Here is a 57,671-nt window from a genome sequence, read left to right as displayed (position 1 = left end):
TAATAATTCCTGCAGTAACAGTTGATGTTAAGTTAAAAGGATTACCTACAGCTAATACCCATTCTCCAATCTTTGTATCGTCAGAGTCTCCAAAGGTTACAAAAGGTAAATCTCCATCGGCATCAATTTTTAAAAGAGCAATATCTGTTTTTTTATCTGTTCCAATAATTTCAGCAGTATACGTTTTATTATTATTTAATGTTACCGTTAATTCTTGAGATTTATCTATAACGTGGTTGTTGGTAATAATGTAACCATCGGCATTAATTATAACACCAGATCCGGTTCCCATTTGTGCACGTTGCGTGCTTCTGCCAGAAAATAAATCTTGTAAAGAGTATTGGCCAGAACTTAATGTTACATTTTTTACGTGCACCACAGCGTTAACTGTATTTTCTGCAGCTATAGTAAAATCTGGGGTTTCGTATGCTTTATAAACGGTATTATTTGTAGGTATAAAAGCTGGTTTTGTTTCAGTAGTATTAACTACCATTGTTTTTTGGTCTTCTATAAATAATTTATAAGCTCCAAGTGTTAATGCACCACCCAATGCAGAAACTAGTACTAATGATAAAATCTTCTTCATGTTTGTAAGTGTTTTAATTATCTGTTTTATCAGTTATTATAATCGTTTTATTAATATGTTTTTTTCTAATAACAATTAAAATTACTTATTTATTGAATTCAATTTTATGTTTTAACGATTTTTAACGTCAATTTTAACGTGCGTTTAACAATCAAAAATATGGTATAAGTTTTATATCTTTGTGCTTTATATATGCAACAGACTTTTTATAAATATCAAGGAACAGGAAATGATTTTGTGATGATTGATAATCGTCAACAAACATTCAATAAAAATAATACAAAACGTGTTACAGAGTTGTGTGACAGGCGTTTTGGAATAGGAGCAGACGGACTTATTTTAATAGAAAATCATGCCGATTTAGATTTTGAAATGATTTATTTTAATGCCGATGCTAGTAAAAGCTTTTGTGGTAACGGTGCGCGATGTGCTGTTGCTTTTGCGAAGCAATTGGGAATAATTAATAATAGTACAACTTTTGAAGCTATAGATGGTGTGCATAATGCCACTATTAGCAATGGTATTGTAAAATTACATATGGGAGATGTTGATAAGGTTGAAAAATATAAAAGTCATGTATTTTTAAATACCGGTTCGCCACACCATGTACAATTTGAAGATAATATTGATACTTTTGATATTAAATCGATTGGCGCTAAAATTAGGTACGGAGCACCATACAATGAAGCAGGTAGTAATGTTAATTTTGTAAAAAAAATTGATAACCAGACTTTTAGAGTGCGTACTTACGAGCGTGGGGTGGAAGACGAAACCTTGTCTTGTGGTACAGGTGTAACTGGTGTTGCTATTGCTATGCATGCTACAAAACATACGACTAGTAATCTTGTAAATTTAAATGTTGAAGGTGGTGAATTACAAGTGTCTTTCGATGCTCAAGACAATAATGCGTATTCTAATATTTGGCTTATTGGACCTGCTAAACTAGTATTTAAAGGTAGTATATGATAACTCTTAAAGGAGAACATATTTTTTTACGTGCGCTAGAACCCGAAGATTTAGATTTTATTTATGCTATTGAAAACGATGAATCTATATGGGAAATAAGCAACACACAAACACCATATTCTAGATATTTAATTAAACAGTATTTAGAGCATGCCCATAAAGATATTTACGAGGTTAAGCAACTGCGTTTGGTTATTTCAAATTATAAAAATAGAGCTTTAGGCCTTATAGATTTATTCGATTTCGATTTTAAAAACAAACGTGCAGGTGTTGGTATTTTAATAAAAGATAAAATTAATCGAGATAAAGGTTATGGGCAAGAAGCGCTACAATTACTTATAAATTATAGTTTTTCGCATTTAGGATTGCATCAATTATATTGTAATATATCCGAAGAAAATAAAGCTAGTGTTAAACTGTTTGCTCATAATGGTTTTACGCAAATTGGATTAAAAAAAGACTGGAACTATGTAAAAGGTTCTTTTAAAAACGAATATTTATTTCAGCTTATAAATAATTAAATGTATATAAAAAAAATACTTCTAGCCATTGCGCTTTTAGGCCTAGTTGCTGCAGCAGCATTTTCATATTTTGTTTATTCAACTATGTTTACTGCTAATACAGCGTTTAATAACGAAAAAGCTTTTATTTATGTCAAATCTAACGCCACTTATAAAGAGGTGCGTCAACAGTTAGAACCTCTTTTATTGGATATAGATAAGTTTGATGCTCTGGCAGAACAAAAAAAGTATACCACAAATATTAAAGCAGGACGGTTTGCTATTACTAAAGGCATGAATAATAATGATATTATTAATTCTATTAGAAGTAAAAATTTACCAGTAAAGGTGTCTTTTAATAATCAAGAAACGCTAGAAAAATTAGCAGGGCGTATTAGTATGCAGATAGAAGCAGACAGTGTATCGTTATTAAAGGCAATGACTGATAAGACGTTTTTAAAAACATACGATTTTAATAAAGCCACATGTTTAGGTATGTATTTACCAAATAGTTACGAGTTTTTCTGGAATACATCTGCCGAGAAATTTAGAGACCGCATGCTTGTAGAGTATAACCGTTTCTGGAACGATTCAAGAAATAAAAAAGCAAAAGCTATAGGTTTATCTAGAGATCAAGTTATTGCATTGGCGTCTATAGTTTACGAAGAGTCTAAGCAAGCATCAGAGCAACCAAGAATTGCTGGTGTATATATGAATAGAATAAGAATAGGTATGCCATTACAAGCAGATCCTACATTAAAATTTGCTGCATATCAACTACCTAAGTATAAAAATACAGTTATAAAGCGTGTTTTAAATGTACATAAAGACATAGAGTCTCCTTACAATACTTATAAAAATAGAGGTTTACCACCAGGACTTATTGCAATGCCAGATATATCTGCTATTGATGCAGTTTTAAATTTCGAAAAACATAAATATATATATTTTGCAGCTGATGCTAAACGTTTTGGATTTCATAAATTCGCTAAAACATTATCTCAGCATAATGCTAATGCGAGAGCATATCAAAGTTATTTGTCTTCTCAAGGTATTAATAAATAGTGCGTTTTTTTCGGTTTACTTATATCATTTTATTTAGTTTTATATCTGCATCTTCTTTTTCGCAGTCTTCTTTTAGCTCGTTTTTAACACCAAGCGATACCCTAAATGTAAAACGAAAAAAAGCAATTATAATTTCTGAAACTGCTTTTACAGGTTTAACTCTTTTAGCTCTAGATCAGTTATGGTATGCAGATTATGAAAGGTCTAAATTCCATACCTTAAATGATAATAGTGAGTGGATGCAAATGGATAAACTTGGACATGTATTTACATCTTATCAAATGGGAAAACATGGCGCTCAATTATTAAATTGGAGCGGAGTAAGCAAAAAAAATCAATTAATTTATGGTGGTACTTTAGGTTTTGGTTTTTTAACAGCTGTAGAATTGTTAGATGGACATTCTAAAGAATGGGGGTTTTCTTGGGGCGATATAATAGCAAATGGAACAGGAACTGGGCTCTATATTGGTCAAGAATTACTATGGAAAGAGCAGCGTATAGCATTAAAGTACTCTTTTCATCATACAAAATATGCGAAAATGCGACCAGATAAGCTTGGAGAAAACCTTTTAGAACAAGTTTTAAAAGACTATAATGGCCAAACTTATTGGTTAAGTACAAACCTTCACGCTTTCTTTAAAGAAAGTAAAATACCAAAGTGGCTAAATGTAGCAGTAGGGTATGGAGCTGATGGCATGTTGTCTGGTGTCGAAGGGTATAAAGGTCTTGATAATCAGGTGGTAAATACCATGCCAAGATATAGGCAATATTACTTAAGTTTGGATGTTAACCTAAGTAATATTAAAACAAACTCTCCTTTTTTAAAGACCATTTTTAGCTTTTTTAATATGATAAAAATACCTTTTCCAACTCTAGAAATTAATAAAAAAGGGTGTGTATTTCATCTATTCTACATTTGATATTGGCTGATTAACGATTTATTTTGATAAAAACGTAATAATGCTTACTTTTGCACGCTCAAAATTTCAAGTGAATTAAAATTGTAATTTCACTGAAGAATTTAGAAACCATGACAAAGAATATTACAAGTATTTTAGGTCTAACATTATCAATTGTTTTTTTATTGTTAATGTCTTTTTCGTCAAACGAAGAGCTAGATTTAAAAAAGTATTCAACAGAAGGCTTAGTATTAAATTACACGGTAAGTCTTGATGGAGGTATTAAAGATAATACTTTGGCATCTAAAGAAGGAAACAAAATTTTTTCTCCATATTTAGGAAAATCTTTTGTTGGTTTTAAAGAGGCGTTGGCCTTTAAAGAATCTGGTGGTAATTATTTTACTGTCAACACTTATGGGTATTTAGGGAAATACCAATTTGGACGAGGAACTTTAAAATTAATTGGTATAAACAATACCGATCAGTTTTTAAAGAACCCTAAACTTCAAGAAAAAGCTTTTATTGCAAATGCGCAAAGAAATAAATGGATATTGCGTCGTGATATAAAGAATTTTGTTGGAAAACGCATAAATGGCATTGTTGTTACCGAGTCTGGTATTTTAGCTGCAGCGCATTTAGCAGGTCCTGGAAGTGTAAAAAAGTATTTAAGAAGTTATGGTTTAGATAACTTTGCTGATGGTTATGGTACCACGGTACGTTATTACATGAAAAGATTTTCGGGTTACGATACTTCTTTTCTTAAACCAAATAAAAAAGCTAAAGCAAATACTATTTAATAGTTTTTTAGCTTTTATGAATTATAAAAATAGTAGGTCTCTTGTGGAGGTCTACTTTTTTTTTGCTCCAATTGTTGGCTGTATATGTTTTTATGTATTCGGTAGGTAAAGTAATATCGCAAGCTACACATATGTTGGTGTTACCGCCTAAAATATTCGATAGATCTTCGAGCATTTTATTATTTCTATAAGGAGTTTCTATAAATATCTGGGATTGATTATGGTCGAACGATAAACGTTCTAATCGTTTAATTTCTGCTTTGCGTTCGCTCTTGTCAATAGGTAAATAACCATTAAAAGAAAAACTTTGACCATTCATTCCAGAGCTCATCATGGCCATTAAAATAGACGACGGTCCTACCAACGGAACTACTTTAATATCTTTTTCATGTGCTAGTTTTACAATATCTGCACCTGGATCTGCTACACCGGGGCAACCGGCTTCAGATAATAATCCTACGTTTACACCTCGTAAGCAAGGTTCTAAAAACTCTGGCAATATGCTACTGTCTGTAAATTTATTTAAATGAAAAATCTCTAAATTAGATTGTACTTTACTAGAATTAATGCGTTTTATAAAACGACGAGCAGTTTTTTCGTTTTCAACAATAAAAGTATCAGTAAGTTCTATTATTTTTTTTACAGACATAGGTAACACTTCTAAAGGCTCGTTGTCTCCTAAAGTTGTTGGTATAAGATAAAGTTTTCCTTTTTCGGTGTTCATAAATCAAAGTTGTTAAGTAACGGTTGAATGTTAAAAATACTAAAAAGATTAATGTTAAATTAAATCTTTAGCTATTATAGTACAAGCTTCGTTTAGCATTTTGTATATGTTTTCGAAACCTTGGTTACCTCCATAATAGGGGTCTGGTACGTCGTAATTTTGATCGGGATAAACCGTGTTAAGTATGTAATTTACTTTAGTTTTGTCGGTTTTATTACTAGCTAATGCTATAACATTGTTGTAGTTTGAAGTGTCCATAACATATATATAATCAAACACATTAAAATCATCAGCAATAAATTGTCGTGCTTTTAAATTCGAAATGTTTAAACCGTATTTTTTAGCAACAGCAATAGACCGTACATCTGGAGAATTACCAACATGATAGCTTGCTGTGCCAGCAGAGTCTACTAAAAATTTATTCTTTGGTAATTTAGATTTTAAAATACCTTCCGCTAATGGAGATCGGCAAATGTTACCTAAACAAACCATTAGAATTTTAGTCATAACTAATGTGTTTTAAACAGATAGTTTTTTGGTAATGTCTTCTACGTATTTTCTAAATTGTTTGTCTGTAGACGACAGGTTGTCTACAGTTTTACAAGCATGTAATACTGTTGCGTGATCGCGTTTTCCTATTTGAGAACCAATACTAGCTAAAGAAGCTTTGGTTAACTTTTTTGCAAAAAACATAGCTAATTGCCTAGCTTGTACAATATGACGTTTTCTCGTTTTAGATTGTAATGTGTCTACATCCATTTGGAAATAGTCTGACACAATTTTTTGAATATAGTCTATAGAGACTTCGCGCTTGGTGTTTTTAACAAACTTTTCTACAATTGTTTTTGCTAAATCTATTGTAATCTCTTTTTTGTTGAAAGACGATTGAGCAATTAACGAAATAATAGCTCCTTCAAGTTCTCTTACGTTGCTTTTTATGTTTTTAGCAACATATTCAATAATATCTTCAGGCATTTCCACACCATCACGATATAATTTGTTTCTTAAAATAGAAACTCGAGTTTCAAAATCAGGGTTTTGTAATTCAGCAGAAAGTCCCCATTTAAATCGAGATAATAAGCGTTGCTCTATATCTTGCATGTCTACCGGAGCTTTGTCACTTGTTAAAATAACTTGCTTCCCGTTTTGATGTAAGTGATTAAATATATGGAAAAACACGTCTTGCGTTCCTGATTTACCAGATAAAAACTGAACATCATCAATAATAAGGACATCTATAATTTGATAGAAATGAATAAAATCGTTTCTATTATTTTTTTTAACAGAGTCTATATACTGTTGCGTAAATTTTTCGGCAGAAATATATAAAACGGTCTTTTCTGGGTGCTTATCTTTAATGTCTACACCTATAGCATGTGCTAAGTGTGTTTTTCCTAAACCAACACCACCAAAAATTAATAGCGGATTAAAAGATGTGCCTCCTGGTTTTGCAGCAACAGCTAAACCAGCACTTCTTGCTAAGCGATTAGAATCGCCTTCTAAAAAGTTTTCGAAACTGTAATTAGGGTTTAACTGAGATTCAATTTTTACATTTCTAATACCAGGAATAACAAATGGATTTCTTAATTCTGGACTTTTATTGTTAAACGGAATATCTACATCTTGCGCTTTTACAGATGTTCTATTAGAACTAGGAATTTTTTCTGTGAAAGGTTGTTTATTGCCATACGTGTTTTCCATTTTAATTATGTAAACAAGTTTGGCTTTCTCTCCAAGTTCTTTAGTTAAAGATACTTTTAGTATTTTAACATAATGCTCTTCAAGCCACTCATAAAAGAATTTACTAGGTACCTGAATGCTTAAAGCGTTATCTGTAAGTTTAACTGCTTTTATTGGCTCGAACCAAGTTTTGTATGCTTGCGGTTGGATATTATCCTTTATGAATTCTAGACAATTATTCCATACCGATTGCGCAGTTTCACTCATTAATTCTAATTTATAGTTGTTTTGTTAGTTAATTTGATAGGTGAATATGAATTATTTTCTTTCCCCCAATTGCGCTGCAAATATGTGAACAAAAATCTTAAAAAAAAAATGATTTTCTATTGATTTTTTAGAAATTTTTCCGCATGTTTAAACGATAATCGAAACTACAAAAAAAATATTAATTACAGCTATGAAATTCGACGAAATACAAATAAGAGTGAGATACGGTGAAACCGATCAAATGGGGGTAGTTTATCATGGTAATTATGCATTATATCTAGAAATGGGACGTATTGAGTGGTTGCGAAAACTTGGTGTTTCTTATAAAAGCATGGAAGAAAACGGTGTTATGTTACCTGTAGTTTCTTTGAATATAAACTATAAAAAATCAGTGGGTTATGATGATGTAATTAATGTAAAAACACAACTCAAAAACAAACCGTCTGCCAAGATTGAATTTGAATATGTAATAACAAATGAAGCTGGAGATATTTTAACCACAGCAAGCACTGTTTTGGTGTTTATTGATACTAAAACGAATAAACCAATGCGTGCACCAAAATACATACTAGATGTTATTGATGAATTAGATTAAGCTTCTTTTATTGTTATTTCGTAGAGGTTATTAAAAACTTCTAAAGTGCTTTTAGCATCTTTTTTTCTAACAGAAATTTTAATATCGCAGCTTAATTCGAGTTTCTGACTTATTATTTTAAGATTTTTCTCTTTAATAATACGCATCACTTTGTTCATGTTTTTATATTCAAAAGAGATAGTGTAATTAATATTAATGGTTTTTTCTAAAATTTTAGAAGCTTCTAATGTAAGTTGCGCCGATGTTTTGTAAGCATTAATTAAACCTCCAACGCCTAGTTTTACTCCGCCAAAATAGCGTACCACTACTATTAGTATGTTAGTAACGTTAAAGGATTGAATTTGACCATAAATTGGCATCCCCGCAGAATTGCTAGGTTCTCCATCGTCATTTGCTCTAAATGCAATTTTTTCGGTTCCTATTTGATAAGCATAACACCAGTGTCTTGCAGCGTGATGTTGTTTTTTTAATGTTTCTATAATAGGTTTTACGTCATCTTCTGTAAAAACAGGAAATGCATATCCAAAAAACTTACTGTTTTTATCTTTGTATAAAGTTTCTTTGCTGGCTACGTTTATAGTGTTGTAAGTGTCTTTTTCCATGGTTTTAAGAAATGCTAATTAGTATTATAGATACAATTGCAAAGCCAATACCTATCCAGTTTTTGATGTAGAGTTTTTCTCTGTAAAGCAATAAGCCTAAAAGAGTTGTAAGCATAACAACAGCTACATTGTTTATTGTAAATATTGTGGAACTTTCGAAAGAGTCTACTTGTAGAGCTTTTAGTAATAGATAAATAGAATAATAATTTACAATGCCTAAAACAAATCCGCCAACAACACTTTTGTAGTTAAAGTTAATTTTAGTTTTAATACTTTTTGCTCCTAGAGTAATAACACCAATACAGCCTGCAATAAAAAATATAGTTGCAGAAAAAATAGGAATTCCGTTTTTTGCTACATGTGTTGTTTCTATGTATTTAAGCGTGGTGTCTAAAATACCAGAGCCTAAAAAAAGGGTTAAGGGAAGCCATAAGCCTTTAGTTGTAAAACCTATGGATTTGTTTTTAATAGATGTTAAATATACAGCAACTAAGGCTAAAATAATTCCGATAACTTTTAAAGCATTAGCGCTTTCGTTATAGGCGTATAACCCAAACATTATAGGTATAATAACACTCATTTTACTGGCTACTGATGCAACAGATAACCCGTTACGTTGTGCAGTTAAAGCCATTACATTAAATATAGATATAAATAAAAAGCCTAAAAATAAAGCGCCCAAAAACCATTTGGCATTTATAATGTTGGCTATAGAAATTGGAGCGTCGTAATTTAATACTCCAGTAAAACAGGCTATTGCATAATTAATTATAATAGCATGAAAAGTATTTACATTGTATTTTGTAAAGCTTTTAAAAATTATAAATATTAAAGTAGATGCAAGTATGCTAAGAAGTAGAAAAATCAAAATAGGTTATTATTTATCTTAAAAAGTTGGCTTACGTCGTCTGTTTCGGGGTTTAAATGCCAAGTGTTAATGCCTAGTTTCTTAGCAGATTCTATATTATCTTTATTATCGTCTATAAATATACATTCGTTTGCTTTAAGTGTGTTTGTGTTTAAAACAAATTCGTAAATATCGTTATTAGGCTTACTTAAATTAATTTCGTGAGATAAATAAAAGGCATCAAAACAAGCTTTAAAATCGTTGTAATAAGGTACGTTTTCTTTTATCCAATTTATATGTAGGTCGTTTGTATTGCTTAAAAGAATTAGTTTGTATTTTTTAGAAGCTTTTATTTCTTTTAAAAAGTCAAGTCTGTGCTCTGGGAAATCTTTAAGTATATAATTCCAAGTGTTAATAACATCTTCTTTTGATAAGTTTGGGAAATTTTCAAGATAAAATTCAATAAATTCTTCTGTAGATATAAGGCCTTGTTCGTATAAGCCATTAAAAGCTGTTATTTCTTCGGGTATTTCTTTAACTTCAAGTTTTTTGTATGTTTTAGCAATAGCGCCTGGTATATCTAGATTTATAAATACATTACCAAAATCGAATATAATTGTTTTAATCATTTTTATATATTTTAAGAATATCGTTCTTAATATTTTCTGTTTTACTTAATCTCCCTGTAAGTTTAGGAGCTTTAATCCCTTTTTTAAACTCAGATTCACCAGTAAAAACCCTGGCTTCATCCCAAAGATTTTCATCAATAAAAGTTTGTAAGGTTTTTTTTCCTCCTTCAATAATAACAGAAGAAATGTTTTTGCTAAATAGCAGGTTGCAAATTTGACTGGCTATATTATTAGAAAAATCTATAGTGTCTTTATTAACAATAATGGTATCCGCGAAAGCGTTAAAAACAGCAAGCGTTGGGTTTAGTTTATTGTCTTTATCTATAATAATTCGAGTAGGGTTGTTTCCTGTCCAGTCTCTAGTTGTTAAAGATGGGTTGTCTTGTGTAACCGTATTTGTGCCTACTAAAATAGCTTGCTCTTCGGCACGCCATTTATGCACTAATTGTCGCGAATTTTTATTAGTAATCCAAACAGGTTTTTGTTCGTTTTTAGTTTCTGGTGCAATAAAACCATTTGTAGTTTGTGCCCATTTTAATATAATATACGGTCGTTTTTTGTTATGAAATGTAAAAAAGCGTTTGTGGTGTGTTTTGCATGCTTTTTCTAAAATGCCTACGGTAACATTATGTCCTGCTTCTTTTAGTCTTTTTATACCTTTTCCTGCAACCAGTTGGTTGTCGTCAATGCAACCAATTACAATATTTTGTATTTTATTTTTTATAATAAGGTCGCTACATGGAGGTGTTTTTCCGTAGTGGGAGCAAGGTTCAAGGGTAACATAAATGGTAGCTTCTTTTAAGAGTGATTTATTTGCAACCGAGTTTATAGCATTTACCTCGGCGTGGCTTTCTCCATATTTACTAGTGTAACCTTCTCCTATTATTTGGTTATTATAAACAATAACACTACCAACCATTGGATTTGGTCGGGTAGTTCCTAGTCCGTTTTTGGCAATTTCTAAGCAACGTTTTATGTAAAATTCGTGAGTTTTCAAGCTTATATTTTAATTTTTATGTCTTCTGTTTGGTCAACCTGATATGCGTGAGAAAAACCAAAAACTTTATATTTTATATCGCCTTTATATTGCACTTTTATTTTTTTACTAAATAAACTACCAATTAATCGTCCTAAATTTTTGTTGCTAAAAATACTATCTGTTGGTACGCTGGCTTTTAGAGGGATGGAAAACTCGTTTCTAGCAGGAACATTAAAGCTTTTGGTAGAAATAGATGCCATTTCTGTATCGTTTACGATTACTTTAATAGCATCGGTTTTTAATTGGCCACCAATATCGTTTGGATTTAAAAACAAAGCATCTGCAGTAATTGTAATAAATTTAGAATTAGACTCGGTTACTTTAATATTTTTTATGTTAATAAATTCTGGTTTTTCGCTTACCGAACAGTTAAAAAAAGTAAGTAATATTGTTGATAAGATTATAAGGCGTTTCATTTTGAATTTTTAGATTTAATGTATCTTCACTACTATAAAAATGTAGTTTTAAAGTGAACAAAGATACTATTGTTATTCGAGAAATTAAGGCAGAAGACAATCTTGAAATTGAGCAAATTATTAGAGCTTGCTTTCATGAGTTTAAAATTCCGTTAGAAGGCACTGCGTATACAGATCCAGAAACTTCAAAGATGTACGAGGCTTATCAAAATACTAATGATGTTTATTATGTTGTAGAGCATGAGGGTGTTGTGTATGGTGGTTGTGGATTTAAACCATTAAAAGATTTTGAAAATGATGTATGCGAAATTCAAAAAATGTACTTTTCTCCAAAAGTTAGGGGCTTGGGATTAGGTAAAAAGATGCTAGAAACTTGTATGGTATCTGCAAAAGAAAAAGGTTTTAAGCAGTGTTATATAGAGTCTGCTTCTCAGTTAAAAGCAGCATTACATTTGTACGAGCGCTTAGGTTTTAGATATATAGATGGTGCTTTAGGTAATACAGGGCATTATTCTTGCGGTGTTTGGATGCTTAAAAACTTGTAATTTATTAATAAGCATTAGTGTAAAATGAAGTTAAAAACAATTCAGAATAGATTTAAAGATGAGCTTGGCGCTTTATATCCTATAGAAGAAATTGATAGTTTTTTTTATATGCTATTGGATGAGTATTATAAAATAGCTAGAATTGATTTGGCTATGGATTATAACTTATCGATTGAAAAGACTGAGCCTATACTAGATGCTTTAGAGTTGTTAAAAGCGCAAAACCCTATCCAATATATACTAGGAGAAACCGAGTTTTATGGTTTAATGTTTAAAGTGAATAAAAACACTTTAATACCTAGGCCAGAAACTGAAGAATTGGTAGAGTGGGTTATTAAAGACTGTATTGGCAAAGAAAAAGAAGTGAAAATTTTAGATATTGGTACAGGTAGTGGTTGTATAGCTATTTCTTTGGCAAAAAACTTGCCAAATGCTAAAGTGTTTGCTTTGGATGTAAGTAGTGAAGCGCTAGAAGTAGCCAAAGAAAATGCTAGGTTAAATGCTGTAAATATTGAGTTTGTTGAGGCTAGTATTTTAGATAGGCCATATTCAGAGTATGTTTTAAAACCTCATACATTTGATATTATAGTTTCTAATCCGCCTTATGTTCGTAACCTAGAAAAAGAGTTAATGCAACCCAATGTTTTAGAAAACGAGCCACATTTGGCGTTATTTGTAGAAAACGAAAATCCCCTACAATTTTATAAGGTTATTACAGATTTTGCAATAAAGAAATTAAATAAACAAGGGTGTTTGTTTTTTGAAATAAACGAATACCTCGGAAAAGAAATGATACATTTATTAAGTACATCTCATTTTAAAAATATAAAACTAAAGCAAGATATTTTTAAAAAAGATAGAATGATTAAAGGCGAATGGACTTTGTAATTATTCTAAATCTTATAAAGGTGTGGTGTGTAAATTAAAAATAATAAGGAGTAAGAATTAAGTATGGAAGTGCAAGAGCAAATTGAAAATTTAAGAAATGAATTACGTACACATAATTACAATTATTATGTATTAGATAATGCAACGATATCAGATTACGATTTTGATATGAAACTAAAAGAGCTTCAGGGGTTAGAAGAAAAGCACCCCGAGTTTTTTGATGCTAATTCACCAACACAACGTGTAGGTGGTGAGGTTACTAAAAATTTTGAAACCATTCCGCACGAGCATCGTATGTATTCTCTAGATAATTCTTACTCCAAAGACGATTTACTAGATTGGGAAACTCGCATTAAAAAGTTGGTAGATGGTAATATAGAATATACATGCGAATTGAAGTACGATGGCGCCTCCATTAGTTTAACTTACGAAAACGGAAAGTTAGTAAAAGCAGTTACTCGAGGAGACGGGTTTCAAGGCGATAATGTTACAGCTAATATAAAAACTATTAAATCTGTACCACTTCAATTAAAAGGCGATTACCCAGATAAATTTGATATAAGAGGCGAAATTGTTTTGCCTTTTGATGGTTTTATAAAAATGAACCAAGCACGTATAGAGCAAGGCGAAGAACCTTATAAAAACCCTAGAAATACAGCTTCTGGAAGTTTAAAGTTACAAGATAGTGGCGAGGTTGCAAAACGCCCATTGGAGTGTTTGTTGTATAATTTAACAGGAACAAACTTAGGTGTAGGGTCTCAGTTTGAAAGTTTATCTAAAGCAAGATTGTGGGGTTTTAAAGTGCCAGATGCAGCAAAATTAGTAAACTCTATAGATGAGGTTTTAGAGTTTGTAAATTATTGGGATATCGAAAGACATAATTTACCTTACGAAACCGATGGAGTTGTTATAAAGGTTAATAATTTACATCAACAAGACGAGTTAGGATACACATCTAAAGCACCTCGTTGGGCAATGGCTTATAAGTTTAAAGCAGAGCAGGTTTCAACAAAATTAAATAGTATTTCTTATCAAGTAGGTAGAACAGGAGCAATTACTCCTGTTGCAAATTTAGAACCAGTAGAGCTTGCTGGTACAATTGTAAAAAGAGCATCTATTCATAATGCAGATCAAATAGAAAAACTGGATATACGTGTAAACGACTATGTGTTTGTAGAAAAAGGAGGAGAAATTATTCCTAAAATAATAGGTGTAGATCTTTTAAAAAGACCATTAGATTCTAAAACTACAGACTATATTACTCATTGTCCAGAATGTGGAACAGAATTGGTAAGAGAGGAGGGGGATGCTAAACATTTTTGTCCAAACTATTCAGGATGTAGCCCACAAATAGCAGGAAGAATTCAGCACTATATTTCTAGAAAAGCGATGGATATTGAAGGTTTAGGAGGAGAAACCGTAGCTTTATTGGTTAAAGAGAATTTAATAAAAGACTATTCTGATTTATACGATTTAACCAAAGAGCAAGTTATACCTTTAGAAAGAATGGCAGAAAAGAGTGCCGATAATTTAATTCAAGGTATTGCAGAGTCTGTTAAAATTCCATTTGAGCGTGTTTTATATGCTTTAGGTATAAGGTATGTAGGGGAAACAGTAGCTAAAAAATTAGCAAAGCATTATAAAAATATAGATGCTATAATTGCTGCAAGTGAGGAAGATTTGGTTAATGTAGATGAGATAGGAATAAAAATAGCACAAAGTGTTAGGTTGTTTTTTGCGCAAGAAGAAAACAGAGAGTTGATAGAAAAATTAAAACAATCTGGAGTGCAGTTAGCAATATCTGCAGAGAAACTTGAAGGACAAACCAATAAATTGGAAGGAGATATTGTTGTGGTTTCTGGTGTATTTGAAATAGTATCTAGAAATGAATTGAAAAAACTAATAGAAGATAATGGAGGGAAAGTAAGTAGTTCTATATCGTCTAAAACAAGTTATATTGTTGCTGGAGATAAAATGGGACCTAGTAAGAAAGATAAAGCAGATAAGTTGGGGATTTCTTTAATTTCGGAGCATGATTTCTTACTTAAATTGAGATAAAAAACATATTTTATCGATAAAAAGCACTAATTTTTAGTTTTTTGAAGAAATAACCATATATTTGTTGGAGATTTATAAAATGTAATCATGTTAAAAATAAAAGCCTTAATAGGCTTAGTTTTGTTCCTTTTTGTTGGGTATTCTTTCTACGAATTTACCGATAATGATACTATGGCATTTTATTTAGATGGTTTTATTATTCCTGTTATCGCTTTAATATATCTTTTAAGTGTGCGCAATAAAGAAACTTATTTTGTAATTTTCTTGGCTTGCTTTACTCTAGCAGATTTTATTGGTATGACCGTTTTTTTTATAACTAATAAGGAGTTAGATTGGTTAGATAATTTGGAGTATTATGTAGGTAATACCCTGTATATATTAGGCTATATAGCTTTTTCTATTAAAATTTGTAAATCTTTAGATTTTAAATACGTTTTAAAGCATCATAAAATGCATTTAAGTGTTTTAACTGTATTGGGAACTTATTTAATATACGTGGTTCAAGTAATTGTTAAGCCTAATTTAAAAGTTAATGCAGATTTTTATTTAGAGCTTGTTTATAATGTGGTAACTTTTACTTTATTATCTATAGCGTTATTAAACTATTTTTACAGAGATAATAGAAAGTCTTTGTTTTTATTTTTAGGCACTTTGTGTATTGTTTTTTCAGAAATGATTGATGTGGCATTTATTTACATATCACAAAAAAACTTGTTGGCTTTTATTGCTGGTGCTTTGTCTTTATTAGCTTATTACTTCTTTTTAAAACAAGCGAAACTAGAAAATACACCTCGAGAAGAGATGAATTATATGGTTACAAAATAAAAAAATTAGCTTAAAAAAGGAATGTCTTTTTTGTGTAAAAACAGTAGGTAGCTAGCAAGTAAAAATGTTATTACCGCTGTTGCAAAAAGTATACCTCCATCATTATTTACTACTATTCCTAATTGTGTTAAATGCATAAAAATAGCACCACCAATAATACAAATTGTTAGAGAGGCACCAAGCCAAACGGTTTTTGGTATTAGTAATAAAATGCCTGTAATTAATTCTAATACGCCAATAGTTATTCTTCCGTAAGGTTCTAAGCCTACTTTATTAAAAATATAAACGCTATCTGGATGTGCTAAAAATTTAAAACGTAAGGTTTGTATAAGTATTACAGCAACAATAATTCTTAATATTAAAGGAATATGTTTTTTCATTTTAATTTATCTTATGGAGTTTTAGACGAATTAAAATGAAATAACTATCCCTTTTTCTTTATTTATACAACAATAGAAGTTCCGTTTGCAGATTTATTTTTATCAGCATCAAAATAAAAGTCTATTTTTCCTAAATTAATACCGTAACAACCTACTTGATTAACCAAAACATTATTGCCTTCAGCATTTTTTATAACAGTAGGTTTAGGTAAAAATGTATGGGTATGTCCTCCAATTATTAAGTCGATATCTTTTGTTGTTTGTGCTAGTTTTATATCAGATATTTTATCTGGATTTTTAGAGTAGTTGTAGCCCAAATGCGATAAGCATATTATTAAATCGCAATTTTCGTTTTCTTTAAGTATGCGTGTCATATCTTGAGATATTTCTACAGGATCTAAATACTTGGTTTCTTTGTACATTTTTTTGTCAACCAATCCATTAAGTTTAATACCAATACCAAAAACACCAATTTTTAGACCTCCTTTTTTAAACACCTTATAGGGTTTAGTGTGGGTGTTCATTACAGTGTTAGAGAAATCGTAATTGGCAGTAATAAAATCGAACTCAGCATGTGGTAATTGTGCATATAACCCATCAATACCATTATCAAAATCGTGATTACCAATAGTAGCAGCATCATATTTTAATTTGCTCATTAGCTTAAATTCTAATTCGCCTCCATAATAATTAAAATATGGGGTGCCTTGAAAAATATCTCCGGCATCCAATAATAATGTATTTGGATTGTCTTTTCTAATAGATTCTATTAAGGTAGCACGTCTTGCCACACCTCCTTTATTCGAGTTTCTACCTTCGTCTTTGCCAAAAGTGTCTATGTGGCTATGTACATCGTTGGTATGCAGAATAGTTATTTTAGAGGTATTTATGGTATTGCTAAAAGATTGTAGTCCGTAGCTTCCAAGAGTTATTAATGCTGTTCCTGTTGCAGCTTGTTGTATAAAATCTCTACGTTTCATAAAAATTATTTAATTTGTGTAAATCTGTCATCAATAACAGGTTTAATGGTATCTACAGTTTTAAAATTATCTATTAGTGCATTTCTAATTTTATAATTTAACTCGTAAAGGCTGTCGTTAGGTTTAAAAAAAGTCATGCTATCTCCTCCGTTATATAAATAATCGTTAGTAGCTACGTAATATGTTTTTAAAGCATCAATGTTTTCGCCATTTATTGTCGCGCTATTTATGCTATAGTCTTTATTTAATTTTAACTTAAGTTTAGAAATAGGGTGTGCTGTCTTATCTTTACTTAAATATTCTATAAGTAATTTTACTTGTGTGCCTTTTAATGCTACAACAACAATGCTGTTTTCAAAAGGCATAATATTAAAAGCAGTTTTCTTTGTAATATTTCCTTTGGGTATAATAGACCTAATGCCACCATAGTTTAGTAAAACCATGTCTATGTTTTTGCTAGTTCTCTTATTAAATATAATATTAGCTTGTTTGTATATGGCATCTGCCATAAAATTCCCTACAGCTGTGTTGTACTCGCCTTCTGCTTTAGAGTAAGTGTTTTTAGAATAAGCTAAAACGCTATCTAAATCATTTTGAATGTGATCTCTAAAGGGCTTAACAAAATTTTCGATGTCTTCATTTTGCATTAAACTATCTGTAATTTCAATTTGTTTACCAACAACTTTGGTAAGTGTTAATTTGTCTTTTTTACAACTTGTAAAAAATAAAATATTTAACAAAAAAAATAAATATGTAAACCTCATTATTATTAACTGATTTTTTGAGTGTACTTTTGCTACCTTTGTGCAAAGTATAAAAGTAAATGATTTTAAAGGGTTTTAAAGAAAAATCTAATAAAAAGTATTTAAACAAAATGTTATCTAAGCGTGAAGTTAATGTTGATAACAGAAAAGTTGAAAGTCTTGGAGTTATTGTAAACGTTGATGAATTCGACAATTTTGAAGTTTTTCTAAATTTAGCGAATCGTCTCAATTTGAGGTCTAATGGATTGAAAATCATAGCGTTTTCGAATAATGAAAAAGAAGATTTTAAAGCTTGGGAAACCTGCTTTACTCCAAAAGATTTTGGATGGAAAGGGAATATTAAGCACGTAGAATTGCAATCTTTTTTAAATAAAAAATTTGATGCTTTAATAAGTTTTTATACTGAAGAAAAGGTAGAATTGAAAATGATGACAGTTTTATCTCATGCTCAATTTAAAATTGGAATTTTACAAACCGATGCGCGTTTAAACGATTTAATAATTAAAACGGGTATAAATGAATTTGATGTATTTGAAAATGAAGTTTTTAAATACTTAACTATATTAAATAAGATTAAAAATGAACAGTAAGTTTCTAGGAACTGGAGTTGCTTTAGTTACACCATTTAACCAAGATTTAAGTGTAGATTATGATGCTTTAACCAACATTGTAAATTACAATATAGACCATGGTGTAGAATACCTTGTAATTTGTGGTACAACAGGAGAAAGTGTAACTATTACAAAAGAAGAAAAGAAAGCTGTAGTTGCAACTATTGTAAAAGCAAATAATGGTCGCGTACCTTTAGTGTTAGGAATAGGAGGAAACAATACAGCACTAGTTATAGAAGAAATTAAATCGACAGATTTATCTAATATAGACGCTATTTTATCTGTTTCTCCCTATTATAGTAAGCCAACACAAGAGGGCATGTATCAGCATTTTAAAGCAATATCTCAAGCTAGCCCTGTAGACATAATACTTTACAATGTACCAGGACGTACTGCAAAAAACATGGAAGTTAACACTACTTTAAGGTTAGCTAACGATTTTAAAAATATAGTAGCTGTAAAAGAAGCAGGTAACAGCATGTCTCAATATTTACAACTAATTAAAAATAAACCAAACGATTTTTTAATTATTTCTGGCGATGACGATTTAGCTTTACCAGTTGCTTTAGCTGGCGGATCTGGTGTTATATCTGTAATTGGGCAAGCTTTTCCAGATGCTTTTTCTAATATGATTCGTTTAGGTATAAAAGGCGAAGCCAAAGAAGCTTTTAATATTCATTACAAAATGATGGATGTTATCGATTATATTTTTGAAGAAAATAACCCAGCAGGTATTAAAGCAGTTTTTCAAGCCTTAAACCTTTGTACAGATACGGTAAGATTACCAGTTGTACCAGCATCGGCAGAATTAAAAGAAAAAATAAATAGTTTTGTTAAAAACTTTTAGATTTAAAAAAGATTTAGATAAACCTAATAAAAATCTAAGGTTTAAACCTTTTAATTACTAAAAAGTTAAATATTACTTAAACCTTATTAATACTATGTTTCAACATTTATTTTAGCACCTAAAAAATATTTTTAATATCCATATTATTAACCTAATTTTGCATTCTGTTTGAAATTTATGAAAAACCTTTTTTACATATTAATACTAGCTGCAGTTTTTAGTTCTTGTAGCGATTACCAAAAGCTACTAAAATCTGAAAGTATTGCAGATAAATTTAAAGCTGGAGATTCACTGTATCAAGCAGGTAAGTACGATAAAGCCAATAAGCTTTTTGCGCAAATAGTACCAAACTATAAAGGCAAACCACAAGCCGAAAAGTTAATGTATCTATATTCTAGTTCTTTTTTTAAAATGAAAGACTATTATGTAGCAGGTTATCAATTTGAACGCTTTGTTTCTAGTTACCCAAAAAGTGAAAAGAAAGAAGAAGCAGCTTTTTTAAGTGCTAAGAGTTACTATATGTTATCTCCTGTTTATACTAAAGACCAAAAAGAAACTAGAGATGCTATAGAGAAAATGCAAGAATTTATTAACATATACCCAAATTCTGAATATGTTTCTGAAGCAAACAAAATAGTTAACGAGTTAGATTTTAAATTACAGCAAAAGGCATTTGCTATAGCTAAGCAATATAGAGATATAGCGCCACAGTATAGTAAAGATTTTAATGCAGCTATAAAATCGTTTGATAATTTTATATTCGAATTTCCAGGTTCTTCTTTAAGAGAAGATGCCTTTTTTTATAAGTTTGATGCAGCTTATCAGCAAGCGATGAATAGTGTAGAATATAAAAAGAAAGCGCGTTTAGAACAAGCAAAAGAATATTATGATGCATTTAGAAAAAGCTATGCTACTTCTAAATATGTTGAAGATGCCGATAAAATGGCTTCAGAGTTAGACGAAGAATTAAAAGTTTACAGTACCAAAAGTTAATATAAATTATCATGGATTTAAAAAAAACCAATGCTCCGGTTAACACGATTACTTACGATAGAAACCAAATAGATGAGCCAACAGAAAACATCTACGAGTCTATTTCTATTATAGCAAGACGTGCAGATCAAATAAACACAGAAATTAAAAAAGAATTAATTGATAAGTTAGAAGAGTTTGCTACTTACAACGATAGTCTTGAAGAAATTTTTGAAAACAAAGAGCAAATCGAGGTTTCTAAATTTTACGAAAAGTTGCCTAAACCTCACGCATTAGCAGTACAAGAATGGTTAACAGATAAAGTTTATTTTAGAAATACTGAGGCTGGTACTCAGGAATAATTATATATGAGCATAATAAGCGGCAAAAACATACTGTTAGGTATTACGGGTGGTATTGCCGCTTATAAAACAGCTTCATTGGTTAGGCTATTTATTAAAGCAGGCGCACATGTAAAAGTAGTAATGACGCCATCTGCAAAAGACTTTATTACGCCTTTAACCTTATCTACACTATCAAAAAATGCAGTGCATTCATCTTTTACAAATGAAGATGATGATAATGCCATTTGGAATAACCATGTCGATTTAGGCCTTTGGGCAGACTATTTTGTTATTGCTCCTGCAACTGCCAATACCATGTCTAAAATGGCAAATGGTGTTTGCGACAATATATTATTAGCAACATATTTATCTGCTAAATGTCCTGTGTATTTTGCACCAGCGATGGATTTAGATATGTACAAGCACGCATCAACCATAAACTCTTTCGAAAAATTAAAAGCCTTTGGAAACGTTATGATTCCTGCTGCTAGTGGTGAGTTAGCAAGTGGTTTGGTAGGCGAGGGCAGAATGGCAGAACCTAAGGATATTGTATCTTTTATAGAAAAAGATATTTTAAATAAGCTTCCGCTACGCGGTAAAAAAGTTTTAATTACTGCAGGGCCAACTTACGAGGCTATAGATCCTGTTCGTTTTATTGGTAATCATTCCAGCGGTAAAATGGGTTTTGAAATAGCCAAAGCAGCAGCCAATTTAGGTGCCAACGTTGTTTTAGTTTCTGGACCAACACATCAAAAAGTAAATCATAGTTTAATAAAAGTTATTCCTGTAGTTAGCGCGCAAAATATGTACGATGCTGTGCACGAGTATTATAATACGACAGATGTTGCAATACTATCTGCAGCAGTGGCAGATTTTACGCCTAAAGAAGTTGCTTCTCAGAAAATAAAAAAGAAAGATAAAACGTTAACTTTAGAGTTAACTAAAACAAAAGATATTTTAGCATCTTTAGGAGCTGCTAAAAAGCATCAGTTTTTAGTTGGTTTTGCATTAGAAACTAATAACGAATTAGAAAATGCAAAAGGAAAATTAAAAAGAAAGAATTTAAATTTAATTGTTTTAAATTCGTTAAACGATAAAGGAGCAGGTTTTAAAACAGATACTAATAAAGTTACTTTTATTGATAATAAAGATAATATAACCGAGTTTGAGCTAAAATCTAAAACCGAAGTGGCTTTAGATTTATTAAACGAAATTGTAAAGAAAATTGATGCGTAACTACTTAATAATTTTCATATTATGCTTTAGTAGTTTTTGTGGTTTTACACAAGAGCTAAATTGTAGCGTGGTTGTAAATGCCCGTCAAACAGGAAGCGAAAACCAGCAAATATTTAAAACTTTAGAAAAACAATTAACAGAGTTTGTTAATAATACAAAATGGACAAACAAAACGTTTTCGCCACAAGAAGAAATAGATTGCAATATGACCATTACCATTGTTAATTACAGTGGCGAATCGTTTCAAGGTACAATTCAAATACAATCTTCGCGTCCTGTTTTTGGTTCGTCGTATAGTACACCTATTTATAATTTTAACGACAAAGATTTCTCTTTTAATTATTTAGAGTTTCAAAATTTGGTTTTTAATAAAGATCAATACGAGTCTAATTTAATATCTGTTCTAGCTTTTCATGTTTATATGATCTTAGGTTTAGATGCCGATTCTTTTTCTAAAGAAGGAGGTTTAGAGTATTATAAACAAGCACAAGCCATTACAAATTACTCGCAACAAGGTAACTTTAGAGGTTGGAAACTAGAAGACGGTTTACAAAGCAGATTTACTCTTGTAGATAACATTTTGTCGCCAACCTTTAAAGAATTTAGAAGTGTTGTTTATAGTTATCATAGAGAAGGCTTAGATGTAATGTCTAATAATGTTAAAGAAGGAAAAAGTAATATAGCTTCTACTTTAAAATTGTTTCAGGCTATGAATAGTAGAAGGCCAAACTCTTTTTTATTAAGAACTTTTTTTGATGCTAAAGCCGATGAGATAGAACAATTATTCTCTGGCGGACCCAATGTAAATATTGCTAGCGTAAAAGAAACGTTGCAGAAAGTTGCGCCTATGCATTCTGCAAAATGGAGAAATATTAAATTCTAAAGTAAAACATACTAAGTTTTACATAATAGATGCTTAAGTTGCAAAATCGTTAATTAAATTTTTAACACTTAAAACTTACACATGTTAACCTCACTAACCATAAAAAACTACGCGTTAATAGATACTTTACAAGTAGATTTTAATAACGGATTTTCTATAATTACAGGAGAAACAGGAGCTGGAAAATCTATTCTTTTAGGTGGTTTATCTCTAATTTTAGGTAAACGCGCAGATTTAAGTAGCTTAAAAGATACATCGACAAAATGTATTATAGAAGCTGTTTTTAATGTATCTAATTATAAATTAAAAGGCTTGTTTAAATCGGAAGATTTAGATTACGAAGAGCAAACTATAATAAGACGAGAAATTCTTCCTTCAGGTAAATCGAGAGCTTTTATAAACGATTCGCCAGTAAAACTATCTAGTTTACAAATTTTAGGCGCTAAATTAATCGATATTCATTCTCAACATCAAACTTTAGAAATTACGAGTAACGATTTTCAGTTTCTGGTTATTGATGCTTTAGCTAAAAATCAAAAAGATTTAGAAGCTTATAAAATAGAGTTTAAAACTTATAAAGCTTTAAATAAAGAACTTCAAGGTTTAATTAGTTTAAAAGCTGAAGCTGTTAAAGAATACGATTACAATTCATTTTTATTAAAAGAATTGGTTGATGCTAATTTAAAAGCAGGAGAACAAGAAAGTTTAGAAGAAGAATACGAAACCTTAAATAATATTGAAGGTATTAAAGATGGGCTTTCTGAGGCGTATCAACTATTAAATGACGAGCAAATAGGGGTTTTAGCTACGACTAATAATTTAAAAATGTGCCTTCAAAAATTATCGAGTGTATCAGCTAAATATTTAGATCTATATAATAGAGTAAACAGTAGTTTTATAGAGTTAGATGATGTTTTTAGCGAAATAGATGTGTTACAAGGCGATTTAGAGGCAGACCCTAACCGTTTGGAGGTTGTAAATGCCAAGTTGCAAATACTTCATACTTTAAAGCAAAAGCACGTGGCTGCCAATGTAGAAGAGCTTATAGATATTAAAAACAAGTTAGAAGAAAAAGTTTCTGTTACAGAAAACCTTGACGAGTCTATTAAAGATAAAAAGCATGAAATTGCTGCGAAGGTTAAAATTCTTAATACTATATCTAAAACAATACACGATAAGCGAGAAACAGCAATTCCAGAGTTATCTAAACAATTAAATGTTTTGTTATCTAGTTTAGGTATGCCTAATGCTCAGTTTAAAATAAAGGCATCTTATGGTAAAAACTTTTTACTAAACGGAAAAGATGAATTGTCATTTTTGTTTTCGGCCAATAAAGGCGGACAGTTTAACGAATTAAAAAAAGCAGCATCTGGAGGAGAACTATCTAGAATTATGTTGGCTATTAAGTCTATTTTATCTAAATATATCCAGTTACCAACTATTATGTTTGATGAGATAGATACAGGAGTGTCTGGAGAAATATCGAATAAAATGGGAGATATCATGTTGCAAATGAGTAAAACCATGCAGGTATTTTCGATTACACATTTACCACAAATTGCAGCAAAAGGGCATTCTCACTATAAAGTTTATAAAGAAGATGTAGATGAGGTTACTACTACTAATTTGGTTAAATTAAATCATGACGATCGTGTGGTAGAAATAGCACAAATGTTAGGCGGTATAGAAATGTCATCATCTGCTATTGCACATGCAAAAGAGTTGCTTAATTAGTTGTATATTAGTGCTTTTTACATTTGTGTTATGTATGCTAAAAAAACATTTTTTAATATATCTTTTGTTGTGTTTGTCGCTTATTAATGGTGAGTCTGAAGGATATAGATTGTGTTATGGTTAATGGCGAATGCATTCCACGTTATGTTTTTCCTCCAACTAATGCACAAGAAGGAGAAAAATATTATCATGCTAAATTAGGAGTAATTACTTTTAAAACTGGGAATTGGGTTAATATAAAAGGAGTAATTATTACTACTACCGATTTACTAATAGAATAGAAAAGTTTTCATAACTTTGCCAGCTTTAATGGTAGGAATAAGCCATATTAAAATAATAAAAGATAAGATATGTCGTATAATTTATTAAAAGGAAAAAAAGGTATCATTTTTGGAGCCTTAGATGAAAACTCAATAGCTTGGAAAACAGCAGAAAGAGTTCACGAAGAAGGCGGAACATTTGTTTTAACAAATGCACCTGTTGCCATGAGAATGGGACAAATTAACGAGCTTGCAGAAAAAACAGGATCTCAAATTATTCCTGCTGATGCTACATCAGAAGAAGATTTAAAAAAGCTTGTAGAGCAATCTATGGAAATTCTTGGTGGTAAAATCGATTTCGTTTTACATTCTATAGGAATGTCTATTAATGTTAGAAAAGGTAAGCATTATACAGATCAAAATTATGCATGGACACAAAAAGGAACAGATGTTTCTGCAATGTCTTTTCATAAAGTTATGCAAACACTTTATAAAGCAGATGCTATGAACGAGTGGGGAAGTATTGTTGCCTTAACTTATATGGCTGCACAACGTGTATTTCCAGACTACAACGATATGGCCGATAATAAAGCATATTTAGAGAGTATTGCTCGTAGTTTTGGGTATTTCTTTGGACGCGATAAAAACGTACGTGTTAATACCATTTCTCAATCTCCAACACCTACAACCGCAGGTAGTGGAGTAAAAGGCTTTGATGGTTTTATAGCCTACGCAGAAAAAATGTCGCCTCTTGGTAATGCAACAGCTTTAGACTGTGCAAACTATACGGTATCTTTATTTAGCGATTTAACAAAGCGCGTTACTTTACAAAACCTATTTCACGATGGTGGTTTTAGTAACATGGGGGTTAGTGATGCTGTAATGAGTACTTTTGTAGGAGAAGACGAATAACATTTTATTACATAATAACACAAAAGCCACTTGTAAAAAAGTGGCTTTTGCATTTTATATTATTTTAGTCTTTATAGTTGTTTTATAGTATAGATTAAAAATAAAAATTGGTTTAAAAGCCACAGCAAGTTTGCTAATTATTGTAATAGGATTAATTACATTTGTGATATGCAATTACAGTTTTCATTTGTTATACCAGTATACAATCGTCCAGACGAAACACAAGAACTTTTACAAAGCTTAGTAGACATGAAAACCAATGTCGATTACGAGGTTGTAATCGTGGAAGATGGCTCTACTATTACATCAAAAGAAGTGGTGGAGTCTTTTAAAAATAAATTAAATATTTCATATTATTTTAAAGCAAATACAGGCCCTGGAGATTCTCGAAATTATGGAATGAAAAATGCTAAGGGGAATTACTTTATTATTTTAGATTCAGATTGTATTTTACCTAGTAACTATTTAAGTGAAACCATTAAAAGTTTAGAAACCAATTATGTGGATTGTTATGGTGGGCCAGATGCAGCACACGAGTCGTTTTCAGATTTGCAAAAAGCTATAAATTTCTCGATGACCTCTGTAATAACCACAGGAGGCATTAGAGGAAATAAAAAAAGTGTAGATACTTTTCAGCCACGAAGCTTTAATATGGGGATTTCTAAAAAAGCTTTTGAAGACTCTAAAGGGTTTGGTACTATTCACCCTGGTGAAGATCCAGATTTATCTATCCGACTTTGGAATTTAGGTTACAAAACCAAATTAATACCAGAAGCTTATGTGTACCATAAACGCAGAATTTCGTGGTCTAAATTTTATACGCAAGTTAATAAATTTGGTATGGTTAGGCCTATTTTAAATGCATGGCACCCAGAAACAAAAAAGATAACGTATTGGTTTCCTACTTTGTTTTGTTTAGGTTATTTATGTGCTATAGTTTTATTTTTATTAAAAATAAAACTATTTTTAATAGTCTATATTTTTTACTTTTTAGCAGCCTTTTTACTAGCTTTAGTATCTACAAAAAGTATTACAGTAGCATGTTTATCTATAATAGCCATAGGTGTACAGTTTTTTGGTTATGGTTACGGGTTTTTAAAATCTACGTTAGCTATACAGGTTTTTAATAAAGACCCTAAAACACATTTTCCTAAATTATTTTTTAAGCTAAAATGATAAAGAAATTAAAATCAGAATTGTCTAAATCGATTAAAAGCAGAAGGATTCATGTTTTCTTAATGTTTTTACTATTTGCATTTACTATTTTAATTTTTACAAAATTATCAAAAGAGTATACTAATACTTTGGTTTTTGGCATTAATAAAATAAATGTTCCTCCAGAAAATATTATATTAAACGACTCTAATTCATCCTTAAAAATTACCTTAAAAACGCATGGTTTTAAATGGCTTAAATACTATTTTTCTAATCCGAAAATTACCATAGATTTTAATAAGGAAGTCGATAATAAAAAAGGACAATATATTTGGAGTAAATCTAGAGCGTATTTGTACGAGAGTTCTCAATTTGGAGACAAGGTGAAATTATTAAATATAGAACCAGATACCTTATTGTTTAAGTACGATGTAAATTTAGTTAAGAAAGTTCCGGTAGAGCTTAATTCTAGTATCAAATTTACCCAAGGATTTGATATGGATGATGATTATAAATTAACTCCAGACTCTATAGAAGTTATTGGGCCTCATGCTTTAGCGTCAAAAATAACGCATATTAAAACCGAAGAGTTTGTTTTAAATGATGTAAAAACTAACATATCAGAAAAAATAAAATTAATCTTGCCTCAAGATAACAATAATTTAATATTTTCCAATCAATCTGTTTTACTGTCTGCAAATGTAAAAAAGTTTACAGAGGGCACTTTAAAAATACCTGTAACCTTAGTAAATGTGCCAGAGGGTTTGTCTTTAAAGTACTTTCCTAGAATGGTTAATGTTACTTATTATACCAGTTTAGATAGGTTTAACAGTGTAAAAAGTAACGATTTTATAGTATCGTGCGATTATAGTATGGTACAGGATAACCAATCGTTTTTAATACCACAGATAAAAAAATCTCCAAAGCGCGTTAAGCATGTTAAATTGAGTCAGAAACGTATCGAATTTATAATTTTAAAATAATGACAATAGTAGGACTTACAGGAGGTATTGGTAGCGGTAAAACAACCGTTGCTAAGCAGTTTGAAGCATTAGGCATACCTGTTTATATTGCAGACATAGAAGCAAAAAAACTCATGTTACGCTCTAAAATAATTAAGCGTAAACTTATACAGTTATTTGGAAGCGAAGCCTATATAAATGAAACTCTTAATAAGCCATTAATTGCAAGTATTATTTTTAAAGACAAAACGTATTTACAAAAAATGAATGCCATTGTGCACCCTAAAGTAGCTTCTCACTTTAAAAAATGGGCGTTAAAGCAAAATGCACCCTATGTAATTAAAGAAGTTGCTATTTTATTTGAAAACGGAGGTAATAAACAATGCGATTTAGTTATAACCGTAACCGCACCTAAAGCCATAAGAATAAAGCGTGTATTATCTAGAGACAATACAACTAAAGACAAGGTAGAAGCTATTATAAATAACCAATGGAGTGATGAAGAAAAAATTAAAAACTCTCATTTTGTTATAGATAATGTGGTATTGGCAAAGACTAAGAAACAAGTGCTTCATATTCATCAACAAATCCTTAATAAACTTTAATAATTTTCAAATTTTAACATTTTTGTTAATGTAAGGTTAAAAGGCAACCCTACTAAATGTTAAAATGTTAAATTTGAATAATGAACAAGAGAGTATTCGCCCTATTAATAATTTTGATGAGCCTGTCGCTTATTGGAATTATTTTTGTGCAGGCCTATTTTATTAATGATGCTGTAGAGAATGAAAAAGAGCGCTTTACCTTTAATGTAAAGAAGACTTTAAGTAATGTTTCGAATACTATTCAAACGAATGAAACAGATAAATATTTTTCTAAATATCAGAGTTTAGATAATGAGAAAAGAGGAGACTCTGCTGCAGTTTCTCAACTTTTTATTTATCAACAAAATAACAATACAAAAGAAACTTTTATTTATAAAAGTGAAATTTTAGAAGAAGACTATAAATTGTCTTCGTCGCTCTTTGACATTGGTTTAGATAGTCTTGATATTAAAAACATTATAGGCAGTTCTCAAATAGAAGTTTACAAAGGAAATAATGCTTTAGATAAAGATATTATAAGAAACCCTATTTTAAACATTGTAAATAGTGGTCGTTTAAAAAGTGAAGAGCGAAGTTACTTTAATAGAAACTTAAAGGCTTATACCAAAACAATACCTATATATAAACGTGTTACTAAAAAAGAAATTAGAGATTTATTAGACAGAAAGCTAAAAGAAAACGACATTGATATAGACTATGAGTTTGCTGTTTATAGTAAAGATTTGGCAACAAAAGTGCATAGCGAAGGGTTCGAAATAGATAATGGTTCTACCCACAGTGTACCTATGTTTTACGACGAAAATAACCGAAGCGTTTACAAGCTTTTAGTTAATTTTCCAGAAGATAAAAAATTTATTTTATCTTCTGTAATGGGTATGATATTGTTATCTGTAGTATTTACTTTAGTTATTATTATAGCATATGGTAGTTCGCTTTATCAGTTAGTAAAACAACGTAAAATAAGTCAGATAAAAACAGATTTTATCAATAACATGACGCACGAGTTTAAAACACCTATTGCAACAATAAACTTAGCTCTAGATGCTATAAGAAATCCTAAAATAATTGACGATAAAGAAAAAGTTGTTCGTTACTTAGGGATGATAAAAGAAGAAAACAAGCGTATGCATGCGCAAGTAGAAAATGTATTAAGAATATCTAAATTAGAGAAAAACGAACTAAACATAAGTAAAGATCGTGTAGAGCTTCATGAGCTAGTAGAAGATGCTATTACACATGTAGAATTAATAGTAGAAGATAGAGCGGGTTATATTAAAGTTTTCTTAGAAGCCGAAAACACATCTGTATTAGCAAACGAAACACACTTTACAAATGTTATAGTTAATATTCTGGATAATGCCATTAAGTATTCTCCAGAAGCACCTAAAATAGAAGTTTATACAGAAAATGTAGGAAACAATATTTTGTTAAAAATAAAAGATCATGGTAGCGGAATGAGTAAAGCTGCTGTAAAGCGTGTTTTTGAAAAATTTTATAGAGAACACACGGGAGACATACACAACGTTAAAGGGCATGGACTGGGCTTAGCGTACGTGAAGCGAATAGTAGACGACCACCACGGTTATATAACAGTAGAAAGTGAAAAAGAAAAAGGAAGCACATTTACAATAAAGCTTCCACTAATATCTTAAAATAATGGAAGAGCAAAATAAAAAGATTTTATTAGTAGAAGACGACCCGAATTTTGGAACCGTACTTAAAGATTATTTAACCATGAACGATTACGATGTCGTACATGCCAAAAATGGTATGGAAGGTTTCGAAAAGTTTAAAAAAGACGATTACGATTTGTGTATTCTCGATGTTATGATGCCTTATAAAGATGGGTTTACTTTAGCTAAAGAAATTAGAGAAAAAAACACAGATGTGCCTATTGTATTTTTAACTGCTAAAGCAATGAAAGAAGATGTTTTAAAAGGTTATAAAGTAGGAGCAGACGATTATTTAAATAAACCTTTTGATAGCGAGGTTTTATTAATGAAAATTAAAGCTATAATACAGCGTAAAGCCACAGAAACAATTTCAGACAGCAAACAGTTTGAGTTTAAAATAGGAAGCTTCGACTTAAACTCTAAATTACGTTTTTTACGTCACGAAGGTGGAGATCCAGTAAAATTATCGCCAAAAGAAAACGAATTATTACGTTTATTAGCCTTACATGAAAACGATTTAATGCCAAGAGAACTAGCATTAACAAAAATTTGGAGAGACGATAATTACTTTACATCTCGTAGTATGGATGTTTACATAGCAAAACTACGTAAGTATTTAAAATTAGATCCTAAAGTAGAAATACTAAATATACATGGCGAAGGCTTTAGGTTGGTAGTTAACGCCTAAACTTACTCGTTTTATAATATTAAAAATCCAGCAGTTTTGTTGGATTTTTTTTGTTATATATTTTATATACAAGCAGTAATTAACTAATAAATACAATTGATTTACGCATATATATAATACTTCTTTTAAAAAAGGGAAATTTTATAAGCACATTATAAAGATGATATATATGATTGATTTTAAAAAAATAAGCTTACTAGTTTGCTTAATGCTGTTTGCTTATGGATCTGCTCAAAATTTTGCAACCAAAGGAAATGGAATTAGAAATGGTGTAATAGGAGAGGCGAAAGGAAAATCGGTTTTTTATTTTTCTGAATTAGACGGAGTCGTTTCTGCATATTCTACAACAGGAAAAGAACTTTGGAGGTATAAGCCATTGTCTGCAGCAGTAATGTTTAAAATTATAGCAGAAGATGTTACTGGAGATAAAAACGATGAGTTATTAGCTGCAAGCGGAGATGGTAATATATATTGTTGGAATTATAAAGGCGATTTATTATGGCAGTTTAACCCAGGTTATAAAGTGCGATTTACAGAAGTAGCTGTTGTAAATAATAATGAAATTCAAATTTTTGTAGGAGGTAATAACTATTTATTGTATGAGTTAAACTCTAAAGGAAAGTTAGTATCCGAGACTAAAATTGATGGTTCGGTTAGAAAAATAGAGTCGGGTAATTTTATTCACAAAAATAAAGAAGATCTATTTGTAATGACTTATGGGCACGATAAGTTTAGATGGGAGTTTTTCGGAATTATAGATTCAAATTCAAAAGAAATAATAAAATCGTTATCACAAAAAAAATCACCTTTAAAAGAGATGTCTAAAGTCATGCTTACAGATTTTAAAATTGCAGACATTAATAAAGATGGAAAAGACGATATTTTAATGTTTGGCGATGTATCTTGGAAAGCTACTTATATAGCATTAGATGCTAATTTTAATGTAATAGGTAAACACATTGCAAATAAAAAAGATACGCAGCGTTATGCACATACACAAGGCGAAATATTAAAGCCTTTTAAAGATGAAGTAGTAATGAAAAGCGGAAGCATTTTGTATGTTTTAGACTTAAAAGGTAACCCCATACACAAAGCAGGTGTTAAGTATAAAAACAACACATATTCTGATATGGTTTTTGATGCAAAGCGCAACACCTTATTTACAATAGGAGATCTTGGAGGAGGAAATGGTGTATACGCCTATAATTTAAAAAATGAAAATTGGTTTAACAAAAACCATGATAATATAGGGAGGTATAAAGAGGTACAAGACAATGTTGTAAAGCTATATAAGGATGTACTTAATTTTAAAATGCCTTCTTATCAAAAAAAATCAAACAAGCCTTGGATGATGATTAGTAAGCATGAATTACCAAGCGAAGTTAAAAAGCTTAATGGTAACGATATTGTATTTATAGACAACCGTGGCACGTGGTCAGAAAATACAAATCGAGACGATTTAGTAGCTAAAATAGGAAAAAGTGCTTTAAAGAAAGATAAAAGAAAAAAGTACAATTTGTCTAGAGAAGAAATTATTGAACGGGCTAAGTTGTACGAAGCTAAAAACGAACCTTTTGTGTTATGGGCTGGTCATGGCAACGACCCATTTTATACTAGAATAGAAACTTTAGAGGCTATTTTAGAAGTAGCACCCAAAACTTGTTATGGTTTTATTTATGCCGAAATGGATGATGTAAAAGACCCAAGAGTTATTCATTTTGTAGAAGAATATATTCCTCGATTAGCGAAAGCTATACGAAAACATAATAAAGCTAAACTGTACTTTAGGTATAAGAATATGTTTTGGGCCTTAACTAATAATTTATCGCCATGGAAAAACTTATTTTTTTCGGGTGAGTATAGCGATATTCTTGTTCCCGCCTCAGAAGATACCAGTTCGAGAACGCAAGATGTTAATTTAGCAGGGAGAATTGGTATGCATTCTGGAGGTTATATTGATGATTTTGCAATGCGATTAATAGACGATAACCCAACAAGCTGGAGACCTTTAAGTCCTGGAGGGCAACGTTCTGTTTCTCCATATTTACGTCAAGGAGTTTTAATGGCTGCTTATGGCGGTAGATTTGGAGTTAATTTTGAAGGTACTTTTATAGAAAAACCAGGACTGGAAGTGTTGTATGCTTTAATGAAATCTGGTGTTTTACCTATTGTAGAAAAAGAAGATATACGTTCTATAAACTCATGGCATTTAATAAAAGATGTCGACGCTCATTTAATACACTCGGTAGATAATCATCATAATTTAAAACAATATAAAATGGATGATGACGATGCTGTGTTTTCTGTTGCGCAAATGCATTGGGCAGGAGCGAGTATTCCAGAAAACGATTATTCTAAAATTGCTTTGGGTGTAGATTATAGGTGGACTAACTATTTACCTAAAATGCCACATGGTATGGTGCCTATTGCCCCTTTTAAAACAGCGACTAAGCTTCAAAAAAATAAGGTGTTGTATACTGTTAGTAATGGTAAAAAAGGATTTTTAAATAACGAATTTGTTTCTGCTAAAACATATCAAGATACGTTTAAAAATATTATTGCTAAAGGCAAGGCAAAATTGCCAATAGTTGTAAAAGGAGCTTCTTGGAGTGCTATACAAATAGATAAAAAGCATGTGCGTGTTATTTTATTAGATCCAGGATATTTAGATCCGCAAGAAAGAGAGGCAACCATTTCTTTTAATGGAAAAAAACCAATTAAAGGTGTGGATATTTTATCTAACGAAAAAATTAAAATATCTAATGCAATAAAATTAAGTGTGCCAACAGGCGCTTTACGTTTTGTAGATTTTGAATATTAATTGTTATTAAAATGAGAAGTATAATTAGTTTTTTATTGGTTACATTAGTTTTAACCACAAGTTTATTTGCTCAGTCTAAGCAAAAACATCCCAATGTATTATTTATAGCTATAGATGATATTAACGATTGGATAGGGCCTTTAGGAGGAAATAAACAAGCCATAACGCCAAATATGGATAAGTTTTATAACAATGGCGCTATGGTATTTAAAAATGCAGTTTGTGCTGCGCCAATTTGTGGGCCATCTAGATCGGCTATCCTATCTGGTTTTTTGCCAAGTACATCAGGAATTTATGGCAATGGGCATGATATGACATTTTCTGATGTTGTTAAAAGAAATGCGACACTTCCAGAATATTTTTCTAAGAATGGTTATCATACTTTATCTAATGGTAAAATTTTTCATAAACATGGTACAAAAAATGGATTCACAGATTTTGGAGCTTGGGCTTATGATGAATTTGCAAGAGGAAGACGCTATAATAACGATAAGGCAGATAGCGAATATGTAACCTCTGGTAAATCGGGAATTATAAACGGTGTTAAAAACCCAGATTTTAAAGAGAAGAATTGTAAACTGAGTTGGGGGCCTACAAAAGATAATTTTGAAGAAACGGTTGATTATGCAGTCGCAGATTGGGCTAAAAATCAATTAGAACGCGATTTTGATAAACCATTCTTTATGTCGGTAGGGTTTATAAAACCACACTTACCTTGGTTTGTTCCTAAAGAGTTTTTTGATATGTATGATTTAAATAAACTTGAAGCTCCAAAAGTTAATGAGAAAGATTTAGACGATATTTTAAACAAAAAAGGATTGCCAGAATTTAAAGCAACCGATGAGTATAAGTGGGTTAAAAAACACGGTTTAGAAAAAGAGGCAACACGAGCGTATTTGGCAAGTATATCTTTCGCTGATGCTTGTTTGGGTATGGTGCTAGATGCTCTAGAAAAAAGCGGGCATGCAGATAACACAATAGTTATGCTTTGGGGAGATCACGGTTGGCATTTAGGCGAAAAAATGCGTTATAAGAAAAGTACGCTTTGGGCAGAAGTAGTGCATACACCTTTGTTAGTAAAGCTTCCAGGTATGAAAAAAGGACATATTAGTAATAAAACGGTTAGTTTATTAGATATGTACCCTACTTTGGTAAGCTTATGTAATTTGCCTAAAAAGAAAAATATTGAAGGTCGCGATTTTTCAATATTACTAAAAAATACTAAATCAAATTGGGACTATCCAGGTATTACAGTGTCAGCAAGTGGTACTTCGGTGGTTACTCCTCAACTTCATTATATAAGTTATTTATCAGGTACAGAAGAGTTGTATGATGTTGTTAAAGATCCTTTGGAAATTAAAAATTTAATTAATAATAAAAACTATAAAAAAGAGATACAGAAATTAAAGAAATTCGTGCCATTAAATAGGGTGCAGGCAAAGAAGGAGCATTATGATAAACCTAAAAACTATGTAGATGCAGACCAAGATCCAAGTATTAAATTAGGAAGGGATTTAAATAAATTACAATAATTTTAGCCTAAAAGGTATTGCACTACAAAGTTTGTTTTTATTTAAAAGTATAGTGTTTGTATAGTTGTTTTATGTCTATAACCTCCTATTACTAGCGATGTGTTAGTTTGGATGTAGATAATAGATATACTAAAAAAGTCATTTATTGCTATTTTTTGTTAGTTTCTTGCCGAAATTAGCAAAGTAGTTTAAGACCTTTACAAGGTTGATAAATCTATAAATAATAATTATGACTTTATACAAATCTTTAGCATTAGTGTTTTTTTGTGTTTTAAGCTTTTTTAGCTGTAAGCAGAAAGAGGGTGAAAAAAGTATAGAAACACCAAAAAGACCAAATATAGTTTTTCTACTATCAGACGATCAAACAAGTATTGCAACGGGATGCTACGGTAACAGTCAGGTTGTTACACCAAACATGGATAATTTGGCTAAAGATGGTGTAATGTTTACAAACCATTATAACACAACAGCAATTTGTATGGCTAGCCGAGCAACAATAATGACGGGTATGTACGAGTATAAAACGGGTTGTAATTTTATGCATGGTCCATTAAAACCAGAGAAATTTAAAAAATCGTACCCTGTAATTTTAAGAGAAGCAGGTTATTATACAGGTTTTGCGGGTAAATTTGGTTTTGCAGTATCTAATGGCGAAAGTTGGAAAGAAGATACAAATGACGTGTTACCTATAGATAATTTTGATGTTTGGGGTGGTGGCCCTGGGCAAACCTATTACAAAACATCCAAAAACCCAACAATAGCTCAATATGCCAAAGAATATCCGCATAGTTCTAGAGCTTATGGAGCTTGGGCTCACGATTTTATAAAATCTGCAAAAGCATCAGGCAAACCATTTTGTATGTCTATAAGTTATAAAGCACCACACTTACCGTTTACACCAGATAAATATTTCGATTACGTTTATAAAGATAAAACATATAAAAAACCAGCTAATTATGGTGCGGAAAGTGCAACGCATTTATCGCCACAAGCAAAATCTGGAAGACAATATAATGCTTACAATTTTTGGAGAGAAACAGAAGATACATATCAAGAAGCTATAAAAGGATATAATCAACTTATACATGGTGTTGATTATTCTTTAGGTATGATAAGAAAATCGTTAGAAGAATTAGGGGTTGACGATAATACTATTATCATTTTTACAAGTGATAATGGTTACAGTTGTGGGGCTCATAATTTTGGAGGTAAAGTGTTACCATACGAAGAAGCATCAAAATCACCATTAATTATCTACGATCCGCGTTTGCCAAAAAATAAAAGAGGTGTTAAGCTAAATAACGTTACAGCAAATATAGATATGGCACCAACTATTTTAAGTTATGTAGGTATAGATGTGCCTAAAAACATGGATGGAGAAAATTTAATTCCATTAATGTCTAATGCAAAAGAGTTTAAGCGTGAGTCTATAGCTTTAACCAATATGTGGGGTAATGACGAAATTCAAGCATTAACTGTAGTTACCAAAGACTGGAAATATATTTATTGGCAATATGCAAACAAAAGTATGCAGCCAACAGAAGAGCTGTTTAACATAGGCAAAGACCGTTTGGAGCTTAATAACTGTGTAAATAAACCAGAATATAAAGAGCAATTAGAAACTATGCGTAAGTTGTACGACGAAAAGTATAACCATTTAGTATCTAATGGTTTAGAAATACATGATTACAAGAAGTATGCGGTTTTATTTAATAGAAAAGCAAATGCTGAAGAGAAGAAACCTTTTTTAACGGGCGATTATCAAGAGGTATTAAGGCAAAAAGCACAAGAAATAGCATTAAAGAATAAAAATAAGTAGGTAGTATTAATATAGAGAATAACATGATTAATTTAAAATTTTTACAGTTTAAATCATTATTAGTAATAGGCTTAGTTTTTTTTAGTTTTAAAAAAACAAACAGTCAAGAACGTCCAAATATAGTTTGGATAGTTTCAGAAGATAATTCTAAACATTATTTAAAATTATTTGACGAAAAGTATGGCGTAGAAACCCCTAATATAGAAGCATTAGCCACAGATGGTGTTGTTTTCGACCATGCATTTTCAAATACACCAGTATGTAGTGCAGCAAGGTCTACTCTAATTGCTTCGTCTTATGGACCACGTTTGGTAACTCATTATCATAGAAATTTAAAGCAAGTACCTTTGCCTAATGGTGTAGAGATGTTTCCTGCTTATTTAAAAAGAACTGGTTATTATACTACAAACAACTCTAAAGAAGATTACAATCTTTTTAAAGCAGATAATGTTTGGGACGATTCTTCTAAAAAAGCAACGTGGCGAGATAGAAAAAAAGGCCAACCTTTTTTCCATGTTTTTAACATAGGGACTACGCACGAAAGCAGATTACATTTTACACAAGATGATGTAAAAGTACCTACAAAAGCTAATCAAGCTTCTATGGCTATTTTTCCGGTACATCCTCAAACAGATTTATTTAGATATACCAACGCGCGCTATCACGATAAAATGCAAGAAATGGATGGACAATTAGGAGAGGTTGTTGCGCAATTAAAAGAAGATGGGCTTTACGAGAATACAATTATTTTTTATTACGGAGATCATGGTGGTGTTTTACCAGGAAGTAAAGGGTATATAAAAGAAACAGGAGTGCATGTGCCTTTAGTAGTACGCATACCAGAGAAGTACAAAAATTTATCGCCAGTAGCAGCAGGAACAAGAACAAACGCTTTTGTAAGTTTTGTAGATTTTGGAGCAACTGTATTAAATCTAGCAGGTGTAGAAATTCCTAAAGGTATTGATGGACAACCATTTTTGGGTAAAAATATTTCTAAAAAACAATTAGATAAGCGCGACGAAACTTTTAGTTATACTAATAGAATGGATGAGAAATACGATATGGTACGTGCTGTACGTAAAGGAAAATATAAGTATGTTAGAAATTACGAGCCTTTTAATTTTGATGGCTTAATGAATAACTACAGGTATAAACAATTGGGGTATCAGCAATGGATAGAGATGTATAAAAACAATAAGCTAAATGCTGTACAGTCTCAATTTTTTGAGCCTAAAGCGGTAGAAGCACTTTATAATGTAGAAGAAGATCCGTTCGAAACAAATAATTTAGCAGGTAAATTAGAATATAAAAATACATTAAAAAGCCTAAGGTGTAATTTAAATAAACGCATTAAAAGTATGCCAGATTTATCTTTTTACCCAGAATTTTATTTAATTAACAATGCCTTTAATAATCCTGTAGCTTATGGGCAATTACACAAAAAAGATATTTCAAGGTATTCTAAAATAGCCAATTATGCCCTTTTAGATTTTGATAAAGTAAAATCTAAATTAGAAAAAAGCTTAAACTCTCAAGATACTTGGGACCGTTATTGGGCACTTATAGCAAGTAGTAGTTTTGGAGCGAAAGCAAAAGAATTAGCACCAACAATAAAAAATATATCTAATACCGATAGTGAGTTAGTAAACAGAGTTCGTGCAGCAGAATTTTTAGGCTTAACAGGTAGCGCAAATCCGGTATCTGTAATGACAGAGGCCTTGTATACTTGTAAAGATGGACCTCAAGCGTTATTAATATTAAACTCTATAGTGTTAATGCAAGATTGCGAAAAGCATTATAACTTTAATATTAATGAGTCTAAAATCAATAAAATAGTATTGGACGAGCCTCAGGTATTAAGACGATTATTATATCTAAATTCAAAATAATAGTTAGTAGTAAATAGTTAGTTTTTTTTTCAAGAGGAGAGTATTAGTTTAATACTCTCCTTTTTTGTTAATATATTGTATAGTTCTGTTATATTTTGGTAGTCAGCTATTTATTGGTTTTTGTGTTTCTAATAAATTTGTAAATAAGCGGTATGGCTCATAAAAAAGAACATATGTCATCATAGAATATGTATTAAATCTTTAATATCGTAAACTTAAATAAACACTCATATTGAAAATTAATTAAATGATGAAGAAACTATTTCTTTTAACGCTGTTAATTTCGGTAGTAGCAATTACCGAAATGCATGCGCAAACAACAAATTTTGATGCGTCGTGGCAATTTTTTAATGCTGAAGCAGAAGGTGCCGAAAAACCAGATTTTGACACTTCTAAATGGCGAAAATTAGATTTACCACACGATTGGGCTATAGAAGGGCCTTTTGACGAAAAATATAATGCACGTTGTGGAGGGTTGCCTTTTCATGGTACAGGTTGGTACCGTAAAAACTTTAAAATGGATGCTAGTGCCAAAGGTAAGGTAGTACGTGTAGAGTTTGAAGGAGCTATGTATAATGCCCATGTTTGGGTAAACGGAGAGTTTGTAGGCAACAGACCTTACGGGTATATTGGTTTTGAGTTTGATATTAGTAAACATTTAAAATACGATGGATCTAATAATGTTATAGCTGTGCGTTTACAACCAGAAGATTTGTCTTCTCGCTGGTATCCAGGAGCTGGGATTTACCGTTCTGTTTGGTTAAAGGTAGACGAGCGAGTGCATGTTGGACATTGGGGAACATATATTACAACGCCAACAGTAACCGAAAAATTGGCTGTGGTTCAAAATGAAACTACGGTTACTAACAAAACCATATTACCTGTTGATGTAACTGTAAATCATGATTATTTTTCTCCTGATGGTAAAAAAGTAGCATCTGCAAAAGAAGATATAAAAGTAGCTGCCAATGCTTCGGGTACTTCAAATGTATGGTGTAACATAGAAAATCCACAGCGTTGGGATACAGATACTCCTAATTTATATAAAGTAGTTACTACAATTAATCAAAACGGAAAAGTAGTAGATACTTATGAAACAAAAATAGGATTACGTTCTATAGCTTTTACAAAAGACGGATTCTTTTTAAATAATAAAAAAGTACGTTTTAATGGTGTGTGTTTACACCATGATAACGGATCTTTAGGAGCAGCTATTTATAGAAGGGCAGACGAGAGAAAACTTCAGATAATGAAGGATATGGGCGTTAATGCCATTAGAACAAGTCATAATATGCCATCTCGTACTTTATTAGAACTGTGTGACGAATTAGGACTTATGGTTTTAGATGAAGCTTTTGATGTTTGGAAAATGGAAAAAGTACCAAATGGATATAATGTGTTTTTTGATGAGTGGGCAGAACGCGATATTAAAGATATGATTCGTAGAGACCGCAACCATCCATCTGTTATTATGTGGAGTACTGGTAACGAAATTATAGAGCAAAAAGATAAAAAGAACGGTTGGAAAGTTGCAAAGCGTTTAAGTGACTATTGCAAAGAAATAGATCCTACACGTCCTACTACAATGGGAATGAATAATTTTCCTAATCCATATACTTTTAATTTTGCTCAACAAGTGGATATAGCAGGTATAAATTATAAGCCTACAAAATACGAATGGGTACGCGAAGAGTTTCCAGAATTACCAATGTATGGATCAGAAACATCAAGTTGTACTAGTAGTCGTGGTGTATACCATTTGCCAATAGAGAAGTATAAAACACACGAGTCGTTACATGTAACGAGTTACGATTTAATAGGTCCTCCATGGGCTTACCCGCCAGATGTAGAGTTTCATTTTCAAGAGCAAAACCCATATAATATGGGAGAATTTATTTGGACAGGGTTTGATTATTTAGGAGAACCAACTCCTTATGGAGGTAAAGACAACTCTACTAATGGATATTGGAATGGAGATTGGCCATCACATAGTTCTTATTTTGGAGCTGTAGATTTGTGTGGATTTCCAAAAGATAGATTTTATTTATACCAAAGTCATTGGACAACAAAGCCAATGATTCACCTTTTACCTCACTGGAACTGGAAAGGTATGGAAGGGCAAAATATACCAGTATATTGTTATACAAACTGTGATTCTGCAGAACTTTTTGTAAACGGAAAATCTATGGGTAAAAAAGTTAAAGGAAAAGATTTAACCGAGTTGAAAGTTAATTTTTTACGATACGAACCAAAAACGTTTCAATCTAAATATCGTTTATCTTGGGAGGTGCCATATCAAGCTGGGAACATAAAAGTTGTTGGTTATAAAAATGGAAAAGTGGTTCAAGAAGAACAAATTTTTACAGCAGGAAAGCCTGCAAAAGTTACTTTGTCTGTAGATAGAGAAACTATTGATGCAGACGGTAGAGATTTAGCTTATGTAACGGTGAGAATTGAAGATAAAAATGGAAACTTATGTCCTAATGCAGATAACCAAGTGTTCTTTTCTGTAAAAGGCGCAGGAAATTTAGAAGCTGTAGATAATGGTAACCAAATTAGTTTAGAGTCTTTTCAAGCCAACCACAGAAAAGCATTTAGCGGTATGTGCTTAGCCATTTTAAAGTCTTCTAATAAAAGCGGGTTAATAACATTAAATGCAAAATCTAAAGGTTTAGGAAGCGCTAAGATTGTTGTAGAAACTAAATAACAGTTTAAGAAGTATAAGCGTTGCGTTTGTTTCTTAATTTAAAGCTTCAAAATCAACAAGTTTACAGTCAATTTCTGTTCTGTTAATACCTTTTACTTCAAATAAAGCATTAAAATATTTTTTATTGGCTGGTAAATTTTTATAAAAATTTGCCAGCCATTTTTTATTCATAAAATTATTTACAGTAGCCATTACACCTATGTCGTTGTTAGATACAAAAAACAGAGCTTTTTTACCGTTTTCTAGAGCATTATAAGACACCATAGCATATTCATACGATATGCCTTCTTTTATTTTATAACTGTATGTTTTTTCTTTTCCGTTTTTAACAACAACAAAGTTACTAACATTTGTATTGTGTTTAAAAATATGACTATCTTTTAAAAAGATAGATTTAGATGTTCCCATGGTTTTAAATTGACCTATATACAGTAAATTATTGGTTCTGGTTTCGTCCATTTCAAAGCTGCTTTCTAATCGTAGCGAAAAATTACTGTTATGTTTTAAAAACCATTCAGTAAGGTTTTTTACAGAAAAAGGTGCCATTTTAGAGAGTAGAGTGTAATTGGCTAATTTAATAGAGTCGTTAGGGTGTTTTTCAACATAATTTATAAAATCAGATTTATTGTTTATGTAAAAATTCATAGTAGCAAAACGCTCTAAACCTACAGTTTTGTATATCATGGTTTGATCTGCCATAACGCATATGTTAGACGAGCTTTTAAAAAAATCATTCCAGCAATAAAGGTCTTCTTTAAATATTTTTTTAGAAATAAATAAAACCGTTAGTAGCAGTGTAAAAATACTAGCTCCCCATAATATTTTTTTATTAATAGTCGCCTTTAATTTAGTATTTTTTTGCGTATTTCGTTCTTGAAATTTTAAGTTGTACTGTCCTTTTTCTACAATAAAAATTAAATTATCATCTTTACCAGAAGTTGCATAATACTCTTTTAGCTTTTTGCGCAGGTTGTACATATAAACCCTTACTTTACTATCCTTATTTTCTGGGGTGTAACTGTCTTGAAAAAGTTCTGTGCCAACAATATACTCGCTAACATCGCTTTTTTTTATGGCTTGTTCTACTAAAAATTTTAATAATCTAACATTTCTAGGCGATTTTTCAAACATGCGATCATTGCATATTTTTAAAAGATATGTTTTAATAATAGATGTATCTAAGTGTGGGCTCATAATTGTAAAAGTAAAGAAACAAGAAATACTATCAAAACACAGTAATAATAAGGGGTGTTAATTTAAATTAACTTTTTAAGTAACCGCTAAAAAACTTAATTTAATATAGTTTATATGTCTAAAAGCTTGTTTGTCTGTATTTTTAATAAAATAAATATAACCTATAAATTATAATGATGAAGTTTTTTAAACTTGCCTTGTGTCTTGGTTTGGCGGTGTTAAGTAATGTGCTTGAAGCTCAAATAGTTTTGCTTGGAGATAACTCTCCTAAAGAAAACGTAAACGATGGTAATTTCGAATTAATACCTGCGGGTTCGTGGCGAAAAGGATTGCAATCTCCACATTGGAATAATAGCCATGGCCCATCTAAATTAACGGGAGATAGTAGAATGGCTTTGTTTAAAGGGAGAATGTATAGTTCGGTTCCAGTTGGTATTATAGAGTCTAATATTTTAAATAATATATCAGCATATTCTAAAATATCTGAAGGTGATATATTGAATTGGGGCTTTGGTGCAGATTCAGAATACGATTGTAATGCTAAAGTTACATTAAGCTTAGTATTTGGTGAAAACGAAAGGATTTTAGCCGAAAAAAAAGCGCTTATGGGTGGCGATTTAAAAGTTCAGCATTTTAAAGGCGTGTATAAGGTTAAAAAGAAAGATGCCGAAGGAGGTATGCCTTTTGTTCGAGCAACTTTATACTCTAACGAAGGTGTAAAAGTGTTTTTAAACTATGTGAACATAAGTGTACAGGCGCCAGAAACTAATGGCCCAAATATTTTAAATGCAACAGTGGTTTCTACTGGTGTTAAATTAAAATGGGAGGATAACATGGAGACTAAAATGGCACGATATAATGTATATCGAGGAGAAAAGATAGGAGCTGCTTATATAAAAATAGCAAATAACTTAAAGTCTTTAGAGTTTACAGACACTAACTTAATTAATGGTAAACAATATCATTATTTAGTAACTCGGGTTAGTGGGAAAGAATCATCAAAATCTCCTGTGGTTACCATAACAAAAATAGATAAGGTAAAGCCTAAGCCACCAACAAACTTAACCACAAATGTTTTTGATACAGAGGTTAAAATTAATTGGAAAAAAAGTGTCGATAACGATGTTAAATATTACACTGTGTATCGAGGCGATTCAAAGGGTGAAAATCTTCAAGAAATAGCGCGTCAGCTTACTAAAAATTCATTTATAGATTATACACCTTCAAAAGGTGTTGAAAATTCCTATATTGTTTGTGCTCACGATTATAGTGGTAATAAAAGTGAAGCTTCTATATCAGCGAAAGCGAAAGTAAAAGCAGTTTTTGGAGCATCTTTTAGCGATTTAATATTGCCAATGCCTATTCATAATAAATTAACATCTAATGTTTGGGGAGCAGATGGTGTTTTACCGCGAGATGCCGAAAACGGTATTGAAGATCCGGAGTGGAGTTATTGGGGAGGAAGACCGGTAAAAGATAAAGATGGAAAATACCATATGTGTGTTACACGTTGGCCTGCTAATGCAACTAAAGGGCATTGGGAATGGCCATTTTCTACTGTTGCTCATGTGGTTTCAGATAAGCCAACTGGCCCATATTTAGTTAAGGAAGATACAGCTTATAAATTTGGTAATGGCTTAGGGCATAACCCAGATGTTGTATTGCTTAACGATGGTACTTTTATGTTGTATTCTTTAATTAATTGGGAAGCTACTTTGTTTACATCAAAATCTATGAATGGTCCATGGAAACGCTTGGGAGTTATAGAAGTCGATTGGAAGAATTCTGGTGAATCAGAAAGTCGATCGTATAGGTTTTATAGAAACCTATCTGGAGTTCAGTTGGAAGATGGTCGCTTTTTATTTGTAACAAAGGCAGGAGCAATAATGAGGAGTCAAGATAAGAACCCATTAGGCCCTTATAAAGTGTTAAGTAAGCCTATTCAAGGTAATCCTATAATTCCAGAAAAATATAGGGGATCTAATTATGAAGATCCTGTGATATGGAAGGATGAAGTGCAGTTTCATATGATGATTAATGCTTTTTGGGATTATAGAGCCATTTATTTGCGTTCACCAGATGGCATACACTGGAAGTTTAACCCTGGAACCGCTTATACACCACATAACACAGCTTATGAAGATGGTACACAAACCAATTGGTATAAATTAGAGCGTCCTCATGTTTTACAAGATGAGTACGGTAGAGCATCTCACCTGTCTTTAGCGGTGATAGATGTGCCAAAACGAGACGATTTGGCAAAAGATAATCATAGCTCTAAAAACATTATTGTGCCATTAACAATACATAAAAGAATAAAACTTTTAAATAAAAAGAAGCTGGATAAAAACACAAAAAATATCAAACTTCTTATACAAAGCGAGCAAGGGTTTAATGCTCAAAAGGATATTGATATTAAATCATTGCGATATGGAGCATCAGAAGTTGTTGATTTTGGTAAAGGCTGTAAAGTGACTAAAATAAAACGAAAAGGAAAAGACTTGATTGTAGAATTTGATGGAAAAGATAATGGCATAACAGAAGCTAATTTTGCAGGTAAGTTGTTAGGGAGAATGCTAAATGGAGAATTGTTGATAGCTTATTCTAAATTAGAGAATTAATAATATAAATTAGACCATTTGTTTTTATTTTTTACCCAATCTTGATGCTTTAAAGTGTGTTTGTTTTCTAATTTTGAGTGCTTAATATATTATTCAGAATTATTTTATGAAAATTAGAAGCCTCTTTATTATTATCATTCTTTTTAATTTTTGTTCTTGCAAAGAGTTACAACAAACTGTAAATACGCCAGAAATAAAAAATTATAAAAATTTAAGCTTTAAACCGTTGTCAAATAAGCAAGTAGAAAGCTTTAGAAATAATGCATTAAGCTCACAAATTCTTGTGGAAGATGGTTACTATGTTTGGGGGTTAAGCGTTGTAAAATGGGAAGGGAAATATCACGCATACTATTCTAGATGGAACAAGAAATACGAACATAAAGGTTGGATGACGCATTGCGAAATAGCTCATGCTGTTTCAAACAAACCCGAAGGCCCTTTTAAATTTGTAAATGTTGTTTTAAAAGATAAAAAAGAAGGTGGTTGGGATATTAACAACTCTCATAACCCTTACGCTATTGTTGCAGAGGGCAAAATTTGCTTGTACTACATAGCTAATGATGTTAAAACGCTTTTAGAAGAAGATGGACAAGGCATGGTGTATCCAGATAACCAATGGTTTGAAAATAACAGATCTAGAATACGAGACAAACAATGTATAGGTGTAGCGGTGGCAAATAAGCCTTCTGGACCATTTAAACGATCAGAAAATGTTGTTGTAAAGCCAGATGGCGTTAAGTTTAAAAGTATAGCTGTAAACCCTGCGGTTGTTTATCATGATAATAAATATTTGATGATAATGAAGGGCGATGATGTTAATCGAAAAAAAACATTTAGAATTCAATTAGTTGGTAATTCGGATGCTCCAGAAGGTATTTTTAATTTCAATTCAAAACCTGTTTTTGATGAGGTGCAGACAGAAGATGCTTGTATGTGGTTCGATCAAGTTTTAAATAAATATTATATGGTTTGCCATGTTATGGGTAAAAGTGAATTGGCTCTCTTTAATTCTAAAAATGGATTTGATTGGCAAGCCGATGAAAGGAAAATATTTATGAAAAAAGAATTTACCTTAACAGATGGTACTGTTTGGAAACCTAAACGTGTAGAACGTCCTTTTGTTTTAACCAACGAAAAAGGGCAACCAAAAATGCTTTATGTTGCGGTTTACGATGGAGATGTTAATGGTAATATTGCTATCCCTATAGAGTATTAAAGCTTTCAAGAATAGCTTTTTTGTGTAAGTAAAATATAGAATTATTCTAAAATTTCTAATTCTACAAGTTCGCACTCTATTTCTGTTCGTTTTAGACCTGTTACCTTAAATAAGGCATTAAATTGCGAGTTTGATGATGGAAGCTGATTTGTAAACTCTTTTAGTTTATTTTTAGAAGTAAACATTTTTATTATGCCCATTACTCCAATGTCATGATTTGAAATAAAAAATATGTTGAATTTGCCATTATCAAGTTTCTGGTACGAAACCATAGCGTATTCTAGACTAGTCAATTTATCATACGAAGCTACATAACGTTTAGCTTTTTTTTCTTGTTTATAAAGAAAACCATCAAGCAATAATTCAAATGCTTTACTATCACGTAAAAAAAATGGTTGGCTAGCCTGCATGTTTTTGGCTTGTCCAATGTATATAATATTTGCTTTGTTATAGTCAGAAAATTGAGTTTCACTTTCTAGTTGAATATCAAAATTCTCATCAAATGCCCTAAACCATTGGTTTAAATAATGGATTCCAAAAGGGCCCATTTTACTGGACATTGTAAAATTAGCTGCTTTTAAGTTTAGGTTTGGGTTCTCTTTAATAAAGAGAGATAAATCTGCTTCATTATTTACGTTTTTTATTGAAGAAAACATATTTTCTTGGTCTTTAAATTGATTTGCAACCATGTAATTATCTGCAACAATACAAATGGTTTTTCCGTTAAATATAGGTGTCCATATATAAGAAGGTTTAGCAAATTTTGTAGCTAGAAAAAGTATTGCTATTAGTGCAGTGGTTGCTATTAAAGAGTAGAGGACTGTTTTTTTTGGTAAACTATTAACATTTTTATTTTTGGTTGTATTAATAAGGTGCGAATTTTTGTTAAATGTTAAGTTGTATTGCCCTTTTTCTATATTAAAAATAATGGTTTCGTTACGTCCTTGTCCTTTATAATATTCATCTAACTTTTTTCGTAGATAAAATACATAAGAACGAATTCTACTGTTATTCTGGTTTGTAGTGTACTTATCTTGAAACAATTCTATACCTATAGAATGCTCTTTTACATCTTTTCCTGAAAGCGCTTCATTAATTAGATAGCGTAATATCCGTTCTTGAAGAGAGGATCTTTTAAAAACTTTATTGGTTATTATTTTTTCAAAAGCTGTCTCAATTGCTTTTATGTCATGGGTGTTTTTCATGTTAGCTAAATTAACAAAAAGGAAGTAGAGATAGCTTTAGTGTAATAGAATAAAGCTGTGTTTTTAACATGTATAAAACCGTTTAAAGATAGTTTTTTTTGGTGCTTTTATTAAGAGAAGCTAATTTAACCAATAGAAAAACAGACTATTTTAATATGAAGTTGTTGGACACCTAAAATATTAAAAAGTTGTATCTATTAAATGTGTAAGGAGGATTTTGAATATAGATTTATAAGTTAGAATTATGAAATTAAAAAATAGGAAAAAGTGGCTAAGTAGGACTTTAATAATGTTATTGATATTATTGGCAAAAGATATTAATGGACAAAACAAGCAGACAACGACAGACGATTGGAATTTACCCAAAGTTAAAGACGTTTTAGATAGCAATTTGGTTAAGCTTAATTATAGAGAGCTGAAAGGAACACTTCCTATTAGGCAAACGGAATATATGATTCGTGTGCCAAAAAAATGGAACGGAACATTATTGAATGATCTCGATTTTTGTAATAAAGCTAATTCATACTTGAGTATGTTGTTGTTAGAAAAAGGTTATGCATTATCTGGGACACATCGTAGAAAAGATAGAAGTAAAAGCTATGATCCAGCACATGAAGCTCATGATTTTGTTACAATTTTTGATTTATTTGAAGTAGCTTTTGGAAAACCAAAACGAATTATTCAACTTGGTTGTTCTGGAGGTGGTACGGTTACTCTTTCTATGGTAGAAAAATATTCGGATAGAATTGATGGCGGAATTGCTGCTTGTGCAGCCACAAGCCAATGGATGGCAAATATGCATTTAGATGGTTTGTTTGTTATGCAGTCATTAATAGCGCCAGAGTTACCAATAGTAAATCTATTTAATTATGAGAATGAGCAATTGGAAGAATTAGGTATTAAATGGAAAAAAGCAATAGATAAAGCACAAAAAACTCCAGAAGGGCGTGCTCGTATTGCTTTGGCTATAACTATTGGTCAGTGGCCTGCATGGGGTGGTCGAGGAAATGCTATAGTGGATAAGCCAGATATAACAGATTTACATGCGTTACAAGAAAGTATGTATTATAGTATGGCTATGCTTCTTCCAAATCTAAAAACTAAAGGGACCTCAATGATTGAAAGGGCAGGAGGAGGACAGTTAAGATCTAATGAAGGAATTGATTATGTCGAACTGTTTAACAATGGAAATAAAAATTACAAAACTGCTGTTAAGCTATTATATAAAGAAGCAGGAATTAATCTTTTAACTGATTTTGAAAAAATTAATGCGGCACCGCGTATTAAATCAGATCCTATCGCTATTAAATATTGGAGTGCACCAGGTAGAACACATGTTGGAGAACCTAAAGTTCCATTACTTAGAATCCATACTAGTGGTGATGGCTTAGTTTATCCTGTATTAACACAAGGCTACGAAGAATTAGTGAAGCAAAAAGGATATTCAAAACTATTTAGAAGTGCTTATGTTAATAATTGGGGGCACTGTATGTTTAGTAGTGGCGAATGGCTGTCTGCTATTGAAACCTTAATGCTGCGGTTAGATACTGGTTTTTGGCCAGAAACAGATCCGCAAGCAATGAATGAAAGAGCAAAAAAAATGGAACCTAATTCTAAAGCTAGATTTTTTAATTTTCAAGGAGTCGAAAAGCACAATAGAACTTGGGTACCTTCTATTGAAAATTATATTGGGGAGCAAAAGTAGTTGTTTCTTATGGTAAGATAAAAGGTTGTGTAATATGGTGTTTATGGCGCCATGTATACAAGAATTGTATTACTTTTCAATAGAAATTAAATAACTCAAAATTAAAAAGGAACTACCATTTCTAGCTTAATATTAGTATTTGTTCTATCCTGTCCTTTTACTTTAAAAATAGCGGTAAAATATTCGCTGTTTTTTAAGTGTTTGTTTTTAAAGGCTGTTAAACTATCTAGGTTTGTAAAATATTCAACAGTGCCACTAACACCAATATCGTGCTGAGAAAAGAATACAAAATGTTCTGTGTTGTTTATACTTGGGTATTTAGATACAATAGCATATTCTTCTCTGTGGTTTGTGTTATTAATTTTTATTTCGCTTTTAGATATTAAAGGGTGATGTTCTATAATTAAAAAATTGTCTTTAATCTTACAATATGGGTTTCCTTCATTAAAAAAGTGAATAAATTGGTTTTTGTTTTTTGTAGGTCCAACATAAATAGCATAACCTTCTTTTATTTCGGAGATTGAAGTTTGAGTGGTAAATCGAATGTCAAAAGATTTGTTGTAGTGCTGGTAAAATTGTTGAAATTGTTGAGTTGCTAAAGCAGCCATTCTTGTGGAGTAGGAGTAATTAGCTGGTTTTATTTCATTTTTAAGTTCTGGCTTGGTATCTAATAAGTTATAAAATTCTTCAACATTATTTATACTAAAATCTCTTGTCCACCCCATATTATTGGTAATAGTTTTTCCCGTAGCACCAAAGTGATCGCCAATAAATAAATTTGTTGGAGTGTCTTTAGAAAGGAATTTATCCCAAATTACAGAGGGATTAGGAGTTCTGTTGGAGTAAAATATTATAATAATAGCAGTAAGCAGTCCAAGGTAAGGTAAAAGAAGTGGCCAATTTATACGTTTAGGGAGTATGTTTTTTGATGGTGTTTTTTCAAACCTAACCTTATATTGGCCTTTATCAATAATAACACGCCAATTGTCATTATTACCCTCATTTGTATAATAAGCAGTCAGTTTTTTTCTAAGGTTATAGACATTAACTCTAACTCTTGGGGTGTTTTTTTCTGTGCTTTCTTTATTTCCAAAAAATTCAATATCAATAACACCTTCTTTTAAATGCACATCGTCGTTGGTTGCATTAAATAAGTACTGCAATAATGCAATGCTTGTTGGTGCATTTTTAAATGTATTGCTTTTTTTTATGTTGTCTACAATACTTTGTTTTTGATGATTTTTTAGCTGCATTTACTTAAAGTATTTTATACTTATGTAGTTTGTATTTATATGTTATAACCGTTATAGCTACCGTTAAAGTAGCGTTAAAGTTAAAAAAATAAAAGCGTATTAATAGATTTGAGTCGAAGTAATTATGCTTATACTACATAAAATGAAACCTTTTTTAGATAACGATTTTTTATTAGAGACTAATACAGCCAAAGAGTTGTATAGTTCAAGTGCTGTTAAAATGCCAATTATAGATTACCATTGTCATTTAAGTCCCAAACAAATAGCAGAGAACAAGAATTTTAAAAACCTTACAGAACTTTGGTTATATGGGGATCATTATAAATGGAGAGCTATGCGAACCAATGGTGTTTCTGAAAAGTATTGTACTGGAGATGCTACAGATTGGGAAAAATTCGAGGCTTGGGCAAAAACGGTTCCACATACTTTAAGAAACCCATTGTACCACTGGACGCATATGGAGCTTAAAATTTTTTTTGGCTACAATGGTATTTTAAATGGAGATACAGCAAAAGAAGTTTGGGATTTAGCAAACGATAAATTAAAAATGAATCATTTTACGCCTCAAGGGCTTTTGGAGATGATGAATGTGGAAGTGGTATGCACTACAGACGATCCTATAGATTCATTAGTGTATCATAAACAAATAGCTGCTTCAACATGTAAAACAAAAGTATTTCCTACCTGGAGACCAGACAAAGCAATGGCTGTAGAAGATGCAGAAGCCTTTAATGTATATATAGATAAGTTGGCAGCAGTTTCAGAAATAAAGATTTCTACTTTTAATGATTTATTAAATGCTCTAGAGGTAAGACATGACTTTTTTGCTAGCTTAGGTTGTAAATTATCAGATCATGGAATAGAAGAATTTTATGCAGAGCACTATACTGGTGAAGAAATTCAAACTAGTTTTTTTAAGATTAGATCAGGGATAGAACTAGATCTTTTAGAAATTAGAAAATTTAAATCTGCAATGCTTTACGAATTGGGAGTAATGGATAACGATAAGGGTTGGGCGCAACAATTTCATTATGGTGCTTTAAGAAATAATAACACTAGATTATTAAGTCAACTAGGTCCAGATACAGGTTTCGATTCTATTCACGATGTAAACGGTGCAGCTGCTATGTCTAAATTTTTAAATAGGTTAGACATAGAAAACAAACTAACCAAAACTATTATCTATAATTTAAATCCGTCTCAAAATGAGGTGGTTGCTACTATGATTGGTAACTTTCAAGACGGAATCATTCCTGGTAAAATTCAGTTTGGTTCTGGTTGGTGGTTTTTAGATCAAAAAATAGGTATGGAAAATCAAATGAATGCCTTGTCAAGCTTAGGCTTGTTAAGTCGTTTTATTGGTATGTTAACAGATTCTAGAAGCTTTTTATCTTTTCCAAGGCATGAGTATTTTAGAAGAATATTATGTAATTTGTTAGGTAATGATGTTGAGAATGGCTTAATAAATAAAGATATGGACTTGCTTAATAAAATGGTGCAAGATATTTGCTACTATAATGCCAAAAATTATTTCAACTTTAATTAAACTAGTAATGCAGAAATTAAAATTAATTCTAGTAGCTTTCTTACTATTATCTCAGGTAAATTTTGCGCAAAAGAATACAAAGACTCAAATTCAATATTTATCTGGTACAGATAAAGACAACTTGGTAGAATGGGATTTTTATGCTTCTGAAGGAAGGAAAAGTGGGGAGTGGACCAAAATAGGAGTGCCTTCTTGTTGGGAACAACAGGGTTTTGGTGCTTATAATTACGGGAGTGATGATGTAAAAACTCGTGCCAAAGAGTATGGTTTATATAAGCATACGTTCCTTGCGCCTATGGAATGGAAAGGCAATGAAGTAAAGATTGTTTTTGAAGGAGTAATGACAGATGCCGAAGTAAAAATTAATGGCACATTAGCAGGAGAAATTCACCAAGGGTCTTTTTACGAGTTTAAATATGCTATTAGCAAACTATTAAACTATGGAAAAGAAAACCTATTAGAAGTAAAAGTAAACAAGGTTTCTGCCAACGAATCTATAAATCATGCCGAGCGCGATGCAGATTTTTGGGTTTTTGGTGGTATATATAGACCTGTTTATTTAGAAGTTTCTCCGAAGGATAATATAGAACGTGTTGCTATAGATGCTAAAGCAAGTGGTGTTATTAATACAGATGTTTTTACAACCTCAAAAAAGGCAGCTTCAGTAAAAATGGTTCTATCTGATGCTAATGGGAATAAAATTCAAGATTTATCAGTTACAGAAAACTCAAGAAGTAATGGTAAATGGAATGTATCGACTAAAGCAAAGACTATAAAAACATGGAATCCTGAGTTTCCTAATTTATACACTTTAACTATTCAAATTCTAAATAAAAAGAAAGAAGTTCTACATAGTATAAATAAACGTATTGGATTTAGAACTGTTGAAATTCTAGAAGCAGATGGTATTTATGTAAACGGTGAGCGCATTAAATTTAAAGGAGTAAATCGTCATTCTTTTCACCCAAAATCTGGTCGTACCACATCAAAAGCATGGAGTATAGAGCAAGCGCAGCAAATGAAGGATATGAATATGAATGCGGTGCGTATGGCACATTATCCGCCAGATGTTCACTTTTTAGACGTCTGCGATTCATTAGGGTTATTTGTTATTGATGAAATTTGTACATGGCACAACCCAATGCTAGACACTAAAGTGGCTCGTAAAATTGTAAAAGAAACCGTGGTAAGAGATGTTAACCACCCTTCCATTATACTTTGGGCAAATGGTAACGAACAAGGTTGGAACCCTGAAGTGGATGACGATTATGCAAAATGGGATATTCAAAATCGTGAAGTTATTCATCCTTGGAGTATTTTTAATAAAACAAATACCATTCACTATAGCCATTACCATTCCTTAATAAACGATTCGTATTCAAAAGAAAAAATATTATTCCCTACCGAGTTTTTACACGGTTTATTTGATGGCGGACATGGCGCAGGATTAGATGATTATTGGAATATAATGTGGAACTTGCCACTAAGTGCTGGTGGGTTTTTATGGGATTTCGCAGATGAAGGTATTGAGCGTACCGATAGAAATAATGAGATAGATTTACAAGGCAGAAAAGCTGCCGATGGTATTGTTGGGCCTTATGGCGAAAAAGAAGGGAGTTACTTTACTATTAAAGAAGTTTGGTCGCCAATTTATATTGAAGAACGTTTTATTAATAACGATTTTAATGGCGTATTTAGATTAGAGAATCGTTACCATTATACCAATTTAGATCAGGTATCGATGACTGCTAAATGGATTGCCTTTAATGGTCCTAATGATGAGAATAATTACGAAGTACTTTCTCAAAGTAAAGTAGAATTGCCTAATTTATCTCCGTTAACAAAAGGAAAATTTACAGTAGAAAAACCAGCAAATTGGCAAGACGCAGAAGCTTTGCACTTAACAGCAATAGATGCTCATGGTAAAGAAATATTTACTTGGAGTTATCCGGTATCAACTTCAAAAGATAAATATAGTCCTAAAGTAGCTGTAGTTGCTAAATCGGCTATAAAAACAGATACTAAAGACAGTAAAATTCATGTTAAAGTACAAAATGTAACATATACATTCTCTGAAGAAACAGGTTTATTATTAGAGGTTAAAAAGGGAGATAAAATAATTCCTTTAAATAACGGACCTATTATTTTAAATCAGAAAGATAAAATTGAAAAAATTGCTGTAGTTCCTACAAAAGATAAAGTTGAAATAAATGTTATTTACGAGAAAACCAAATATTCTCCAAGTTGGTCTACGGTAAAAGAATATGCTTCAGATGTTATAAAATGGACTATACATGCTAATGGCTTATTAGATTTGAATGTGAAATTTAAAGGCAATAGAAATTTAAAAGGCTTTAGAGGTATTACGTTTTCTTTTCCAGAAGACCAAGTTGCAGGTATGAAATGGCTTGGAGATGGCCCATATCGTGTTTGGAGAAACCGAATGAAAGGTACCAGATATCAAGTTTGGGAGAATGATTATAACAATACCATAACAGGTCAATCGGGTTTTGTTTACCCAGAGTTTAAAGGGTTTTTCTCGAGTTTAACTTGGTCTAAGTTAAAAGGAAAAAACGATAACGGATTTAATGTGTATTGCAGAACACCACACACATATTTAAGAATGTTAACACCCGAAAAGTCTGAAGAAGACAACAGAAAAAAAGGGAAAGATAAAACGAGATTAAATCCCGATTTTCCAGAAGGAGACATCTCTTTTGTTATGAATATCCCTGGAATAGGTACTAAGTTTCAAAACTCAGATTCTATGGGGCCACAGGGTAACAACGAGCATTATTTTGGAAATGATGACGATTTAATAGCGTTAGATTTAACCTTTCAATTTTAACCAACCAAAACATGAAAACCATAACTAAATTAGCATTATTTACGCTTGTTATTTGTTTGTTTCAAAACATTCAAGCGCAAACAAGAACAGAAATTAAATATTTATCTGGTACAGATAAAGACCATACCGTAGCATGGGATTTTTATTGTTCAGATGGAATGAATAGTAAAAAATGGACAAAAATTGGTGTGCCTTCTTGTTGGGAATTACAAGGTTTTGGAAACTATAATTACGGTCGAGATTACAAAGTAAAAAAAGAATATCACGACGAGCATGGTTTGTACAAACACAAATTTAATGTGCCTGCGAATTGGAAAAACAATGAAGTAAAAATTGTGTTTGAAGGTGTTATGACCGACTGTGAGGTAAAAATAAATGGCAAATTAGCAGGCGAAATTCACCAAGGTGCTTTTTATGAATTTAAGTACGCTGTTTCTAAGCTTCTTAAATATGGCGAAGAAAATTTACTAGAGGTTAAGGTGAATAAAATGTCTGCTAACAAATCTATAAATTCTGCTGAACGAAATACAGATTTCTGGATTTTTGGCGGTATTTTTCGTCCGGTGTATTTAGAAATTTTGCCAAAGCAGTTTATAGAACGTGTTGCTATTGATGCACAAGCAAATGGAAACATTAAGGCAGATATTTTTACAGCATCAAAAAAAGCAAGTTCGGTAAAAGCTAAACTTCTTAACTTAAATGGCGAGTTGGTTCAAGAATTAACTAACATAAGTATTGAAAATAAAGAAGGTAAAATATCACTTTCAACTCAAGCAAATAATATAAAAACTTGGAACCCTGAAAGTCCCAATTTGTATCAACTTCAAATAGATTTATTAGATAAGAAAGGAAATCAATTACATAGCCTTACAAAACGCATAGGTTTCCGTACCGTAGAAATTCGAGAAAGTGATGGTATTTATGTTAATGGCCAGCAAATTAAGTTTAAGGGTATAAATCATCATTCTTTTTACCCAGAATCTGGTAGAACAACTTCAAAAGCATTAAGTATTGAGCATGTAAAAATGATAAAGGACATGAACATGAATGCGGTACGTATGTCTCATTATCCGCCAGACACTCATTTTTTAGAGGCTTGCGATTCTTTGGGGTTATTTGTACTCGATGAGCTTTGTACGTGGCATACGCCTTACTTAGACACCAAGGTAGGAAAGAAATTGATAAAAGAGCTTATAGTAAGAGATGTTAACCATCCATCTATCGTAATTTGGGATAACGGAAATGAAACAGGTTGGAATACCGAATTGGATGATGAATTTGCTAAATGGGACATTCAAAAACGTGAGGTGATTCACCCTTGGGGAATTTTTAGAAAAACAAACACATTTCATTATTTGCCTTACCATACGTTTGCAAATGATGGTTATGCAAAAGATAAAATCTATTTTCCAACCGAGTTTTTACATGGTTTATATGATGGCGGACATGGCGCAGGTATAGAAGAATATTGGGAAAGAATGTATTCAGACCATATGTCTGCTGGAGGTTTTTTATGGGTTTTTGCAGATGAAGCAGTAGTTAGAACAGATAAAAACGGTGTGTTAGATGCCGATGGAAACCACGCTCCAGATGGTATTGTGGGACCTTATGGCGAAAAAGAAGGCAGTTATTTTACAGTAAAAGAAGTATGGTCTCCTATTCATATAAAAAAACGATATATTCGAGAAGGTTTTAATGGCATGTTCAAGGTAGAAAACCGTTATCACTTTACAAATTTAGATGCTTGTACTATGCGAGCAAAATGGGTTAAGTTTGATGGTCCAAAAGGTTCTGCAGAAGAACAGGTGATTTCTGAAAGCCTCGTGAAACTACCTTCAATAGCACCAGAGCATAAAGGAAAATTTCATGTTAATTTACCGCAAAACTGGACTGATGCAGATGCTCTTTATTTAACAGCTACAGACCAACATGGTATGGAATTATTTACTTGGTCTTATCCTGTTAAACTTCCTAAGGCTTACAATAAAAACAAAATAATTTATTCCGGAAACGCAGAAATAACAACTAGCACTGACGATTCTCAAATTAATGTTTCAACAAAAGATTTAGAATTAACATTTTCTGCTAAAACAGGCTTAATTGAGAAGGTTGTTAAAAATGGCGTTTTAATTCCGTTATCAAATGGTCCTATTCTTTTAGATAGTAAAAATGAAGTCGATCATGTTTCTGTAACAAATTCTAAAGAAAAGGTTGAAATAAAGGCGCTTATGAAAGCCAAAAGAAAATATTGGGATTGGGAAGATAATGACCAGATGATTCAGGAATATTTGAAATGGACTATTCATTCTAATGGGTTAGTCGATTTAAATGTAGGTATGCGTAGCACTAGAAAAACAACAGGATTTAAAGGTGTTACATTT

The 57,671-nt window shown here is 31.5% G+C and carries 50 protein-coding genes (2 of these 50 cut by a window edge); 35 read left to right on the top strand and 15 right to left on the bottom strand.

The genetic code is table 11. The annotated features are described in order from the left end of the window. A protein-coding gene (locus ABD715_RS13655) for a trypsin-like peptidase domain-containing protein (protein WP_344788841.1) crosses the window boundary here: on the bottom strand, positions 1 to 586 show its beginning. It extends 812 nt beyond the left edge of the window; only the first 586 of its 1,398 coding nucleotides appear in the window; it begins with the start codon at positions 584 to 586; the stop codon falls past the left edge of the window. A gap of 192 nt (positions 587 to 778) precedes the next feature. Here ABD715_RS13655 and dapF point away from each other — a divergent pair, with 192 nt between their 5' ends. The 5 genes from dapF (at position 779) to ABD715_RS13630 (ending at position 4,813) form a co-directional block, all read left to right on the top strand. Continuing rightward, positions 779 to 1,552, top strand: coding sequence for a diaminopimelate epimerase (gene dapF / locus ABD715_RS13650; protein WP_344788839.1), 774 nt, complete (start codon positions 779 to 781; stop codon positions 1,550 to 1,552). Then, positions 1,549 to 2,073, top strand: a complete 525-nt coding sequence (locus ABD715_RS13645; RefSeq protein ID WP_344788837.1) for a GNAT family N-acetyltransferase — start codon at positions 1,549 to 1,551, stop codon at positions 2,071 to 2,073. The genes dapF and ABD715_RS13645 overlap by 4 nt, the downstream gene beginning before the upstream one ends. Next, positions 2,074 to 3,117: an endolytic transglycosylase MltG gene (gene mltG, locus ABD715_RS13640; protein ID WP_344788836.1), complete on the top strand. Its 1,044-nt coding sequence runs from the start codon at positions 2,074 to 2,076 to the stop codon at positions 3,115 to 3,117. It begins immediately after the preceding gene. Next, entirely contained in the window at positions 3,117 to 4,037 is a 921-nt protein-coding gene (locus ABD715_RS13635; protein WP_344788835.1) for a DUF2279 domain-containing protein, read from the top strand. Before mltG ends, ABD715_RS13635 begins: the two co-directional genes overlap by 1 nt. Positions 4,038 to 4,147: 110 nt before the next feature. Beyond that, on the top strand, positions 4,148 to 4,813 hold the full coding sequence (locus tag ABD715_RS13630) for a lysozyme family protein (protein WP_344788834.1): 666 nt from the start codon (positions 4,148 to 4,150) through the stop codon (positions 4,811 to 4,813). A 7-nt stretch (positions 4,814 to 4,820) separates the two neighbouring features. Here the strand turns inward: ABD715_RS13630 and ABD715_RS13625 are convergent, their stop codons facing one another. The 3 genes from ABD715_RS13625 to dnaA are packed head-to-tail and all read right to left on the bottom strand — an operon-like array spanning position 4,821 to position 7,484. Then, positions 4,821 to 5,537 carry an SAM-dependent methyltransferase gene (locus ABD715_RS13625; protein WP_344788833.1) on the bottom strand — a complete coding sequence of 239 codons (717 nt, stop codon included), beginning with the start codon at positions 5,535 to 5,537 and terminating at the stop codon, positions 4,821 to 4,823. A gap of 54 nt (positions 5,538 to 5,591) precedes the next feature. Beyond that, positions 5,592 to 6,044, bottom strand: coding sequence for a low molecular weight protein-tyrosine-phosphatase (locus tag ABD715_RS13620; protein ID WP_344788832.1), 453 nt, complete (start codon positions 6,042 to 6,044; stop codon positions 5,592 to 5,594). Between the two features lie 12 nt (positions 6,045 to 6,056). Then, positions 6,057 to 7,484, bottom strand: a complete 1,428-nt coding sequence (dnaA, locus tag ABD715_RS13615) for a chromosomal replication initiator protein DnaA (RefSeq protein WP_344788831.1) — start codon at positions 7,482 to 7,484, stop codon at positions 6,057 to 6,059. Positions 7,485 to 7,674: 190 nt separating this feature from the next. On the opposite strand from dnaA, the gene ABD715_RS13610 reads away from it, so the two are divergent. Beyond that, positions 7,675 to 8,079: an acyl-CoA thioesterase gene (locus ABD715_RS13610; protein ID WP_344788830.1), complete on the top strand. Its 405-nt coding sequence runs from the start codon at positions 7,675 to 7,677 to the stop codon at positions 8,077 to 8,079. On the opposite strand, the gene ABD715_RS13605 is transcribed toward ABD715_RS13610, so the two are convergent. From ABD715_RS13605 to ABD715_RS13585, 5 genes are read right to left on the bottom strand one after another with little or no spacing between them, the layout of a single operon-like run. Then, positions 8,076 to 8,681, bottom strand: a complete 606-nt coding sequence (locus tag ABD715_RS13605; protein ID WP_344788828.1) for an IMPACT family protein — start codon at positions 8,679 to 8,681, stop codon at positions 8,076 to 8,078. The two genes, ABD715_RS13610 and ABD715_RS13605, sit on opposite strands and share 4 nt — an antisense overlap. Positions 8,682 to 8,685: 4 nt before the next feature. Further along, the gene (locus tag ABD715_RS13600) at positions 8,686 to 9,549 is read right to left on the bottom strand and encodes an EamA family transporter (protein WP_344788827.1); all 864 of its coding nucleotides are present in this window, start codon (positions 9,547 to 9,549) and stop codon (positions 8,686 to 8,688) included. After that, positions 9,546 to 10,157, bottom strand: a complete 612-nt coding sequence (locus ABD715_RS13595; RefSeq protein ID WP_344788826.1) for an HAD family hydrolase — start codon at positions 10,155 to 10,157, stop codon at positions 9,546 to 9,548. The genes ABD715_RS13600 and ABD715_RS13595 overlap by 4 nt, the downstream gene beginning before the upstream one ends. Continuing rightward, positions 10,150 to 11,154 carry a bifunctional diaminohydroxyphosphoribosylaminopyrimidine deaminase/5-amino-6-(5-phosphoribosylamino)uracil reductase RibD gene (gene ribD / locus ABD715_RS13590; protein ID WP_344788824.1) on the bottom strand — a complete coding sequence of 335 codons (1,005 nt, stop codon included), beginning with the start codon at positions 11,152 to 11,154 and terminating at the stop codon, positions 10,150 to 10,152. The genes ABD715_RS13595 and ribD overlap by 8 nt, the downstream gene beginning before the upstream one ends. A 2-nt stretch (positions 11,155 to 11,156) precedes the next feature. Continuing rightward, positions 11,157 to 11,612 (bottom strand): LEA type 2 family protein, encoded by a 456-nt coding sequence (locus ABD715_RS13585; protein ID WP_344788823.1) that lies wholly within the window; start codon positions 11,610 to 11,612, stop codon positions 11,157 to 11,159. 53 nt (positions 11,613 to 11,665) lie between these two features. Between ABD715_RS13585 and ABD715_RS13580 the strand changes: the two genes are divergently transcribed. The 4 genes from ABD715_RS13580 (at position 11,666) to ABD715_RS13565 (ending at position 15,928) form a co-directional block, all read left to right on the top strand. Further along, a complete protein-coding gene (locus ABD715_RS13580; protein ID WP_344788822.1) occupies positions 11,666 to 12,157 on the top strand; it encodes a GNAT family N-acetyltransferase in 492 nt (163 codons plus the stop codon). Positions 12,158 to 12,181: 24 nt separating this feature from the next. Next, complete coding sequence (prmC, locus tag ABD715_RS13575) at positions 12,182 to 13,045, top strand: peptide chain release factor N(5)-glutamine methyltransferase (RefSeq protein WP_344788821.1); 864 nt, start codon at positions 12,182 to 12,184, stop codon at positions 13,043 to 13,045. A gap of 63 nt (positions 13,046 to 13,108) precedes the next feature. Next, positions 13,109 to 15,103, top strand: coding sequence for an NAD-dependent DNA ligase LigA (gene ligA / locus ABD715_RS13570; RefSeq protein WP_344788820.1), 1,995 nt, complete (start codon positions 13,109 to 13,111; stop codon positions 15,101 to 15,103). 87 nt (positions 15,104 to 15,190) lie between these two features. Then, the gene (locus ABD715_RS13565) at positions 15,191 to 15,928 is read left to right on the top strand and encodes a hypothetical protein (RefSeq protein ID WP_344788819.1); all 738 of its coding nucleotides are present in this window, start codon (positions 15,191 to 15,193) and stop codon (positions 15,926 to 15,928) included. A gap of 5 nt (positions 15,929 to 15,933) precedes the next feature. Here ABD715_RS13565 and ABD715_RS13560 read toward each other — a convergent pair whose 3' ends face one another. The 3 genes from ABD715_RS13560 to ABD715_RS13550 form a co-directional block, all read right to left on the bottom strand. Further along, complete coding sequence (locus tag ABD715_RS13560) at positions 15,934 to 16,308, bottom strand: DoxX family membrane protein (RefSeq protein ID WP_344788818.1); 375 nt, start codon at positions 16,306 to 16,308, stop codon at positions 15,934 to 15,936. A gap of 62 nt (positions 16,309 to 16,370) precedes the next feature. Beyond that, positions 16,371 to 17,288: a bifunctional metallophosphatase/5'-nucleotidase gene (locus ABD715_RS13555; protein ID WP_344788817.1), complete on the bottom strand. Its 918-nt coding sequence runs from the start codon at positions 17,286 to 17,288 to the stop codon at positions 16,371 to 16,373. A gap of 5 nt (positions 17,289 to 17,293) precedes the next feature. Continuing rightward, on the bottom strand, positions 17,294 to 18,028 hold the full coding sequence (locus ABD715_RS13550) for a 5'-nucleotidase C-terminal domain-containing protein (protein WP_344788816.1): 735 nt from the start codon (positions 18,026 to 18,028) through the stop codon (positions 17,294 to 17,296). An 83-nt stretch (positions 18,029 to 18,111) separates the two neighbouring features. Between ABD715_RS13550 and ABD715_RS13545 the strand changes: the two genes are divergently transcribed. The 19 genes from ABD715_RS13545 to galB all read left to right on the top strand — a co-directional run bounded on the left by ABD715_RS13545 (position 18,112) and on the right by galB (position 41,702). Next, positions 18,112 to 18,642 carry a DUF6913 domain-containing protein gene (locus ABD715_RS13545; protein ID WP_344788815.1) on the top strand — a complete coding sequence of 177 codons (531 nt, stop codon included), beginning with the start codon at positions 18,112 to 18,114 and terminating at the stop codon, positions 18,640 to 18,642. After that, the gene (gene dapA, locus ABD715_RS13540) at positions 18,632 to 19,510 is read left to right on the top strand and encodes a 4-hydroxy-tetrahydrodipicolinate synthase (RefSeq protein ID WP_344788814.1); all 879 of its coding nucleotides are present in this window, start codon (positions 18,632 to 18,634) and stop codon (positions 19,508 to 19,510) included. Before ABD715_RS13545 ends, dapA begins: the two co-directional genes overlap by 11 nt. A 177-nt stretch (positions 19,511 to 19,687) precedes the next feature. Beyond that, entirely contained in the window at positions 19,688 to 20,503 is an 816-nt protein-coding gene (locus ABD715_RS13535) for an outer membrane protein assembly factor BamD (protein ID WP_344788813.1), read from the top strand. Between the two features lie 11 nt (positions 20,504 to 20,514). Continuing rightward, entirely contained in the window at positions 20,515 to 20,844 is a 330-nt protein-coding gene (locus ABD715_RS13530; protein ID WP_344788812.1) for a DNA-directed RNA polymerase subunit omega, read from the top strand. A 6-nt stretch (positions 20,845 to 20,850) separates the two neighbouring features. Further along, complete coding sequence (gene coaBC, locus ABD715_RS13525) at positions 20,851 to 22,062, top strand: bifunctional phosphopantothenoylcysteine decarboxylase/phosphopantothenate--cysteine ligase CoaBC (RefSeq protein WP_344788811.1); 1,212 nt, start codon at positions 20,851 to 20,853, stop codon at positions 22,060 to 22,062. Beyond that, a complete protein-coding gene (gene porD / locus ABD715_RS13520; RefSeq protein ID WP_344788810.1) occupies positions 22,055 to 22,945 on the top strand; it encodes a type IX secretion system protein PorD in 891 nt (296 codons plus the stop codon). Before coaBC ends, porD begins: the two co-directional genes overlap by 8 nt. An 81-nt stretch (positions 22,946 to 23,026) precedes the next feature. Beyond that, positions 23,027 to 24,679: a DNA repair protein RecN gene (recN, locus tag ABD715_RS13515; RefSeq protein ID WP_344788809.1), complete on the top strand. Its 1,653-nt coding sequence runs from the start codon at positions 23,027 to 23,029 to the stop codon at positions 24,677 to 24,679. An 86-nt stretch (positions 24,680 to 24,765) separates the two neighbouring features. Beyond that, a complete protein-coding gene (locus ABD715_RS13510; RefSeq protein ID WP_344788808.1) occupies positions 24,766 to 24,960 on the top strand; it encodes a hypothetical protein in 195 nt (64 codons plus the stop codon). 69 nt (positions 24,961 to 25,029) lie between these two features. Then, positions 25,030 to 25,851 carry an enoyl-ACP reductase FabI gene (locus ABD715_RS13505; protein ID WP_344788807.1) on the top strand — a complete coding sequence of 274 codons (822 nt, stop codon included), beginning with the start codon at positions 25,030 to 25,032 and terminating at the stop codon, positions 25,849 to 25,851. Positions 25,852 to 26,019: 168 nt separating this feature from the next. Further along, entirely contained in the window at positions 26,020 to 27,027 is a 1,008-nt protein-coding gene (locus ABD715_RS13500) for a glycosyltransferase family 2 protein (protein ID WP_344788806.1), read from the top strand. Then, a complete protein-coding gene (locus ABD715_RS13495) occupies positions 27,024 to 27,989 on the top strand; it encodes a CdaR family protein (protein ID WP_344788805.1) in 966 nt (321 codons plus the stop codon). The genes ABD715_RS13500 and ABD715_RS13495 overlap by 4 nt, the downstream gene beginning before the upstream one ends. After that, on the top strand, positions 27,989 to 28,573 hold the full coding sequence (gene coaE / locus ABD715_RS13490; RefSeq protein WP_344788804.1) for a dephospho-CoA kinase: 585 nt from the start codon (positions 27,989 to 27,991) through the stop codon (positions 28,571 to 28,573). The genes ABD715_RS13495 and coaE overlap by 1 nt, the downstream gene beginning before the upstream one ends. 116 nt (positions 28,574 to 28,689) lie before the next feature. Beyond that, entirely contained in the window at positions 28,690 to 30,225 is a 1,536-nt protein-coding gene (locus tag ABD715_RS13485) for a sensor histidine kinase (RefSeq protein ID WP_344788803.1), read from the top strand. Positions 30,226 to 30,229: 4 nt separating this feature from the next. Further along, positions 30,230 to 30,934, top strand: coding sequence for a response regulator transcription factor (locus ABD715_RS13480; protein WP_344788802.1), 705 nt, complete (start codon positions 30,230 to 30,232; stop codon positions 30,932 to 30,934). A 169-nt stretch (positions 30,935 to 31,103) separates the two neighbouring features. Then, the gene (locus ABD715_RS13475; protein ID WP_344788801.1) at positions 31,104 to 33,755 is read left to right on the top strand and encodes a hypothetical protein; all 2,652 of its coding nucleotides are present in this window, start codon (positions 31,104 to 31,106) and stop codon (positions 33,753 to 33,755) included. A gap of 11 nt (positions 33,756 to 33,766) precedes the next feature. Continuing rightward, positions 33,767 to 35,287 (top strand): sulfatase, encoded by a 1,521-nt coding sequence (locus ABD715_RS13470; protein ID WP_344788800.1) that lies wholly within the window; start codon positions 33,767 to 33,769, stop codon positions 35,285 to 35,287. 229 nt (positions 35,288 to 35,516) lie between these two features. Next, a complete protein-coding gene (locus tag ABD715_RS13465; protein WP_344788799.1) occupies positions 35,517 to 37,106 on the top strand; it encodes a sulfatase family protein in 1,590 nt (529 codons plus the stop codon). 23 nt (positions 37,107 to 37,129) lie between these two features. Continuing rightward, positions 37,130 to 38,995: a sulfatase family protein gene (locus tag ABD715_RS13460; RefSeq protein ID WP_344788798.1), complete on the top strand. Its 1,866-nt coding sequence runs from the start codon at positions 37,130 to 37,132 to the stop codon at positions 38,993 to 38,995. 247 nt (positions 38,996 to 39,242) lie between these two features. Beyond that, complete coding sequence (galB, locus tag ABD715_RS13455; RefSeq protein ID WP_344788797.1) at positions 39,243 to 41,702, top strand: beta-galactosidase GalB; 2,460 nt, start codon at positions 39,243 to 39,245, stop codon at positions 41,700 to 41,702. 33 nt (positions 41,703 to 41,735) lie between these two features. Here the strand turns inward: galB and ABD715_RS13450 are convergent, their stop codons facing one another. Continuing rightward, positions 41,736 to 42,896, bottom strand: coding sequence for a helix-turn-helix domain-containing protein (locus ABD715_RS13450; RefSeq protein WP_344788796.1), 1,161 nt, complete (start codon positions 42,894 to 42,896; stop codon positions 41,736 to 41,738). Positions 42,897 to 43,069: 173 nt separating this feature from the next. Between ABD715_RS13450 and ABD715_RS13445 the strand changes: the two genes are divergently transcribed. Both ABD715_RS13445 and ABD715_RS13440 read left to right on the top strand, forming a co-directional pair. After that, positions 43,070 to 45,517, top strand: coding sequence for a hypothetical protein (locus tag ABD715_RS13445; RefSeq protein WP_344788795.1), 2,448 nt, complete (start codon positions 43,070 to 43,072; stop codon positions 45,515 to 45,517). A gap of 106 nt (positions 45,518 to 45,623) precedes the next feature. Continuing rightward, the gene (locus ABD715_RS13440) at positions 45,624 to 46,733 is read left to right on the top strand and encodes a glycoside hydrolase family protein (protein ID WP_344788794.1); all 1,110 of its coding nucleotides are present in this window, start codon (positions 45,624 to 45,626) and stop codon (positions 46,731 to 46,733) included. Between the two features lie 41 nt (positions 46,734 to 46,774). Here ABD715_RS13440 and ABD715_RS13435 read toward each other — a convergent pair whose 3' ends face one another. Next, on the bottom strand, positions 46,775 to 47,938 hold the full coding sequence (locus ABD715_RS13435) for a hypothetical protein (protein ID WP_344788793.1): 1,164 nt from the start codon (positions 47,936 to 47,938) through the stop codon (positions 46,775 to 46,777). A 289-nt stretch (positions 47,939 to 48,227) separates the two neighbouring features. On the opposite strand from ABD715_RS13435, the gene ABD715_RS13430 reads away from it, so the two are divergent. Beyond that, positions 48,228 to 49,643 carry an alpha/beta hydrolase gene (locus ABD715_RS13430; RefSeq protein ID WP_344788792.1) on the top strand — a complete coding sequence of 472 codons (1,416 nt, stop codon included), beginning with the start codon at positions 48,228 to 48,230 and terminating at the stop codon, positions 49,641 to 49,643. A gap of 101 nt (positions 49,644 to 49,744) precedes the next feature. On the opposite strand, the gene ABD715_RS13425 is transcribed toward ABD715_RS13430, so the two are convergent. Then, positions 49,745 to 50,896 carry a hypothetical protein gene (locus ABD715_RS13425; RefSeq protein ID WP_344788791.1) on the bottom strand — a complete coding sequence of 384 codons (1,152 nt, stop codon included), beginning with the start codon at positions 50,894 to 50,896 and terminating at the stop codon, positions 49,745 to 49,747. A gap of 142 nt (positions 50,897 to 51,038) precedes the next feature. Here ABD715_RS13425 and uxaC point away from each other — a divergent pair, with 142 nt between their 5' ends. The 3 genes in view from uxaC to ABD715_RS13410 are tightly spaced (at most 11 nt apart) and all read left to right on the top strand, a layout consistent with a single transcriptional unit that may run on beyond the window. Then, positions 51,039 to 52,442, top strand: a complete 1,404-nt coding sequence (gene uxaC / locus ABD715_RS13420) for a glucuronate isomerase (protein WP_344788789.1) — start codon at positions 51,039 to 51,041, stop codon at positions 52,440 to 52,442. A 7-nt stretch (positions 52,443 to 52,449) separates the two neighbouring features. Further along, the gene (locus ABD715_RS13415) at positions 52,450 to 55,290 is read left to right on the top strand and encodes a glycoside hydrolase family 2 protein (RefSeq protein ID WP_344788788.1); all 2,841 of its coding nucleotides are present in this window, start codon (positions 52,450 to 52,452) and stop codon (positions 55,288 to 55,290) included. Between the two features lie 11 nt (positions 55,291 to 55,301). Then, a protein-coding gene (locus ABD715_RS13410) for a glycoside hydrolase family 2 protein (RefSeq protein ID WP_344788787.1) crosses the window boundary here: on the top strand, positions 55,302 to 57,671 show its 5' portion. It continues 459 nt past the right edge of the window; only the first 2,370 of its 2,829 coding nucleotides appear in the window; it begins with the start codon at positions 55,302 to 55,304; the stop codon falls past the right edge of the window.

It is taken from the genome of Postechiella marina (assembly GCF_039538365.1).
Lineage (GTDB): Bacteria > Bacteroidota > Bacteroidia > Flavobacteriales > Flavobacteriaceae > Postechiella > Postechiella marina.
Note: the sequence above shows the minus strand (reverse complement) of the source record. Positions and strands in the feature narration are given on the sequence as shown.

Bases quoted from the DNA above. Each gene is read 5' to 3' on its own strand.
- ABD715_RS13415 (WP_344788788.1), top strand. From the start codon at position 52,450: ATGCAGAAATTAAAATTAATTCTAGTAGCTTTCTTACTATTATCTCAG.
- ABD715_RS13610 (WP_344788830.1), top strand. From the start codon at position 7,675: ATGAAATTCGACGAAATACAAATAAGAGTGAGATACGGTGAAACCGAT.
- ABD715_RS13625 (WP_344788833.1), bottom strand. From the start codon at position 5,537: ATGAACACCGAAAAAGGAAAACTTTATCTTATACCAACAACTTTAGGA.
- prmC (WP_344788821.1), top strand. From the start codon at position 12,182: ATGAAGTTAAAAACAATTCAGAATAGATTTAAAGATGAGCTTGGCGCT.
- ABD715_RS13630 (WP_344788834.1), top strand. From the start codon at position 4,148: ATGACAAAGAATATTACAAGTATTTTAGGTCTAACATTATCAATTGTT.
- ABD715_RS13555 (WP_344788817.1), bottom strand. From the start codon at position 17,288: ATGAAACGTAGAGATTTTATACAACAAGCTGCAACAGGAACAGCATTA.
- ABD715_RS13435 (WP_344788793.1), bottom strand. From the start codon at position 47,938: ATGAAAAACACCCATGACATAAAAGCAATTGAGACAGCTTTTGAAAAA.
- ABD715_RS13465 (WP_344788799.1), top strand. From the start codon at position 35,517: ATGACTTTATACAAATCTTTAGCATTAGTGTTTTTTTGTGTTTTAAGC.
- dapA (WP_344788814.1), top strand. From the start codon at position 18,632: ATGAACAGTAAGTTTCTAGGAACTGGAGTTGCTTTAGTTACACCATTT.
- ABD715_RS13440 (WP_344788794.1), top strand. From the start codon at position 45,624: ATGAAAATTAGAAGCCTCTTTATTATTATCATTCTTTTTAATTTTTGT.
- ABD715_RS13505 (WP_344788807.1), top strand. From the start codon at position 25,030: ATGTCGTATAATTTATTAAAAGGAAAAAAAGGTATCATTTTTGGAGCC.
- ABD715_RS13565 (WP_344788819.1), top strand. From the start codon at position 15,191: ATGTTAAAAATAAAAGCCTTAATAGGCTTAGTTTTGTTCCTTTTTGTT.
- ABD715_RS13645 (WP_344788837.1), top strand. From the start codon at position 1,549: ATGATAACTCTTAAAGGAGAACATATTTTTTTACGTGCGCTAGAACCC.
- ABD715_RS13530 (WP_344788812.1), top strand. From the start codon at position 20,515: ATGGATTTAAAAAAAACCAATGCTCCGGTTAACACGATTACTTACGAT.
- ABD715_RS13425 (WP_344788791.1), bottom strand. From the start codon at position 50,896: ATGCAGCTAAAAAATCATCAAAAACAAAGTATTGTAGACAACATAAAA.
- ligA (WP_344788820.1), top strand. From the start codon at position 13,109: ATGGAAGTGCAAGAGCAAATTGAAAATTTAAGAAATGAATTACGTACA.
- ABD715_RS13475 (WP_344788801.1), top strand. From the start codon at position 31,104: ATGATTGATTTTAAAAAAATAAGCTTACTAGTTTGCTTAATGCTGTTT.
- ABD715_RS13480 (WP_344788802.1), top strand. From the start codon at position 30,230: ATGGAAGAGCAAAATAAAAAGATTTTATTAGTAGAAGACGACCCGAAT.
- ABD715_RS13495 (WP_344788805.1), top strand. From the start codon at position 27,024: ATGATAAAGAAATTAAAATCAGAATTGTCTAAATCGATTAAAAGCAGA.
- ABD715_RS13445 (WP_344788795.1), top strand. From the start codon at position 43,070: ATGATGAAGTTTTTTAAACTTGCCTTGTGTCTTGGTTTGGCGGTGTTA.
- coaE (WP_344788804.1), top strand. From the start codon at position 27,989: ATGACAATAGTAGGACTTACAGGAGGTATTGGTAGCGGTAAAACAACC.
- ABD715_RS13485 (WP_344788803.1), top strand. From the start codon at position 28,690: ATGAGCCTGTCGCTTATTGGAATTATTTTTGTGCAGGCCTATTTTATT.
- recN (WP_344788809.1), top strand. From the start codon at position 23,027: ATGTTAACCTCACTAACCATAAAAAACTACGCGTTAATAGATACTTTA.
- mltG (WP_344788836.1), top strand. From the start codon at position 2,074: ATGTATATAAAAAAAATACTTCTAGCCATTGCGCTTTTAGGCCTAGTT.
- uxaC (WP_344788789.1), top strand. From the start codon at position 51,039: ATGAAACCTTTTTTAGATAACGATTTTTTATTAGAGACTAATACAGCC.
- ABD715_RS13535 (WP_344788813.1), top strand. From the start codon at position 19,688: ATGAAAAACCTTTTTTACATATTAATACTAGCTGCAGTTTTTAGTTCT.
- coaBC (WP_344788811.1), top strand. From the start codon at position 20,851: ATGAGCATAATAAGCGGCAAAAACATACTGTTAGGTATTACGGGTGGT.
- ABD715_RS13510 (WP_344788808.1), top strand. From the start codon at position 24,766: ATGGTGAGTCTGAAGGATATAGATTGTGTTATGGTTAATGGCGAATGC.
- dnaA (WP_344788831.1), bottom strand. From the start codon at position 7,484: ATGAGTGAAACTGCGCAATCGGTATGGAATAATTGTCTAGAATTCATA.
- ABD715_RS13470 (WP_344788800.1), top strand. From the start codon at position 33,767: ATGAGAAGTATAATTAGTTTTTTATTGGTTACATTAGTTTTAACCACA.
- ABD715_RS13620 (WP_344788832.1), bottom strand. From the start codon at position 6,044: ATGACTAAAATTCTAATGGTTTGTTTAGGTAACATTTGCCGATCTCCA.
- ABD715_RS13585 (WP_344788823.1), bottom strand. From the start codon at position 11,612: ATGAAACGCCTTATAATCTTATCAACAATATTACTTACTTTTTTTAAC.
- porD (WP_344788810.1), top strand. From the start codon at position 22,055: ATGCGTAACTACTTAATAATTTTCATATTATGCTTTAGTAGTTTTTGT.
- ABD715_RS13560 (WP_344788818.1), bottom strand. From the start codon at position 16,308: ATGAAAAAACATATTCCTTTAATATTAAGAATTATTGTTGCTGTAATA.
- ABD715_RS13450 (WP_344788796.1), bottom strand. From the start codon at position 42,896: ATGAGCCCACACTTAGATACATCTATTATTAAAACATATCTTTTAAAA.
- dapF (WP_344788839.1), top strand. From the start codon at position 779: ATGCAACAGACTTTTTATAAATATCAAGGAACAGGAAATGATTTTGTG.
- ABD715_RS13430 (WP_344788792.1), top strand. From the start codon at position 48,228: ATGTTATTGATATTATTGGCAAAAGATATTAATGGACAAAACAAGCAG.
- ABD715_RS13460 (WP_344788798.1), top strand. From the start codon at position 37,130: ATGATTAATTTAAAATTTTTACAGTTTAAATCATTATTAGTAATAGGC.
- ABD715_RS13595 (WP_344788826.1), bottom strand. From the start codon at position 10,157: ATGATTAAAACAATTATATTCGATTTTGGTAATGTATTTATAAATCTA.
- ABD715_RS13545 (WP_344788815.1), top strand. From the start codon at position 18,112: ATGATTTTAAAGGGTTTTAAAGAAAAATCTAATAAAAAGTATTTAAAC.
- galB (WP_344788797.1), top strand. From the start codon at position 39,243: ATGATGAAGAAACTATTTCTTTTAACGCTGTTAATTTCGGTAGTAGCA.
- ABD715_RS13500 (WP_344788806.1), top strand. From the start codon at position 26,020: ATGCAATTACAGTTTTCATTTGTTATACCAGTATACAATCGTCCAGAC.
- ABD715_RS13605 (WP_344788828.1), bottom strand. From the start codon at position 8,681: ATGGAAAAAGACACTTACAACACTATAAACGTAGCCAGCAAAGAAACT.